Source organism: Paracoccus aestuarii (assembly GCF_028553885.1).
Classification (GTDB): domain Bacteria; phylum Pseudomonadota; class Alphaproteobacteria; order Rhodobacterales; family Rhodobacteraceae; genus Paracoccus; species Paracoccus aestuarii.
In genome coordinates this window covers 1222852-1277385 of sequence record NZ_CP067169.1, presented here as the reverse complement: position 1 = coordinate 1277385, position 54534 = coordinate 1222852, and the positions used below count along the sequence as shown (strand labels likewise).

The following is a 54534-nucleotide window of genomic DNA, read 5'->3' as shown; positions in this document are numbered from 1 at the left end:
CCAGATTGGCGCCGGTATCGCCTACCAAGGCCGAGCCCGCCTTGACCTGCGACGCGGATTCCGAGATCAGCGCCTTGATCTCGCGGGCGGAATCCGACGCGCGCTGCGCCAGGCCCCGCACCTCGGAGGCGACGACGGCGAAGCCGCGCCCCGCCTCGCCCGCCCGCGCCGCCTCGACGCCCGCGTTCAAGGCCAGCAGGTTGGTCTGAAAGGCGATGTCGTCGATCACCGTGATGATGCGCGTGATCTGGTCGGACGAGCTTTCGATGCCGCGCATGGCGGCGACGGCGTTGCGCACGACCTCGGCGCTGGCCTGGGCGATGTCGCGGTTGCGGCGGCTGGCCTCCTCGGCCTGGCGGGCGCGGTCGGCGGTGGAATTCACGCTGCTGCTCATCTGGTTCAGGGCGGCGGCCGATTGCTCCAGCGTGGCGGCCTGGGTCTCGGCCCGGCTGGCCAGGTCCTGGGCGGCCGAGGTGATCTCGGTCGCGCCGCCGCGCACCTGGTCGGCCACGTCCGTGATCCGCATCAGCGTGCCGGTCAGCGTGTCGACGACGCTGTTGAACGCCTCGCGCAGGCTGTCATAGCCGGCCGGGAACGGGTCCGAGGGCGGGCTGGGGATGCGCTGCGTCAGATCGCCCTGGGCCAGGCGCGACAGCCCCGCCCCGATGTCGCGCACGACGCGGGCCTGCTGGCGCGCCTCGGCGTCGCGGGCCTGGGCGGCTTCGGCCTCGGCGCGGCGGGTCTGTTCCTCCATCTCGCGGGCCTGCAGGGCATTGTCGCGAAAGACGGTCAGCGCGCGGGCCAGATCGGCCATCTCGTTGCGACCCTCCTGTCCGCGGATCTCGACGCGCAGATCCCCCTGGGCCAGCCGGTTGGTCTGATCGACGGTCTGCCGCAGGCGGCGGCCCAGATCGCGCGACAGGATGGTGGCGATCGCCGCCCCCGCCAGGATCGCCAGCCCCACGCCGCCCAGGATCGCCAGGATCGTCTGATCCATCGCCCCGACGGCCTGGATATGCAGCGTCTCCATGGCCACCTGGGCATCGCTGCGCATCCGGTCGACCATGGCCAAGACCTCGTGCCCGGTATCGACGACCACCTGGGTGGCGGCGCGCGAATCCAGCTCCATCCCGCGGATCTCGGTCGCCATGGTCCAGTAGGCGTCGACGCCGGCCTGGGCCGTGGTCAGCAGGGCGCGCGTCTCGGCCGGGATGGGACGGCGGGCCAGATCGGCCAGCCATTGCCGCGTCGCCAGCAGCGGGGCCTCGGCCTCGTCGAAATTCGACACGTCGCCCCCCGCCAGGAACCGGTCGACCCGCACCCGCGTCACCAGGAAATCGTTCGACGCCCCAAGCGCCAGATAGGCCGAGTCGGTATCCGCCTGCGCCTGCAGCTGGCGCTGGACCGCCTCGATCCCGCGGCGATGCTCGATCGCATGGGCGTGCAGACCGTCGGACCGCTGACGCAGGTCGCGATAGAGCCCGGCCAGGGTCGCGGTCTCGGCCAGGTGGCGGTCCTTCAGTTCGACGATCGTCATGCCGGTGCCATTGCCCATGTCGGCGGCGTCGCGGGCCAGGATGCGGACGCGGCTCATGGCGGCGACGATATCCTGGTAATCGTCATCCGAGGCCGACGCCAGGAAGTCGCGTATCGCCAGATCGGCGCGCGCAACCCCGCCCGCAAGGTCGGCGGAAAGCAGGGCCATCTCCTCGACCTGATGCATCTGCGCGTTGACGTCGCGCATATGGTCCAGGCGCGTCCAGGTGAAGACCGCGGTGGCGACCAGCGCGGCAAGGATCAGCGCAAAGCCCGCGACGATGCGGGTGGTGATCCGGATATTCTGCAGCATCGAGACTGTCTCCGAAGGGGCGGCCCGCATGGATGCGGCCGCAGGGAAAGGGCGGCGGGGCGGGGTCAGAACAGTTCGACGTCGCCGGCGGGATGGCGTTTGGGCTGTTCGCGCACGGCGATCCGCGCCTCGCCCAGCAGATGGACCTGGACGCGGCCGACGACCGGCCAGAAGCGGATCCGCCGGGCCTGGGTGCCGCAGAGGTCGCTGGCGATCAGCGGGATGCCCTCGTCCTGCAGGAAGCGGCGGGCGGCATCGGCGTTGCGCTGGCCGATATCGGGCAGGCCGGCCATCATCCGCGCGCCGCCGAACAGCTTGGCGCGCAGGCGGCCGCGCGCGGCGCCGCGGCGCATCAGCCCGTTGACCAGCACCTCCATCGCGGCGGCGGCGTGGCGGATGTCGGGACCGCCCGGCCCCGCATCCGGCAGCAGGAAATGGTTCATGCCGCCGATGCCCCGGTCCAGATCCATGATGCAGGCCGACACACAGGACCCAAGGACGGTGGTCAGCACCACATCGGGATGATCGTGGATGGCATGTTCGCCCTGGACGACATGGATGACCTGCATCCCCGGTTCGCGGATCATGACATCCTCCGCAGGCGTTGGGATTCGCGGGTCAGCAGCGTCTTGCCGATCCGTGACAGGGGCAGGATCTCGGAGGCGGCGCCCGTTTCGGCGGCGACCCGGGGCATGCCCCACACGACCGAGCTGTCGCGGTCCTGCGCGATGGTCAGCCCGCCCGCGCGGCGCAGCGCGCCCATCCCCTGGGCCCCGTCCGCCCCCATCCCCGTCAGCAGAGCGGCGCGCACCTCCAGCCTGTCGGCCAGGGCGGCCCCGTCGGAAAACAGCACGTCGACCGACGGCCGGTGCCCCGAGACGGGCGCCCCCGCGATCATCCGGATGCGCGGGCCGCCCCGCATGATCAGGCCCATGTGGCGGTCCGCCTCGCAGGCCAGATAGACGGTGCCGCGCTGCAGCGGATCGCCGTCGCGCGCCGCCACCACCCGCGGGGTCAGCAGCTGGTCCAGACGCCGCACCAGCCCTTCGGCAAAGCCCGGACGGATGTGCTGCACGATCAGCGTGGGGGGGCAGTCGGCGCGGAACTGGGACAGGACAGTCTCCAACGCGGTGATGCCGCCGGTCGAGGCGCCCATCAGGATCACCGATCCCACGGGCCCCGACGCCGGGGCTGCGGGGGCCTCGGCGCGCAGCGGTCCGCGCGCGGGCTGCAACCCGCCGAACAGATGGGCCAGCATCTCGTCGGGGGTGGCGAACTGGCGGTGCCGCCCGGTGCGGTGGCGCAGCGGGCCGAAGATCGACACATCCGCGTCGATCATGGTCAGGATGTCGGCCAGCCCGTCGAATTCGACGGCCTCGGCGAATTCGGCCGAAAAGGCGACCCGCCGGGGCAGGTGCGATTCGATCAGCATATAGGCCTCGCCCGGGGTGGCCGCGCCCAGCACAGTGACGCCGGCGCGGGCCTCGCACCGGCGGATCAGCGCGGCCAGGCGGGCCGTGTTCGGATCAGCGATCAGCAGGACCGGGTTGGACATGAGAACTCCTGTGGGTCATGTCCATCAAATCGCGCACAAAGATTAAAAAACCATTCACCTCCAATCGGTTGGGCGCAAAAATATTTCCGGCGGCGGCAACGGTTCATTAAGCCTTCGCTGCTAGCCAAGGGGGGCCGACGACAACAAGAGGTGGATGAGATGCACGCCCTGCCCCTGCCCGAGACATTCGACCGCAAGGCCGTCTCGGCTTTTGCCCGAACCCTGCTGGACCACCGGGGGGCGGATGCGGTTCTCGACGCCTCGCAGGTCCGGCGCATGGGGACGCTGGCGGTCGAGATGCTGATCTCGGCGCGCAAGCAGTGGCAGGCCGATGGCCGGTCGCTGACGATCCGCGAGGCCTCCGATCCGTTCCTGACCACGCTCGAGGCTGTCGGCGCCTCGGTCGATCTTCTTCAAACCGGGGGACCCGCATGACGACCCGAATCCTGGCGGTCGACGATTCGCCCACCATCCGCGCGCTGGTATCCAAGGCCTTGCGCAATGCCGGCTTCGAGGTGTTCCTGGCCGTCGACGGAGTCGACGGCGTGGGCGCGCTTTCCGAGGCCGATCCCGACCTGATCATCACCGACATCAACATGCCCCGCATGGACGGGTTCGGCCTGATCGAGAACGTCCGCGCGACCGGCGCCTATGCCGATGTGCCGATCCTGGTGCTGACCACCGAAAGCGGCGCCGACCTGAAGGCCCGCGCCCGCAGCGCCGGGGCCACCGGCTGGATCGTGAAACCCTTCGAGGACGAGCGTCTGATCGCCGTCATCGAAAAGGTGCTGGGGCGCTGAGATGTCGGACATGGACGAATTCCGCGAGATGTTCTTCGTCGAATGCGACGAATTGCTGGAGGTGCTGGCCAACGGTCTGCGCCAGATGGAGGCGCCGGGCTTCGACAAGGAAACGGTGCATGCCGTGTTCCGCGCCGTGCATTCCGTCAAGGGCGGCGCCGCCGCCTTCGGCCTGACGACCCTGGTGACCTTCGCCCATCGGTTCGAGACCGTGCTGGACCTGGTCCGGTCGGACCGGTTGGAGGTGACACCCCAGATCATGGCGCTGGCGCATCGCTGCTCGGACTGCCTGACCGATCTGGTGACATCCGCCCGCGCGCAGGTCGATCCCGACGAGTCGCGGGTCGATGCGCTGCTGTCGGAACTGGACGCGCTGATCACCCCCGAGGATGACGAGGGGCCGATCGAATTCGTGCCTCTGACGCTGGATTTCGGCGGGCCGCTGGATTTCGACCTGCCCCCGCCGATGCCCGCCGCGCCCCCCGCCCCGGGGCTGGAGATCGCGATGACCCCGGGCCATCAGCTCTATCGTTCGGGCAACGATCCGCAGGCGCTGATCGCAGCGCTGCACAAGCTGGGCCCTGTAGCGGTCGCGCTGGAGACGGCGGGCGTCGCCGCCCTGGCCGACTGGTCGCCGGAGGAGCCTGGGCTGGCATGGCGCATCACCATCACCGGCGCCTCCTATGACGATGTGGCCGCCGTCTTCGAATTCGTCGAGGATTGCTGCGCGTTGACCATATCCGAGGCCCCGGTCGAGGATCGGCCCGAACCCTGCGACGACCCGCTGCCCGAACCGGCCCCTGCGCCCCCCGTGGCCGTGGCGGTCGAGGCCCCCGGCCCCACCGTGGTCCCGCCCGCCAATGCCCCCGCCAATGCTTCCGCCGAGGCGCCGCAATCCGCGGCCACCATCCGCGTGGCCTTGGACCGGGTGGACCGGCTGATGAACATGATCGGAGAGCTGGTCATCAAGGAGGCCATGCTGTCCCAGGTCATCCAGACCGCAGGCCTGCATGAACAGCCCGACGTGGTGGCGGGGCTGGACGCGATCCGCCAGCTGGCCGGCGACATCCAGGAAAGCGTGATGTCGATCCGCGCGCAGCCGCTGAAGCTGGTCTTTCAGCGCATGCACCGCATCCTGCGCGAGGCCGCCGACGCCACCGGCAAGCCCGTGCGCCTGGTCACGATCGGCGAACAGACCGAGGTTGACAAGACCATGATCGAACGGCTGATCGACCCGCTGACGCATATGATCCGCAACTCGGTCGATCACGGGCTGGAGGACAGCGTGACCCGCCAACGGCTCGGCAAGCCGGTCGAGGGAACGATCACCCTGTCGGCCGCGCATCGCTCGGGCCGGGTCCAGATCGAGGTCTCGGACGATGGCGGCGGCATCAACCGCCCCCGCGTCCGCCAGATCGCCGAGGATCGCGGCCTGATCGCCCCCGGCGCGAACCTGTCCCCGGCCGAGATCGACCAACTGCTGTTCCTGCCGGGCTTTTCCTCCAAGGACGAGGTATCGGCCCTGTCGGGACGCGGCGTGGGCCTCGATGTCGTCCGGCGCGAGATCATGGCGCTTGGCGGGCGGGTGATGATCCAGTCGACCGAAGGGGTGGGCACCACCTTCTCGATCGCGCTGCCGCTGACCCTGGCCGTGCTGGAGGGGATGCTGATCCAGCTGGGCGACCAGACCATGGTCCTGCCCATCACCGCCGTCCAGGAGACCCTGCGCCCCGAGGACCGGATGCTGCACGGCGTGGGCCACGGCACCCGCCTGCTGTCCAATCGGGGCGAGCTGATCCCGATCATCGATCTGGGCGCGACCTTCGGGCTGGAGGCGCCGGGCGCGCTGGACAGCGGCGTGCTGATCGTGGTCGAGACCGACAGCCGCAAGCGCGCCGCCTTCCGCGTCGACGGGATCTTCGACCAGCGCCAGGTCGTCATCAAGAGCCTGGAGCAGAATTACGGCCGCGTGCCCGGCGTCTCGGCCGCCACGATCCTGGGCGACGGCAAGATCGCCCTGATCATTGACCCCGAAGAAATCGTTCTTTCCTTGTCCAACGACCAGGGCCGCCGCTTGGCCGCCATGGCATCGAACGGGTGACACATGCTGCAATCCATCTCGCATAACTCGGCCGGCAAAAGCGATGTCGTCGCCTTCAAGCTGGCCGAACAGGACTTCTGCATCGATATTGGCCTGGTCCGCGAAATCCGCGGCTGGACGCCCACGACGACCCTGCCCCACGCGCCCGACTACGTGAAGGGGGTCATCAACCTGCGCGGCTCGGTCGTGACGGTGGTGGACCTGTCGGCGCGGCTCGGCTTCGGGGCGGCGACGCCCTCGCAGCGCCATGTCGTCATCATCGCGATGCATTCGGGCCGCATCGTGGGCCTTCTGGCGGATCTGGTCTCGGACATCCTGCCCATCAATGACGATCATATCCAGGCCGTGCCCGACATCGCCTCGAATCCCGCGCGGGAATTCATCACCGGCATGATCACGCTGGAGGACGGCCGCATACTGCGCAAGATCGACCTGGCCCAGCTGCTGCCCGCCGCACCGGGAGCCGAGATTTGAGGTCCGCCCTGGCCCCCTCGGTCGGGCCGGAACTGACCGACGCCCAGTTCCGCAAGATCGCGGGGCTGGTGCACCAGGACAGCGGCATCATCCTGTCCGAGGCCAAGCGCAGCCTGCTGATGGCGCGCCTGAACCGCCGGCTGCGGGTCCTGGGCCTGCCCGATTACGGCGCCTATTGCGCGCGGCTGGACGGGTCCGACGGCCCCGATGAACGCCGCCACCTGCTGTCGGCGATCACGACCAACGTGACCGCCTTCTTCCGCGAGGCGCATCACTTCCGCAGCCTGGCCCAGGACGTGCTGCCGCCGATGGTGGCGCAGGCCCGCGCCGGGCGGCGGTTGCGGCTGTGGTCGGCGGCCTCCTCCTCGGGCGAGGAGCCCTATTCCATCGCCATCACCCTGCTGGAGGCCTTTCCCGACGCCGCCCGCCATGACGTGCTGCTGCTGTCGACCGATATCGACCCCGAGATGGTCGACCGCTCGCGCCAGGGGCGGTTCAGCGCGGATGCGGTCTCGCCCGTGCCGCCGGCCCAGCTGAAGCGCTGGTTCCAGCCCCAGGGCGACGGGTTCGAGGCCAAGCCGGACCTGCGCGGGCTGATGCGCTTTGCCGAACTGAACCTGCATGACGCCTGGCCGTTCCAAGGCCGCTTCGACGTCATCTTCTGCCGCAACACCGCCATCTATTTCGACGGCACCGCCCGCCAGCGCCTGTGGCAGCGCTTCGGCGAGGTGATGGTCGAGGGCGGCACGCTCTGCATCGGTCATTCCGAACGCCTGGACGGCCCCGCGGCCGCCCTGTTCGAGCCGACCGGCACCACCCAATACCGGCGCAACGCCCGGCCGGCACCTGCCAGACCATCGTGAAAGGGACAACATGGCACTGAAATCGAACCTTCATGTGATGGTCGTGGACGACATGACCATCAGCCGGTCGCTGATCGAACAGGCCCTGGACTGGGCCGGTCTGGTCAATGTCCAATACGCGTCCGACGGGCAGGAGGCCTTTCGCCGCCTGGCCGCGCAGCCGGTGCATCTGGTCATCTCGGATTACAACATGCCGGGGATGGACGGGCTGTCCCTGCTGGAGGCGCTGCGCCAGAACCCCAGCACGCAGCGCATCGGCTTCATCCTGATCACCGGCACCGCCAACCGCGAGATGATCGAACGCGGCCAGCGCGCGGGGATGAACAACTTCATCGCCAAGCCCTTCACCAAGGAGGCGCTGCTGAAATGCATCGAATCGGTGACGGGCAAGCTGCAATGACGGCGGATCGCGACCGGCCCGAGATCCTGTCGCGCGCCGCGACCGAGGCGCGCCAGATCGCCCATGGCTTGGGACGGATCGATGCCGCCCTGGGCACGCTGCTGCATGCGACCGGGATCGAGGCCGCCACGCCCCTGCAATCCGCCGACCTGCTGCGCCAGGAGGTCGAGGGGCTGGCCAGCTTCCTTTCGGCCCTGGCCGATCAGGCGGCGCAGGGGCGCGCACTGGACGGGGCGGCGGCGGCCGACGGCCTGCCCTTGGCCGCGCAGGCGCGGCGCCTGACCGGCCTGCCCGATGCGCAATGCGCGGGCTTGGACGACCTGTGGGGCGGCGCGGCCTGATCGCGGCGGCGCCTCCGGGGGGTGGATGCGGGGCGAAACCGGTCCCGCCCCCCCTTTTCATCCGTGGCCATATCCCTATGCTTGGGCCCAAGACGCAAGGAAGGTGGCGGCATGGCGCGGGCTGGATTGGATTATGGCGGGATGATGCGCCAGGCGCTGCAGGGCATGATCGCCGATGTGCTGCGCTTGGTGAAACGCGACGGGCTGCCGGGCGACCACCATTTCTTCATCACCTTCGACACACGCGAGGACGGGGTCGAGATGGCCGCCTGGCTGCGCGACCGCTACCCGGAGGAGATGACGATCGTCATCCAGCACTGGTACGACAACCTGACCGTCGCGGATGACCATTTCACCGTGACGCTGAATTTCGGCAATGCGCCCGAACCGCTGCGCATCCCCTTCGACGCGATGCGCACCTTCGTCGATCCTTCGGTCGAATTCGGCCTGCGCTTCGAGACCCAGGACGGCGACGACGAGGATGAGGACGAGGACGCCGAATATCACCTGGACGCCGAGGATGACGGCGACGACACGCCCCCCTCGGGCGGGGGCGAGGTCGTGCGCCTCGACCGCTGGCGCAAATAGGGCCATGGACCCGCAGCCGCTGATCGACGCCTCATGGCCGGTCCGGCTGCATGTGGCGGCGGTCCTGCCCGCGCTGCTGCTGACGCCGGTGATGCTGCTGGGGGCCAAGGGCACGCCCCGGCACCGCATGCTGGGCCGGATCTGGCTGGCCGCGATGGTCGCCACCGCCGTCACCGCGCTCTTCATCCACGAGATCCGGCTGATGGGGCCGTTCTCGCCCATTCATCTTCTGTCGATCCTGACCTTGGCGACGGCCTGGACGATCCTGCGCAGCGCCCGCGCGGGGCGCGTCAGGGCGCATCGCAGCACGGTTCTCAGCCTGGTCTGGCTGGCGCTGGTGGGTGCGGGGGTCTTCACGCTGCTGCCGGGGCGGATCATGCATCAGGTCATGCTGACGCCCCGGCCTTGGGCGGGCGGCGCCATCCTGGCCGTGATCGCGGGGATGCTGGTCCTGCTGGCCTTACACCCCGCATCCTCGCCCTTCCGCCGCCCGCGGTAACCCCAAAGAGGAACATCCCATGTCGGTCATGCGCGGCCTGTCGGCCTTTCCCATCACCCCCGCCACCCCCGATGGCCGCGTCATCGAGGATGACCTGCGCCGCATCCTGACCCGCCTGGTCCGGGCCGAGGTGGACAGCATCGGCCTGCTGGGCAGCACCGGCAGCTATGCCTATCTGCCCCTGGACGAACGCCGCCGCGCCTTGGAGATCGCGCTGGACGTGGCGCGCGGGCGGGTGCCGGTGATCGTGGGCGTGGGCACGCTGACCACCCGCGACAGCGTGGCGCTGGCCCGCCATGCGGCGGGCGCGGGGGCGGCAGGGCTGCTGCTGGCCCCGGTCAGCTACACCCCCCTGACCGAGGATGAGATCACCGCCCATTATGCCGCCGTGGCCGATGCCGGGGGGCTGCCGCTCTGCATCTACAACAACCCCTCGACCACCCATGTGACGATGTCGCACGGCCTGATCGCGCGGCTGGCCGCCCTCCCCCATGTCGCGGCGGTCAAGATGCCCCTGCCCGCGCAGGGCAGCATCGCCGATGAGGTCGCGGCCCTGCGCCCCGCTTTGCCCGAGGGATTCGTGATCGGCTATAGCGGCGATTGGGGCTGCACGCGGGCGCTGCTGGACCGGGCGGATGCCTGGTTCAGCGTGGCGGCGGGGCTGTGGCCGGACATGACGCTGACCCTGTCCTGCGCGGCGCAGGCGGGCGATGCGCCGGGCACCGCAGCGACCGAGGATCGGTTCCAGCCGCTCTGGGACCTGTTCCGCCGCCATGGCAGCCTGCGGGTCGTGCATGCCGCCGCCCGGCTGATGGACCTGACCGAGGCCGACCCCCAACCCCCCGTCCTGCCCCTGCCCGACGCCGAGCTGCCCGCCCTGCGCACAGCTATCCGCGCGATGGGCGGCTGATGTTAGCGACGGCATACCGTCGCATACGAATTGCGCCCGAGGCCCCGACAGGATAGACCACGCGCGAAACCGTGAGGGAGCGACCCGATGACCAAGACCCGCACCGAAACCGACAGCTTCGGCCCGCTGGAGGTTGACGCCTCGAAATACTGGGGCGCGCAGACGCAGCGCTCGATCATGAACTTTCCCATCGGGTGGGAACGCCAGCCGGTGCCGATCATCCGCGCGCTCGGCGCGATCAAGCTGGCCGCCGCCCGGGTGAACCGCGCCAATGGCGACCTGCCCGCCGATCTGGCCGATGCGATGGAACAGGCCGCGACCGAGGTCTTCGAGGGCAAATTCGACGACAACTTCCCGCTGGTCGTCTGGCAGACCGGGTCGGGCACGCAGTCGAACATGAACGCCAATGAGGTGATCAGCAACCGCGCCATCGAGATCATGGGCGGCGAGATGGGGTCCAAGAAACCCGTCCACCCCAACGATCACTGCAACATGGGCCAGTCGTCCAACGACACCTTCCCGACCGCCATGCATGTGGGCATCGGCATGCTGGCGCGCGACACGCTGCTGCCGGGGCTGGAGAAGCTGGCCGCCGCGTTGGAGGCGAAATCCGACGAATTCAAGGACATCATCAAGATCGGCCGCACCCATACTCAGGATGCGACGCCTCTGACGCTTGGCCAGGAATTCGGCGGCTATGCCCATCAGGTCCGCAAGGGGATCGAGCGGGTCAAGGCCTGCCTGCCCGACATCTACGAGCTGGCGCAGGGCGGCACCGCCGTCGGCACAGGGCTGAACACCAAGGTGGGCTGGGACACGGCCATCGCGGCGGAAATCGCCAAGATCACCGACCTGCCCTTTGTCACCGCGCCCAACAAGTTCGAGGCGCTGGCCGCCCATGACGCGATGGTCATGTTCTCGGGCGCGCTGAAGACGGTCGCGGGCAGCCTGTTCAAGATCGCCAATGACATGCGCCTGCTGGGATCGGGCCCGCGCTCGGGTCTGGGCGAGCTGATCCTGCCGGAGAACGAGCCGGGATCGTCCATCATGCCGGGCAAGGTGAACCCCACCCAGGCCGAGGCGCTGACCATGGTCTGCGCCCATGTCATGGGCAACGATGCCGCCGTCGGTTTCGCAGGCTCGCAGGGCCATTTCGAGCTGAACGTCTACAACCCGATGATGTCCTACAACGTGCTGCAGTCGATGCAGCTTCTGGGCGACGCGGCCTCCAGCTTCACCGACAACATGGTGGTGGGGACGCAAGCCAATGTCGAACGCATCGAAAAGCTGATGAAGGAATCGCTGATGCTGGTGACGGCGCTGGCGCCCACCATCGGTTACGACAACGCCACCAAGGTCGCCAAGACCGCGCATAAGAACGGCACCACGCTGCGCGAGGAGGCCATCGCGCTCGGCTTCGTCGATGGCGAGACCTTCGACCGCGTCGTCCGCCCCGAGGACATGATCAGCCCCAAGGGCTGACGCCCCCTTGACCCGACCCTGCCGGGGCGCGCTATGATCAGCGCGCCCCGTTTTCATGCCGGACCCATGACCCGCATCATCAACCTGCGCCAAGCCCGCAAGTCCCGCGCCCGCGACGCCAAGCGCGCGGCGGGCGACGCCAATGCCGCGATCCATGGCGAGGCCCGCCCCCTGCGCGAGGCCCGCAAGGCCGAGGCCGACCGCGCCGCCCGCCAGCTGGAGGCGCATCGCCGGGACGATGACGACGGGGCATGATCGACCTGCCCCCCATGACGCCCCCGATCAAGCGCTCGGTGACGATCGAGGGGCATCCCACATCGGTATCGCTGGAGGACGCCTTCTGGAAGGCGCTGGCGGCCAGCGCGGCGGCGCGGGGGCTGACCCGCGTGGCGCTGATCGGGCGGATCGACCGTGCCCGACCGCCCCATATCGGGCTGGCGACGGCCCTGCGGCTGTTCGTGCTGGCCGATAGGGGGGACGGGGCGTGACGGAATACCGGCTGTTCCAGACCATCCCCACCCGCTGGCGCGACAATGACCAATACGGGCATCTCTACAACGCCACCTATCTGGAACTGTTCGACGAGGCGATGACCATGACCCTGCTGGGCCAGGGCTTCCTGGACCCCGGCGCGCCCCCCTTGGTCGTGGTCGAGAACGGCTGCCGGTATCTGGCGGAACTGTCCTGGCCCGCCATCCTGCGGATCGGGCTGGCGGTGACGCATCTGGGGCGCAGCTCGGCGCGGTTCGACATGGGGATGTTCGACGGCGAGGCCGCCGAGCCTTCGGCGACCGCGCATTTCGTGACGGTGACCATCGACCCCCTGACGCGCCGGCCGGTCCCCATTCCGGACCGCCAGCGCGCCTTTCTGGACAGCCTGCGCTAGCGCAGGTCGGGCAGGACGTGATCGGCGAAGCGCTGGCGCAGGGTCAGCTTGCTGATCTTGCCCGTGGCGGTCATCGGCATCTCGTCGACAAAGACGATGTCGTCGGGCAGCTGCCAGCTGGCCAGATGCGGGCGCAGCACCGCGCAGACATCCTCCAGCCCCGGGCGGGCATCGCCGCGCGGCTTGACGACCAGCAGCGGGCGTTCGTCCCATTTGGGATGGGGCAGCGCGATCACCGCGCATTGCGCCACGTCGGGATGGGTCAGGGCCAGGTTCTCGACATCGATCGAGCTGATCCATTCGCCGCCCGACTTGATCAGGTCCTTGGCCCGGTCGCGCAGAGTCAGGAACCCGTCCGGCCGGATCGAGGCGATGTCGCCGGTGCCGAACCACCCCTCGGCATCGACGGCGCGGGCGGTCGCGTCGGGATTGTCGTGATAGCCCGCGGCGACGGTATTGCCGCGCACGAACAGCTCGCCCATCGCCTGGCCGTCATGGGGCTGGCGTCGGCCCGCGTCGTCGACGATCTTCATCTCGACCCCGAAGACGCGGCGGCCCTGCCCCTGCTTCAGCGCCATGCGTTCGGCGAAGGGGCGGTCGCGTTCCTGGGGCGTCAGCGATCCCTGGCTGCCCAGGGGGGATGTCTCGGTCATGCCCCAGGCATGGTTCACATCGACGCCCATCTTCTCGAAGGCCTCGGTCAGGCTGCGGGGCATCGCGCTGCCGCCGACGACGATGTGGCGCAGGGCATCCGGTTTCGCGCCGCGGGACTGGATCTCGGCCATCAGGCCCTGCCAGATGGTGGGCACGCCCCATGCGCTCTGGACGGCCTCGGCCTGGCACAGGTCCCACAGGCTGGCCCCGTCCAGCGCCGGGCCGGGCATGACCAGGCTGGCACCGACCAAGGGCGCGGTGAAGGGCAGCCCCCAGGCATTGACATGGAACAGCGGGACCACCGGCAGGATGCGCGGCTGCGGCCCCAGATCCGGGCCCAGCACCGCCGCCGTCGCGAGCGCATGCAGCATGTTGGAGCGGTGGGAATAGAGCACCCCCTTGGGATCCCCCGTCGTCCCCGAGGTATAGCACAGCCCTGATGCGGTGGTCTCAGGAAATTCCGGCCAGGCGCGATCGGTGGCCCGCCCCTCCAGCAGATCCTCGTAGCAGAGCGCCTGCAGACCCGTGTCGGGCATATGCGCCCGGTCGGTCAGGATGACATAGCGCATGTCGGGCAGGCGGTCGTGCAGCTTTTCCAGCAGCGGCACGAAGGTCAGGTCGGTGAACAGCAGCCGGTCGCCCGCGTGATGGGCGACGAAGATCATCTGTTCGGCCGACAGGCGCGGGTTGATCGTATGGCAGACCGCGCCCATCGCCGGGACCGCGTGATAGATCTCCAGATGCCGGTGACCGTTCCAAGCGAGGGTCGCCACCCGGTCGCCCGGCGCGATGCCCAGATCCTCCAGCGCCAGGGAAAGCTGGACCGCGCGGGCCCGCGTCTCGGCCCAGCCCTGCCGGTGCAGGTCGCCCTCGACCCGGCGCGAGACGATCTCGGCCCCGGGCCAGGCTTCGGCGGCATAGTCCAGAAGCCCGCTTTGCAGCAGCGGGCGGTGCATCATCAGGCCGTCCATGGTCCCCTCCTCCTTGAGGGGTCCATGATGACGGGATCGGGCGCGGGATCAACCCGCCCCCGCCCCGCCTGCCGCCGCGTCAGGCGGGACGCGCCGTGATATGGGTCGAGGTCAGGTCCAGCAGCATCACCCCGTCCGCGTCGCAGACCTGCGTGCGCACGGTCGAGATTCGCCGCCCCTTGCGCAGCCAGCGGGCTGTTGCGCTCAGGACCCCGTCGCGGCGATTCTTCAGCAGCTGGGCGTTCAGCGTGACGGCGACGGGAAAGCTGTCCATGTCCTCCTGCGGCTGTTCGCCGCCGAGGACCAGGTTCGTGGCGATCACATCCGCGAACCAGACCAGCGCACCTGCATGGATCGTGCCGAAGGGGTTCAGGATGCCCGGCCCGACGGGCATCTCGCCCCGCGCCTCCTGGGCGTTAACGCCGGTCACGTCGAAATCGATCTGTCCTGTCAGGCTGCGATTCGACATTGTCGAAATCCTTTCATCTGTCCATGCGGAACCTCAGCGCGTCAGACGCGCGATCAACGCCGAGGTGTCCCAACGCCCACCGCCCATGGCCTGGACGTCCTTGTAGAACTGATCGACCAAGGCCGTGACCGGAAGGGCCGCGCCCAAGGCATCGCCCGTGCGCAGGCAGATCGACAGATCCTTGCGCATCCAGTCCACGGCAAAGCCGTGGTCGAATTCACCCCGGTCCATGGTCGCGTGACGGTTGACCATCTGCCAACTGCCTGCCGCGCCTTGGCTGATGACCTCGACGACCTCGGACACGTCCAATCCCGCCTTCTGTGCGAATGCCAGCGATTCCGACAATGCCTGAACCAACCCCGCGATGGCGATCTGGTTGCACATCTTGGTCATCTGTCCCGCGCCCACATCGCCCATGCGGCGGCAGATCCGGGCATAGGCGTCGATGACCGGGGCTGCGCGGTCGTAATCGGCCTGGGCGCCGCCGCACATCACCGACAGCTGGCCGTTCTCGGCACCCGCCTGCCCGCCCGAGACCGGCGCGTCCACATAACCCAAGCCCGCCTGGCCCGCGGCCTGCGCCAGCTCGCGCGTGACCTCGGCCGAGACGGTCGTATGATCGACGAAGACCGCCCCCCGCGCCATCCCCGCAAAGGCGCCATCGGGGCCCAGGCAGACCTGGCGCAGGTCGTCGTCATTGCCCACGCAGGCCATCACGAATTCGGCACCTTGGGCCGCCTCGCGCGGGGTGGGGGCCTGGCGGCCGCCATGGCGGGCGGTCCAGGCATCGGCCTTGCCGGGGCTGCGGTTGAAGACGGTGACCGCATGGCCCGCCGCGGCCAGATGCCCGGCCATGGGAAACCCCATCACGCCCAGTCCCAGAAATGCCGTGCCGGCCATGCGCCTTCCTCCTGCGTCGCGGGTCGCGGCGCGTTGAATTGCGCGCGCGGCTGTCCTATGCAGCACACCACCACCCAAGCGCCGCAGGGTCAACCCGCGCCGCGCGCCGCCCGAGGACCCGCCCCCCATGTTGACCCTGTTTCGCTGGCTTCTGCGGCTGACCATCGGCCTGATCGCCCTGATGGTGCTGGCGGCGGTGCTGGCGTGGTATTTCGCGGTGCGGTCTTTGCCCGACTATGCCGCGACCCATTCCGTCCGAGGCATCTCGGCCCCGGTCGAGATCGTGCGCTCGACCGAGAACGTGCCCCATATCTTTGGCCGGACCGATGCGGATGTGTTCTTCGCCCTGGGGCTGGCCCATGCCCAGGACCGCCTGTTCCAGATGGTCACCCTGCGCCGCGCCGCCCAAGGCCGCCTGGCCGAGGCGCATGGCCCCCAGGCCCTGCCCGCCGACGACCTGGCCCGCAGGCTGGGGCTGGCGCGCAACGCCCAGGCCTCGCTGGAGGTCCAGGACCCCCGCACCCGCGCCGCGCTCGAGGCCTATGCCGCCGGCGTCAACCAATGGATCGGCATCGTCAATGACGGCGCCCTGGGCCGCGGCGCGCCGGAATTCTTTCTGTTTCCCGACGTGATCACCTTCTGGCAGCCGGCGGATTCGCTGGCGATCCTGAAGCTGCTGGCCGCCGCCAGCACCAATGCCGCCGCCGACGAGGTGCTGCGCGCCCGGCTGGACCTGGCCTGGCCCGAACGCGGCACCCAGATCCTGGACCGCGCGACCCTGCCGCCGCTGCCGGGCTATGCATCGCTGTTTCCGGGCGCGCGGCTCGGCACGCCGGAACGACGCATCGACCCGGACGCGCGGGCCTCGCGGCCGGGCTTTCTGGCCCCCGGCCAGCATCTGGGCGCCAATGCCTTCGCGGCCGAACCGCAGCGCACCGCGGCGGGCGCATCGCTGATCGCCAATGACCTCCACGCGCCCCTGACGGCGCCGTCGCTCTATTACCTGGCCCGGCTGGAGCTGGAATCGGGCGGCGTGATCGGGGCGACCGTGCCCGGCATGCCGCTGGTCCTGTCGGGGCGCAGCGCGGCCCTGTCCTGGGCCGTCACCCCCTTGGAGATCGACGATGCCGACATCGCCATCGAGGAGGTCCAGCCCGGCAATCCCGACCGCTATCGCGGCCCGCAGGGCTGGACGCCCTTCCAGACCCGGACCGAGGTGATCCGCGTGCTGGACGCCCCCGCCCAGACCATCACCCTGCGCGAGACGGTGAACGGCCCCGTCGTGCCGGGCCTGGATCCCGGGCTGCGCGACGTGACGCCCATCGGCCATGTCGCGGCGCTGCGTTGGACGGGGCTGTCGCGCCAGGACGGAACCATGTCGGCGCTGATGGGGATGATGCAGGCGCAGGACGCGGCCGAGGCCGCGCGCGCGCTGACCGGCGTCGTGGCCCCCGCGCTGGACGTGATCCTGGCGGCCGAAGACAGCGTCACCCGCTTGGCCGCCGGCGCCGCCCCGCAGCGTTCGGCCGACCATCCCACCGGCGGCGCCCTGCCCGCGCCCGGCTGGCTGGCCGAGACGGCCTGGACCCGCGCCGTGCCCTTGGCCGCCATCGGCCAGCGCCCCGCCGAGGGCCTGGCCCTGGCCACCGAGGAGCCCATCGCCGACGGCATACGCCGCGGCCGCCTGACCCGCCTGCTGGATGACCGCGAGGTGCATTCCCGCGACAGCTTCATGGCCGCCCAGCTGGATATCGTCAGCCCTGCGGCGCGCGCGCTGCTGCCCTTGGTGGGGGCGAATTTGTGGTTCACGGGCGACCCCGCCGCCCCCGGCACGCCCGAGCGCCAGCGCCAGGACGCGCTGATGCTGCTGGCGGAGTGGGACGGGGCCATGAACGAGCATCTGCCCGAACCACTGATCTATGCCGCGTGGATGTCGGCCCTGCAGGACCGGCTGATCCGCGACGAGCTGGGGCCCTTGGCCGATGACGTGATCCGCCTGCAGCCGCGCTTCATCGATGCGGTCTTTCGCAACCGCGACGGGGCGGGCGCATGGTGCGACATCGTCCAGAGCGCCGCAGTCGAGGATTGCGCCACCATCGCCCGCCAGGCGCTGGACCGCGCCATCCTGGACCTGGCCGCCCGCCACGGGCCGGACGTGACCAGCTGGCGGTGGGGCGACGTGCATCAGGCCGACCATGCCCATCCGGGCCTGGGCAGCCTGCCCGCGCTGCGCTGGATCGTGAACATCACGCAATCCATCTCGGGCGGGGAATTCACCATCGCGCGGACCGGCCTGCTGGGCCGCGGCACCGATCCGTTCCGCGCCCGCGACGGGGCCGGGTTCCGCAGCGTGATCGACCTGGCCGATCCCGACAGCTCGGTCTTCATCATCGCGACGGGGCAGTCGGGGCACCCCTTCTCGCGCCATTACGACGATCTGGCGGGGCTGTGGCGGCGGGGCGAATATGTGGGCATGTCGTTGGACCCCGAACTGGCCCGCGCCGCCGCGGTGGGCGTCACGGTGCTGCGCCCCATCCCATGAAAAAGGGGGCCGCCGGGGCCCCCTTTCCGCGTCCATCCGGCGGCGATCAGAAATGGATCGCGCGACCGTAGGCGTCCAGCACCGCCTCATGCATCATCTCGGACAGGGTCGGATGCGGGAAGACCGTCTCCATCAGGTCCGCTTCGGTCGTCTCCAGCTGGCGGCCGATGACATAGCCCTGGATCAGCTCGGTCACCTCGGCGCCGACCATGTGGGCGCCCAGCAATTCGCCGGTCTTGGCGTCGAAGATGGTCTTGACCATGCCCTCGGGCTCGCCCAATGCGATCGCCTTGCCGTTGCCGACGAAGGGGAAGCGGCCGACCTTGATCTCCAGCCCCTGTTCCTTGGCCTTTGCCTCGGTCAGGCCCACGGATGCCACCTGCGGGTGGCAATAGGTGCAGCCCGCGATGCTGCCCGGCTTGATCGGATGGGGGTGCTTGCCCGCGATCAGCTCGGCCACCATCACGCCCTCGTGGCTGGCCTTGTGCGCCAGCCAAGGCGCGCCCGCCAGATCGCCGATGGCATAGACGCCATCCACCCCGGTGCGGCAGTATTCGTCAGTGACGACATGGCTGCGGTCGATCTTGATGCCCGCCTCCTCCAGGCCCAGCCCCTCGGTATTGCCGACGATGCCCACGGCCGAGATCACCGTGTCGAACTCCTGCGTCTCGACCTTGCCGCCCACCTCGATATGGGCGGTCACGGTGTCGCCCTTGCGGTCCAGCTTCTTGACCGCGGCCTTTTCCATGATCGTCATGCCCTGCTTGACGAACTGCTTCTTGGCGAAGGCGCTGATCTCGGCATCCTCGACCGGCAACACGCGGTCCATGACCTCGACGACCGTGGTCTTGGCGCCGAGCGTGTTGAAAAAGCTGGCGAACTCTATGCCGATGGCGCCCGATCCGATGACCAGCAGCCGCTTGGGCATATGCGGCGGCACCAGCGCGTGCTTGTAGTTCCAGACCAGCTTGCCGTCCGGCTCCAGCCCCGGCAGCTCGCGCGCCCGCGCGCCGGTGGCCAGGACGATGGATTTCGCGGTGACCTCCTCGGTCCCCTTGTCGGTCTTGACGGTAACCTTGCCCTTTCCGGCCAGCTTGGCCTCGCCCATGATCACCGTCACCTTGTTCTTCTTGAACAGATGCCCGATGCCGCCCGACAGCTGCTTGGCCACCCCGCGCGAGCGTTTGACCACCGCATCCAGGTCATAGCCGATGCCATCGGCCTTCAGCCCGAAATCCTTGGCGCGGTGCATCAGGTGATAGACCTCGGCCGAACGCAGCATTGCCTTGGTCGGGATGCAGCCCCAGTTCAGGCAGATGCCGCCCAGATGCTCGCGTTCGATGCAGGCCACCTTCAGGCCCAGCTGCGCGCCCCGGATCGCGGCCACATAGCCGCCCGGCCCCGCGCCGATCACCACCAAGTCGAAATTCTGGGCCATCGGGTCCCCCGCTGAAGAATGATAGTTCAGCGTTAAACCATTCGCCGGTGACCGGCAACCCGCGCCTCAGGCGGCGGGCTGGCTGGTGTCTGACTGCGCCTCATCCAGCACGACCTCGACCGCGATAGGGGTGGCGCTTGGGGTGATGACGGCAAAGCTGCCCTGTTCGTCCGGGGTCAGGCCGCGGCGCTGCGTGGTGCGCCAGCCCGCATAGACGGTCAGCAGCGCCATCAGCACCCCCATATAGATCCAGTAGCCATCTGGCCCCACGACCCCCATCAGCCAGCCGGTCGCCAAGGGCCCCGCCATGCTGCCCAGGCCATAGATGAACAGCAGCCCCGCGGATGCGGATGCCATGTCGCTCTGATCCAGATAGTCGTTGGTATAGGCCAGCAGCAGCGCATAGACCGGGTTGGCCACGCCGCCCATGATCGCCCCCGCGATGACCAGCCCCAGGGTGCCGGGCTGCGCCGCGATCACCACCAGCCCGCACAGCCCCCCGATGGCCGACAGGCCCAGCACCAGCTTGCGCCGATCATAACGGTCGGAAATCCAGCCGATCGGATATTGCAGCACCAGCCCGCCCGCATAGATCGCCGCCACGAACAGGCTGATCTGCGCCACCGTCAGCCCGATCTGCGCCCCCCAGACCGATGACATGCCCGACAGGACCGCAAAGACCCCCCCCATCAGGAAGATCCCCACGCAGCCCAGGGGCGAGGCCTCGTAGAGCCTGCGGAAGGACATGCGCTTGATCGTCTGGAACTGGGGCGCGGGCTGCGCCGACAGCAGGATCGGCGTGAAGGCCAGCGAGACCAGCACCGAGGGGATCACGAACAACAGGAACCCCGCCGGATCGGCCACGTTCAGCAGCGCCTGCGCGATGACGATGCCCAGCATCTGGACGATCATGTAGGCCGACAGCGCCTGGCCGCGATTTTCGTTGCTGGACCCCGCGTTCAGCCAGCTTTCCGCGGTGATGTAGACCCCGCAGAAACAGTATCCGATCATGAAGCGCAGGAAGGTCCAGAAGGGCCAGTTCGCCTCGACCGGGAACAGGATCAGCGTGGCCGAGATCAGCGATCCCAAGGCCGCGAAGACCCGCACATGGCCCACATTCTTGATCAGCGTGGGCACGGTCAGGCTGCCCAGCAGAAAGCCCCCGAAATAGCCGGTCATGACCACCGACATCTGGAAGGTCGGGATGCCCTCGATCCCGCCGCGGATGCCCAGCAGCGTGCCCTGCATGCCGTTGCCGACCATCAGCAGCAGGATGCCCAGCAGCAGGGGCCATGTCATGCGCAGCACGGAAATCATCGCGGTTCTCGGGTTCGGGTGGCGGAGGGACCACGCCCTAGCGCCCCGACGACCCCCGCGCCAGTCTCAAACCGACCTCAGGGGATTAGAAGCGACGCATCGCCGTAACTGAAGAAACGATAGCGTTCCCGGACCGCATGTCCATAGATTTCCCGGATCTTTTCGCGGCCCATCAGCGCCGAGACCAGCATCATCAGCGTCGATTTCGGCAGGTGGAAATTGGTCATCAGACCGTCGGTCACCCGGAAGTGATGGCCGGGATAGATGAAGATGTCGGTCGTGCCACGAAAGGCCGCGATCCGCCCCGGCCCGGTGGCCGCCGATTCGATCAGGCGCAGGGCGGTGGTGCCCACGGGAATGACGCGCCGGCCCTCGGCCCGGGCGCGGTTGATGGCATCGGCGGCATCCTGGGACACCTCGCCCCATTCGGAATGCATCCGGTGGGTGGTGACGTCATCGACCTTGACCGGCAGGAAGGTCCCCGCCCCCACATGCAGCGTGACATGGGCAAATTCCAAGCCCCGCGCGGCCAAGGCCTCCAGCAGGGGGGCGTCGAAATGCAGGCTGGCCGTGGGGGCCGCGACCGCGCCCTGCCGCGCGGCCCAGACCGTCTGGTAATCGTCGCGGTCCTGATCGTCGGGCGCGCGCAGCGCCGCGATATAGGGCGGCAGCGGCATGGCGCCGACCCGGTTCAGCGCCGCGTCGAAGGCCTCGCCTTGGGCGTCGAAGACCAGGCGCAGCCCGCCCTCGGTGATCTCGGCCACCTCGGCCGACAGATCCTGGCCAAAGCGGATCACCTCGCCCGCGCGCAGCTTGCGCAGGGGCTTGGCCAGCGCCTGCCAACCCTCGGCGGCGGGTTCCAGCAGCGTGACCTCGATCCGGGCGGTGGCATCGCCCTGCGGCGTCGCGCGGGTGCGCGTGCCGGTCAGGCGCGCGGGGATCACCCGCGTGTCGTTCAGGACCAGCAGATCGCCGGGCCGCAGGATCTCGGGCAGGTCGGCCACGATCCGATCCTCGATCCCCCCGCCTTGGGCCAGCAGAAGGCGCGCCGCGCTGCGGGGGCGGGCGGGACGGGTCGCGATCAACCCCTCGGGCAGGTCGAAATCGAAATCGGACAGCTTCATGGCCCGGCTTTTGCGACCGGCGCGCGGCTGCGTCAAGCGGGCGTGATGCCTGATCCTTTTGATCGGTCTTTACAAGCCCGACTGTTTCGGTCAGTTTCCGCATCACAGGAGCCCCGCCATGATCGTCTGCCACTGCACCCAGATCTCGGATCACGACATCCGCGCCGCCATCGACTGGATGCGGACGGCCGATCCGCAGACGATCATCACGCCGGGCAAGATCTATCACGCCCTGGGGAAACGTGCCGATTGCGGCGGCTGCATGCCGCTGTTTCTGGACACGATGCGCGCCTGCGATAAGCTGGGCGTCGCGCCGCCGATCCTGCGGCACCGCACAGACAGCAGAGAGGACATTCCCCATGAAGGGCGACGCCAAGGTCATCGACTATCTCAACGCCGCGCTGCGGTCTGAACTGACCGCGGTCAGCCAGTACTGGGTGCATTACCGCCTGCAGGAGGATTGGGGCTTTGGCCGCATCGCCGCCAAGTCGCGCGAGGAATCCATCGAGGAGATGCACCATGCCGACCGCCTGATCGAACGGATCATCTTTCTGGAGGGCCATCCGAACCTGCAGAAGCTGGACCCGCTGCGCATCGGCCAGACCCTGAAGGAGACGCTGGAAAGCGACCTGGCCGCCGAACATGATGCCCGCACGCTCTATATCGAGGCGCGCGACCATTGCGAGGCGGTCGGCGATTACGTCAGCAAGAACCTGTTCGAGCATCTGATCCAGGACGAGGAAGGCCATATCGACTTCCTGGAGACCCAGCTGGACCTGTTCGAGAAGATCGGCGAACAGAATTACGGCATGCTGAACGCGGATTCCTCGGACAAGGCGGAAAAGAAGGACGCGCTCTAGTCCAGCCAGTCCCGCGCCAGCGCGGGCAGGTCGTCGAAATGGGCCAGCAGCGCCTCGGGGGCCAGGCGGGATATCGCCTCGCCCTCGGGGCCGAAGCTGACGAGGGCGACCGGCACGCCCGCGGCCGCGGCGGTCTTGCGGTCGGTTTCGGTATCGCCCACCAGAAAGGACCGCGTGACCGTGCCCCCCGCCTGTTCGACCGCCGCCTGATAGGGCCGCGGATCGGGCTTGCGCACCGGCAGCGTATCCGCGCCGATCATCGCGCCGAAGCGGTCGCGGATGCCCAGCTCGCGCAGCAGCGCCTCGGCCAAGGCCTCGGGCTTGTTCGTGCAGACGGTCAGGATATGGCCATCCGCCGCCAGCCGGTCCAGCGCATCCTCTACCCCGGGATAAAGCCGCGTATGCACTGCGATCGCGGCGCCATAATGGTCCAGCAGGCGGGCGAAATCCTCGTCCTCGGCGCCCGGCGGCAGCAGGTGGTCGCCCGGCATCCGCCCATATCCCGCCCGCAGCATCGCCCGCCCGCCGTGAAAGGCGATCAGCGCGTCATCCTGCGGATGCAGCAGATCGCCCAGACCCCGCGCGCGAAAGCAGGCATTCGCCGCCGCCAGCAGGTCGCCCGACGTATCCGCCAGCGTGCCGTCCAGATCGAAAACCACCGTGCCCGCCATCATGCCCCCTCCGAAACGATCCGACACCAAAGGTGACCGGCGCGGGTCTTTCCCCCGCGGCCTTCCCCGATTAGAACGCCGCTGAACAAAAGCAAACAGGCGACGAGGGCGGCATGGCGGAAAACGCGACGGCGGTGGTGATTCTGGCGGCGGGACAGGGCAGCCGGATGCAGTCCGACCTGCCCAAGGTGCTGCACCGGCTTGGCGGCGCGCCGCTGGTGGGCCATGCCTTGCGCGCGGCCCGCAGCCTGGAGCCCGAACAGATCGTGGTGGTGACCGGCCACGGATCCGATGCGGTGACCCGCGCCGTGGCCCGGCTGGACCCCGAGGCCGCCACCGTCCTGCAGGCCGAACAGCTGGGCACCGGCCATGCGGTGCGCCAAGCCATGCCCGTGCTGGAGGGCTTCGGCGGCCGCGTCATCGTGCTTTACGGCGACACCCCCTTCATCGCCGAGGACACGCTGGCCGAACTGGCCGCGCATCCCTCGGACCTGGTGGTGCTGGGCTTCGAGGCCGAGGATCCGGGCCGCTATGGCCGGCTGATCGTGAACGACCGCGGGCTGGACCGGATCGTCGAATGGAAGGATGCCGATGCCGCGACCCGCGACATCGCCCTGTGCAATTCCGGGGTCATGGCGATCGATGCCGACCTGCTGCGCGCGCTGATCGGGCGGCTGTCCAACGACAATGCGGCGGGCGAATACTATCTGACCGACCTGCCCGCCCTGGCCCGCGCCGAAGGCCGCCGCTGCGACGTGGTGATCTGCGCCGAGGCCGAGACCCTGGGCATCAACACCCGCGCCGAGCTGGCCGGCGCCGAGGCCGCCTTCCAGGCCCGCGCCCGCGCTGCCCTGATGGCCCAGGGCGTGACCCTGACCGATCCCGGCAGCGTCTTTCTGGCGCTGGACACGGTAATCGGCCGCGATGCGGTGATCGGGCCGAACGTGGTCTTCGGCCCCGGCGTCACCGTCGAATCGGGGGCCGAGATTCTGCCCTTCTGCCATCTGGAGGGCTGCCATGTCAGCGAAGGCGCGACCGTCGGCCCATTCGCCCGGCTGCGCCCCGGCGCGGAACTGGGCGCGGATGTCCATGTCGGCAATTTCGTCGAGATCAAGAACGCCGTCCTGGACGAGGGCGTCAAGGTCGGCCACCTGACCTATCTGGGCGATGCGCAGGTGGGCGAACACACGAATATCGGCGCGGGCACCATCACCTGCAATTATGACGGCGTCTCGAAGCACCGCACGGTGATCGGACCGCGGGCCTTCATCGGCAGCGACACGATGCTGGTGGCCCCGGTCACGGTCGGCGCGGATGCCATGACCGGATCGGGCAGCACCATCACCGAGGACGTGCCCGACGGTGCCTTGGCCATCGGCCGCGCCCGTCAGGCGACGAAACCCGGCCTCGCGACCCGCCTGATGGCGGCGCTGCGCGCCAAGAAGGAGGCCCGCTGATGTGCGGCATCATTGGAATTCTGGGCAATCACGAGGTCTCGCCCCAGCTGGTCGATGCGCTCAAGCGCCTGGAATATCGAGGCTATGACAGCGCGGGCGTGGCGACGGTGGATGCCTCGGGGCGGCTGGACCGCAGGCGCGCGGTGGGCAAGCTGGTGAACCTGTCGGATGCGCTGGTCCATGACCCCCTGCCCGGCCATGCGGGCATCGGCCATACGCGTTGGGCGACCCATGGCGCGGCGACGCAGGTGAACGCCCATCCCCACCGGTCCGGCCCCGTCGCGGTCGTCCATAACGGCATCATCGAGAATTTCCGCGAGCTGCGGGCCGAGCTGGCCGAGCTGGGCGTCGCGCCCGAATCGGATACCGATACCGAGACGGTGGCGCTCTGGACCGCGCATCACCTGGATCAGGGCATGACGCCCTTGGAGGCCGCCCGTGCGACACTGGCCCGGCTGCAGGGCGCCTTCGCGCTGGCCTTCCTGTTCGACGGCGAGGGCGACATGCTGATCGCCGCCCGCAAGGGCAGCCCGCTGGCCATCGGCCATGGCACGGGCGAGATGTTCCTGGGATCCGACGCCGTCGCCTTGGCCCCCTTCACCGACCAGATCACCTATCTGGAGGATGGCGACCACGCCCTGCTGACCCGCACAGGCATGCAGGTCTGGGACGCCGAGGGCCAGCAGACGCACCGCCCCGTCAGCCGCATCGACGTGGGCGCGACGGTCGTGGACAAGGGCGGCTATCGCCATTTCATGGCCAAGGAGATCGCCGAGCAGCCCGCCGTGATCGGCGACGTTCTGACCCATTACGTCAAGGGCGACCGGATCGTGCTGCCCGAGGGGCTGGATTTCGCCGCGCTGGACCGGGTGACCTTGGTCGGCTGCGGCACGGCGCATCTGGCGGGCCATGTCGCGAAATACTGGTTCGAGCAGCTGGCGGGCCTGCCCTGCGACATCGACGTGGCCTCCGAGTTCCGCTATCGCGAGCCGCCCCTGTCGGATCGCAGCCTGTTCGTCGCGATCAGCCAGTCGGGCGAGACGGCGGACACGCTGGCCGCGCTGCATTACGCGCGGGGCCGGGTGGCGCGGACATTGGGGCTGGTGAATGTGGGAACCTCGGCAATCGCGCGGGATGCGGACATGGCCCTGCCCACCCGTGCGGGGATCGAGGTCAGCGTGGCCTCCTCCAAGGCCTTCACCTGTCAGTTGGCGGTCCTTGCCGTGCTGGCGCTGAAGGCCGCGCATGACCGGGGCCGGATCGACGATGCCGCGCTGGCCGCCCATCTGCGCGACCTGCGCGCGGTGCCCGCACTGCTGTCGCAGGCGCTGGCCCTGTCGGATGAATGCCGGGTGCAGGCCGAATGGCTGGCCCAGGCCCGCGACGTCCTCTATCTGGGGCGCGGGGCGCTTTATCCCGTGGCACTGGAGGGCGCGCTGAAGCTCAAGGAGCTCAGCTACATCCATGCCGAGGGCTATGCCTCGGGCGAGCTGAAGCACGGCCCCATCGCGCTGATCGACGGCGACGTGCCGGTGGTGGTGCTGGCGCCGCATGACGCGCTGTTCGACAAGACCATCTCGAACATGCAGGAGGTGATGGCCCGGCATGGCCGCGTGCTGCTGATCTCGGACACGGCGGGGATCGCGGCGGCGGGCGAAGGGGTGACGGCCAGCCTGGCGCTGCCCCAAGGTGGCGGGGTGTTCCAGCCGATCCTCTATGCGGTGCCCATGCAGTATCTGGCCTATCACACCGCGGTGGCCAAGGGCACGGATGTGGACCAGCCCCGGAACCTGGCGAAATCGGTGACGGTAGAATGAGGAAAAGGCCCGCACTGCGGGCCTTTTTCATGTCCGGCGGAAGGTCACGTAATGGGGCGCGCGGCCTTCACGCAGGGCCTTCTGCTCGTACCGGGTGCTGATCCAGTCGTCCCAGGCCTCGGCCGTGTCACCGATCGTCTCGAAGCCTGCGGGGGGCACCTGCTCGCGCGTCTGGCGGATATAGTCGGGAATGTCGCTGGCTACGCGGAAGATGCCGCCCGGCTGCATCACCCGCGCCAAAGGCAGCAGATGCTCGGGCGTGACGAAGCGGCGACGGTGATGGCGCGCCTTGGGCCAGGGATCGGGATACATCAGGAAGGCGCGCTGGATGCTGGCATCGGGCAGCACGTCCATCAGGTCGCGCGCGTCGCCGGGATGGACGCTGACATTGTCGACCCCGGCGGCACGGATCTTGCCCAGCAGCATGGCGACGCCGTTGATGAAGGGCTCGCAGCCGATGATGTTGATGCCGGGATAGGTGGCGGCCATGTGGACCATGTGCTCGCCCCCGCCGAAGCCGACCTCCAACCAGACCGGATTGGCATTGCCGAAGATCGCCTGCGGATCGACCGGGTGGCGGTCGGGATTGTCCTGTAGCGTGATGCCCCGGGGGCGCAGCTCGCCCAGATCCTCGGACAGATAGCCCTTCTGGCTCTGCCGCAGGGTCTTGCCATGACGGCGGCCATAGAAATTCCGCCGCGGCGGATTCGGATCGAAGACGGTGTCGGCTTTGTCGCTCATGCGCGGGCATTGCCGCATGACGGGCGCGGTTTCAAGACCCAAGCGCCGATTTGCGTCCCGCGATGGCCGGGGGGGTTGGCACCCCCCCCCCGGACCCCCTGCCTGAAGGGCGTCGCGCGACGGGCCGCCCCTTGCCCTGCAGAGGGGGGTCCGGGGGGCTGGCCCCCCGGCCGTCGCGGGACGCAACCAGCGGCGTCAGTCGGCCATCAGGCGGCTGATGATGACGGTGACCTCGGGCTTCTTGCCGATCTCCTCCATCGCCACCTGACGGGTGATCTTGCGGATCGCCTCGTCCAGCTTGCCGTCGTCGCGGACCGTGCGGCCATCCGCGCGCTCCAGGAACTCGGACAGCTCGGATTCGATCTGGCCCGACAGCTCGCCGCCCGACCGGGTGCGGGTGGGCAGGCCCATCAGCTCGACCCAGGCATCGGGCAGGACGTTGTCGTCCTCGTCCACGATCACGCTGATCATCGCATGCCCGTTCAGCGCCATGCGGATGCGGTCACGGACCACACCGTCCATCGCACCGATCAGCTGGTTGCCGTCCAGATAGAGCCGCCCGGTCTCGACATGATCCACGACCTTGGGCTTGTCGCCGGTCAGGTCCAGCATCGTGCCGTTCGTCACCACCTCGGCGGTCATCCCCTTGGCGCGGGCCAGCAGCGCATGCTCGCGCAGATGCAGATGCTCGCCATGCATCGGGATCACGACGCGCGGCTTCAGCAGGTCATGCATCGCCTCGATATCGGGGCGGTTCGCATGGCCCGACACGTGATAGAGGCCGTCATCGGCATCCCACACATCGACCCCGGATTCGCTCAGTGCGTTCATGATCCGGCCGACCGACTTCTCGTTGCCCGGAATGGTCTTGGAGCTGAAGAGGAAGCTGTCCCCCTCCTGCAGCGACAGCCCCAGATAGCGGCCGCGCGACAGCTGCGCGCTGGCGGCGCGGCGTTCGCCCTGGCTGCCGGTGACCAGCAGCATGACCTTGTTGCGGGGCAGCTTGGCCGCCTCCTCTGGGCCTATCGTCTCGGGGAAATCCTTCAGGATGCCCGTGTCGAAGCCCACGCTGACCATGCGCCGCATCGCCCGGCCCAACAGGCAGATCTTGCGACCCGAGGCGCGGGCCGCATCGGCCAGTGTCTTCAGCCGCGCGATGTTGCTGGCGAAGGTCGTGGCGACGACCAAGTTCTTCTGCGCCATCACCCATTCCAGGATTGGCGTGGCCAGCACGGCCTCGGACCGGCCGGGATGGGTCGAGAAGATGTTCGTGCTGTCGCAGGCCAGGATCTTGACGCCCTTGCCCTCGGCGGCGATCTCGGACAGGCCGATCGCGTCGAAGGCGTCGCCCACGACCGGGGTCACGTCCATCTTGAAATCGCCCGTATGCACGATCCGGCCCGCGGGGCTGTCGATGATCAGCGCGCTGCTTTCCGGGATCGAATGGCTGATCGGCATGAACTGGACCGAGAACGGCCCGGCCTTGACGATCTCGGGGCGCGGCTCGACGATGGTAACGGCCTCGGCGGGCAGGCCGTGCTCCTCCATCTTCAGGCGCACCAGCGTGCCGGTGAAGCGGCGCGCATAGATCGGCACATCCAGCCGCTTCCACAGATGCGCGATGGCGCCGATATGATCCTCGTGGCCATGGGTGACGAAGATCGCCTCCAGCCGGTGGCGGTTCTTTTCCAGCCAGGTCAGGTCGGGCATGATCAGGTCGATCCCCGGGCTGCCCTCCATGTCGCCGAAGGTCACGCCCAGATCCACCAGGATCAGGCGTTCCTTGCCCGGCGCGCCATGCCCATAGACATAGGCGTTCATTCCAATTTCACCCGCGCCGCCCAGGGGCAGGTAGATCAGGCGCTCAGCCATCTCCGGTCTCCTTGTTATAGTCGTGTATGAGCCGCAGCCCGTGCATCGTCAGATCGTCTTCAATCGCGTCGAACAGGTCGAAGCCCTGATCGAACAATGGCGCAAGCCCGCCAGTGGCTATCACTTTCATCGGGCGGTCGCGCTCGGCGCGGATCTTGTCCACGATACCGTCGACCAACCCCACATATCCCCAGAACACGCCGGACTGGATACATGCAACTGTATTCGTGCCGATCACCGTCGCCGGCATCGTCACATCGACATGAGGCAGCGACGCCGCCCCCATATGCAGCGCCTCCAGCGACAGGTTCACGCCCGGCGCGATGACACCGCCGATATAGGCGCCGTCGCGATCCACCACGTCGAAGGTCGTGGCCGTGCCGAAATCCACCACGATCAGGTCCGGCCCGTGCCGGTCATAGGCGCCCACCGTGTTCACCAGCCGGTCGGGTCCCACCGTGGTCCCTGGATCGACCCGCGGCGGCATCGGCAGCAGGCAATCGGGCTTGCCCACGACCAAGGGCCGCGTGTCGAAATAGCGGTTGCACAGCACCCGCAGGTTGAAGACCACGCGCGGCGCGGTGGCGCTGATGATGCAGGCGTCGATCTGCAATTCGAATTTCTGGACGGCGATCAGCGTGGACAGCCAGACGTAATATTCATCCGCCGTGCGCCGGTGATCGGTACGGATGCGCCAATGGGCCAGGAACCGCGTCCCGTCCCAGATCGAGAAGACCGTGTTCGTGTTGCCGGTATCGATGCAGAGCAGCATGCCTCAGCCCCCGAAATGGATGTCGGCGGCGGGGATCGCCTGCACACCGCGCGGCGTGCGCAGAATCAGCGCGCCGCTGTCATCGATGCCGTCGAAGATCCCCGTGACCTCGGCCGTGCCGGTCCGCGCGGTGATCGTGTCACCAAGCCGCGCCGCGCGGGCCAGCCACGCCTGGCGGATCGGCGCGAAGCCCATGGTCGCGGCCTGGTCGTGCCAACGGGCGAAGGCCGGGGCCAAGGCGTCCAGCATCTCGTCGGGGGTGACGGTCAGGCCGGTCTCCTGCGCCAGGCTGACGGGACGCAGGGCACCGGGTTCGACCTGATTGGGCTGGGGCGCCTCGGCCAGGTTGATGCCGATGCCGATGGCCAAGGTGGTGACACGCTGGCCCGCGCCGCTGCTCTCCAGCAGGATGCCCGACAACTTGCCGCCGTTCAGCAGCACGTCATTGGGCCATTTCAGCGCCACGTTCAGCGCAGGCCCACACAGGTCGCGCAGCGCGTCATGCACCGCCAAGGCCGCCACGAAGGACAGCCGCGCCACATCCGCCGCCAGCCCATCGGGGCGCAGGACCAGCGTGGCCGCGAAATTTCCGGGGGGGTCGGTCCAGGCGCGCCCGCGACGGCCGCGCCCGGCCTCCTGCCGCCGGGCCATGATCCAGGCCGGCCCGGTCAGGGACGGGGCCAGGCGGAAGGCCTCGGCATTGGTGCTGTCCACGCGGTCCAGGACGTGGCGCGCCACGCCCCGGGGCCAGGGCGCGGTCAGGTCAGTCACCCGCAACCGGGGTGACCAGCGACTGCGCGGCGACGGCGGCGGCATCATCCATGCCCAGAAGCGTGATCGAACCCAAGAGCAGCGCAAAGGCCGGCACGATCAGCGCGGCATATTGCACCCCGCCCATGCGGCTGGTCATGCCCTCGGTCTCGGCGCCGAAATACATGTAATAGACGATGCGCAGGTAATAGAAGGCACCGATCACCGAGGCGATCACGCCCGCCACGGCCAGCCAGGCCATGCCGCCATCGACCGCAGCCGTCAGCACGCCGTATTTCGCCCAGAAGCCGACCAGCGGCGGCACGCCCGCCAGGCTGAACATCAACAGCAGGACGGCCATCGCCTTCAGCGGCTCGACGCTGGCAAAGCGGTTCAGGCTGGTCAGGTCGGTGATCGGGCGGCCGTCACGCTCCATCGACAGGATGAAGGCGAAGGTGCCCACGTTCATCACCGCATAGATCGCCATGTAGATCAGCATGGACTGCACGCCCAGCACCGTCCCCGCGGCCAGGCCCACCAGCGCGAAGCCCATATGCGCGATCGAGGAATAGGCCATCAGGCGCTTGACGTTGCGCTGCCCGATCCCGGCGATCGAGCCGAGGAACATCGACATCACCGCCAGCGCCGCGATGATCTGGGTCCAGTCGGCGGTCACGTTGCCGAAGGCGTCGAACATCAGCCGCGCGATCAGCGCCATGGCCGCGATCTTGGGCGCAGTCGCGAGGAAAGCCGTCACCGGCGAGGGCGAGCCTTCATAGACGTCGGGCGTCCACATGTGGAACGGCACGGCCGAGACCTTGAAGGCCAGACCCACCAGCAGGAAGACCAGACCGAACAGCAGCCCCATCGGCAGGTTGTCCGCCTGCACCGCCTGGACGATGCCGCCGAACTGGGTCGTGCCGGCGAAACCATAGACCAGCGACGCGCCATAGAGCAGCAGGCCCGAGCTGAGCGCACCCAGCACGAAATATTTCAAGCCGGCCTCGGAGGATTTCACGCTCTCGCGCCGCATGGCGGCCACGACATAGAGCGACAGGGATTGCAGCTCCAGCCCCATATAGAGGGTCAGCAGGTCGCCCGCCGACACCATCATCATCATCCCGAGCGAGGCCAGCACGATCAGGATCGGGTATTCGAAGCGCATCAACCCGTGGCGGTCCATGTAATCCGCGCTCATGGCCAGGACGGCGGCGCCCGATAGCAGGATCACCACCTTGGCGAAGCGCGCGAAGGCGTCGTCGTTGAACATGCCGAAGAAGGACAGCGCCTGCGGACGGTCGGTCAGGCCCAGATAGGCCCCCGCCACCAGCAGCGCCGCCACGCTGGCCCAGAGGATCGGACGCGCGATCACGTCCTTGCCCAGATAGGCCCCGGCCATCAGCGCCGACAGCGCGAAGATCGCCAGCCAAAGCTCGGGCAGGATGGTGGAGAAAGCGATTCCGGTCATCATGCGGTCCTCAATGGCTGACGGCGGCTTGCGCCAGGTCGTCTTCGACGGCCTCGACAGGCAGCGCGTCGTGGAAGTTCACCAGAAGCGCCTCGACCGAGGGGCCGGTGATGTCGGTGACCAGCCGCGGATAGACGCCCAGGATCAGCGTCATCGCGATCAGCGGCGCGAAGATCCAGCGTTCGCGCGGGGTCATGTCGGTGATGGTCCGCAGGCTTTCCTTGATCAGCGCGCCCATGGTCACCCGGCGATAGAGCCAGAGCGCATAGCCCGCCGACAGGATCACGCCCGTACAGGCCACGAAGGCCACCCAGGTATTGGCACGGAACGCCCCCATCAGGGTCAGGAACTCACCCACGAAGCCCGAGGTGCCGGGCAGGCCGACATTGGCCATGGTGAAGAACATGAAGACCAGCGCATAGACCGGCATCCGGTTCACCAGCCCGCCATAGGCGTCGATCTCGCGCGTGTGCATGCGGTCATAGATGACGCCCACACACAAGAACAGCGCCCCCGAGATGAAGCCGTGCGACAGCATCTGGAAGATCGCCCCGTCCAGCCCCTGCTGGTTGGCGGCGAAGATGCCCATGGTCACGTAACCCATATGGGCGACCGACGAATAGGCGATCAGCTTCTTCATGTCCGACTGCGCCAGCGCCACCAGCGAGGTATAGACGATGGCGATGGCCGACAGCCACAGCACGAAGGGCTGCATCAGGTCGGACGCCACCGGGAACATCGGCAGCGAGAAGCGCAGGAAGCCGTAGCCGCCCATCTTCAGCAGCACGGCCGCCAGCACGACCGAACCGGCGGTCGGTGCCTGCACGTGCGCATCGGGCAACCAGGTATGGACCGGCCACATCGGCATCTTGACCGCGAAGCTGGCAAAGAAGGCCAGGAACAGCAGCGTCTGCATGCCGCCCACGATCGTGAAGCCCATGATCGCCATGCTCTGCGACGGGAAGTCGAAGGCCAGCAGTTCCGCGATGTCGGTCGTGCCCGCCGTGCGCGCCATCGCGATCATCGCCACCAGCATCAGCACCGAGCCGATGAAGGTATAGAGGAAGAACTTGAACGCCGCATAGATGCGGTTCTTGCCGCCCCAGATGCCGATGATCAGGAACATCGGGATCAGGCCCGCCTCGAAGAACAGGTAGAACAGGATCAGGTCAAGGGCCGCGAAGACGCCGACCATCAGCCCCTCCAGCACCAGGAAGGCGATCATGTATTCCTTGACCCGCACCTTCACGTCCCAGCAGGACAGGATGGTCAGCGGCATCAGGAAGGTGGTCAGCATGATGAACAGGATCGAGATCCCGTCCACGCCCATCCGATAGCGCAGGCCCATGATCCAGGCGTGATCCTCGACGAACTGGAAGCCGGTATTCGAGGAATCGAAGCCCGCCAGCAGGAAGAGCGAGATCAGGAAGGTTGCGCTGGTCGCGATCAGCGCCAGCCATTTGGCGTTCTTCTGCGAGGCGGCATCGTCGCCGCGCAGGAACAGGGCCATGATCCCCGCCGCGACGATCGGCAGGAAGGTGATGATCGAAAGAAGGTTCGTCATGTTATTGCGCGCCCCGCATCATCACCCAGATCAGCAAGCCCACGATGCCAAGGACCATCGCGAAGGCATAATGGAACAGATAGCCCGACTGCACCCGACCGGCGAACCGCGTCAGCCGCGGGATGATTCCCAAGGCCAGCCCGTTGATGGCGCCGTCGATAACGGCTCCGTCACCGCCCGTCCACAGCTTGCGGCCGATCCAGCGCGCCGGACGCACGAAGATCGCGTCATAGGCCTGGTCGAAATACCACTTGTTCAGCAGGAACAGATAGAGCCCCCGCTGCTGCGCGGCCAGCTGTGCGGGCCATTCGGGGCGGCGGATATACATCATGTAGGCCAGCCCCAGCCCCAGCAGCATCGCCACGAAGGGCGAGACCTTGACCCAGTTCGGCACGTAATGGGCGTCATGCATCACATGATTGTCCGGGCGCATGTAGATCGCGCCGGGCGTGACGGTGAAGGCCTCGACCTCGGCCGGGTCGGCGGCGGCACCGGCGGCGGCATGGAGCGCGCCGCCCTCGGGCTCGGCGGCCGGGGCCTCGGCCACGCTGCCGTCCAGCGCGGTGCCGGTGCCCGCGGCGGCGGCGCCGTCCTCGGCGTGATGGGTGGCGGCGGCCTCGATCCCGAAGAAGCGGGTGACGCCGTCCTCCTCGAAGAAGCTGTTATACCAGATCATCCCTGCGAAGATCGACCCGAAGGCCAGCACGGCCAGGGGCGCGGTCATCACGCGCGGGCTTTCATGCGCATGGTCATGCGCGTGATGATCGCCCCGCGGCGTGCCGAAGAAGGTCATGAACATCAGCCGCCAGGAATAGAAGCTCGTCATCAGCGCGGCGATCACCAGCATCCAGAAGGCGAAGGTGCTGCCGACATAGGCGCTCTCGATCACGGCATCCTTGGACAGGAAGCCCGCAAAGCCGATATGGGTCAGCGGGATGCCCACCCCGGTGATGGCCAGCGTGCCGATCATCATCATCCAGAAGGTGAAGGGAATCTTTTTGCGCAGCCCGCCGTAATTGCGCATGTCCTGTTCGTGATGCATCGCATGGATCACCGAGCCCGCGCCCAGAAACAGCATCGCCTTGAAGAAGGCATGGGTGAACAGGTGGAACATCGCCACCGAATAGACGCCCACGCCGGCGGCCACGAACATGTAGCCCAGCTGCGAACAGGTGGAATAGGCGATGACGCGCTTGATGTCGTTCTGCACCAGGCCCACGGTCGCGGCGAAGAAGGCCGTCAGCGCGCCGATGACCACGATGAACATCTTGGCCTCGGGCGCGAATTCGTAAAGCGGCGACATCCGCGCCACCAGGAAGACGCCCGCCGTGACCATGGTCGCGGCATGGATCAGCGCGGACACAGGCGTCGGCCCCTCCATCGCGTCGGGCAGCCAGGTATGCAGGAAGAGCTGCGCCGACTTGCCCATCGCGCCGATGAACAGCAGGATCGCCAAGACGTTGGCCGCGTTCCAGTCGCGCCACAGGAAGGTCATCTCGGTCTGGGCCAGCATCGGGACCTGGGCGAAGATCTCGTCGAACTGGATCGATCCGGTCAGCCACCAGATCCCGAAGATGCCCAGCAGAAAGCCGAAATCGCCCACGCGGTTGACGATGAAGGCCTTCATGGCCGCCGCGCCCGCCGACTGTTTCTTGAAGTAGAAGCCGATCAGCAGATAGGAGGCGACGCCCACCCCTTCCCAGCCAAAGAACATCTGCAGCAGGTTGTCCGCCGTCACCAGCATCAGCATCGAGAAGGTGAAGAAGGACAGATAGGCGAAGAACCGCGCCCGATAGGGCTCGTCATCGCCGAAATTCTCGTCATGGGCCATGTAGCCGAACGAATACAGGTGAACCAGCGCCGAGACCGAGGTGATCACGATCAGCATGATCGCGGTCAGCCGGTCCAGCCGGATCGCCCATGCGCTGGTGAAATCGCCCGAGACGATCCAGTCCATGACCGGGATCGACTGGACCGGGCCGTCCAGCGTCAGGAAGATCACCCAGGACAGGGCGGCGGCGGCGAACAGGATCGCGGTGGTCAGCACCTGCGCGCCCCGCTCGCCGATCAGGCGCCAGCCGAAGCCGGCGATCAGCGCCCCCAGAAGGGGCGCGAACAGGATGAATTGCGCCATGACCGCTTACCCCTTCATCACGTTGATGTCTTCGACCGCGATCGTGCCGCGGTTGCGGAAGAACACGACCAGGATCGCCAGGCCGATCGCGGCCTCGGCGGCGGCGACGGTCAGGATGAACAGCGTGAAGATCTGCCCGCCCAGATCGCCCAGCTGGGCCGAAAAGGCGACGAAGTTGATGTTCACCGCCAGCAGCATCAGCTCGATCGACATCAGGATGACGATGACGTTCTTGCGGTTCACGAAGATGCCGAAGATCCCGGTGACGAAAAGGATCGCCCCCACGACCAGGTAATGTGTCAATCCGATCATCTGTTCAGTCCCTCCGGGTCGTGCGCCCGTTGAAATTCGTTGCGGGGGCGGGCCGTCAGAGGCCCTGCCCCGGCTTCACGTCGCGCAGCTGCATGGCCTTGGCCGGGTCGCGATGCATCTGGCGGATCACGTCCTGGCGCTTGACGTTGCTGCGATGGCGCATGGTCAGGGTGATCGCCCCGATCATCGCGACCAGCAGGATCAGGCCCGCGATCTGGAACGGCAGGATATAGCGGTCATAAAGCACCAGGCCGATCGAATTGGTGTTCAGCGCCCCCGTGGCCACCGGCACCTGGCGCAGCGTGGCCGACTGGTCGCTGCTTTCCCACGCGCCGAAGGCGATGGCCAGCTGGGCCAGCAGGATCACCGCGATCAGTCCCGCCAGCGGCAGATAGCGCGCGAATTCGCCCTTCAGCTTGGCGAAATCCACATCCAGCATCATCACCACAAAGAGGAACAGCACCGCGACCGCGCCCACATAGACGATGATCAGCAGCATGGCGACGAATTCCGCCCCCAGCAGCACAAAGAGTCCCGCCCCCGACAGGAAGGCCAGGATCAGCCACAGCACCGAATGGACCGGGTTGCGCGAGATCACCACCATGAAGCCCGCCACGCAGACCGAGATGGCGAACAGATAGAAGGCGAAGGTCATCATGACGGTTGGCTCCCCTCGGTTTCGGTGAATACGCCCTGGGCGATCTCCAGGGCCTTCTGCATGGCGGGAAGACCGGCGAACATGCCCATCTGATAGATGACCTCGGCGATCTCGCGCGGGGTGGCACCGGCCTCGATGGCGTGGCGGATGGTCAGGCGCAGCTGCGGTTCCGCCATCGCGCCCTGGACCGTCATCGCCGCGACGGTCACCAGCAGGCGCGTGCGCGCGTCCAGGCCGTCACGGTTGAAGGTCTTGCCGAACCACATCTCCAGCATGTCGGCGGGCATGGTCGGGAACATTTTCTCGAAGGCGCGCATGTCGAAATGCTCCAGCGCGGGATTGAAGGCCCGCGCCATTTCCTGCCCCTGGGCAAGCATCTGCTGGAACATCTGCCGGAACGGATCGGTCATCTGTAGGGCGCGTCGATGGCAAGGTTGCGGGCGATCTGGGCTTCCCACCGGGCGCCGTTATCCAACAGCTTTTCCTTGTCGTAGAACAGCTCCTCGCGCGTTTCGGTCGCGAATTCGAAATTCGGCCCCTCGACAATGGCATCGACCGGGCAGGCCTCCTGGCAGAAGCCGCAATAGATGCATTTCGTCATGTCGATGTCATAGCGCGTCGTGCGGCGCGAGCCGTCGTCGCGCGGTTCGGCATCGATGGTGATGGCCTGGGCGGGGCAGATCGCCTCGCACAGCTTGCAGGCGATGCAGCGTTCCTCGCCATTGGGATAGCGGCGCAGCGCATGTTCGCCCCGGAAGCGCGGCGACAGCGGGCCCTTTTCATGGGGATAGTTGATCGTGGCCTTGGGCGCGAAGAAATAGCGCAGCCCCAGGCCGAAACCTTTGATGAAATCCACCATCAGGAAGTACTTGGTGGCGCGGACGACGTCGAATGCCATCTCTTACACTCCTGCCCAACGGGCCCAGACGGTGCCCATCACTTCGAATTTCGCAAGGAAGGCGACCAGCACGACCCAGGCCAGCGACAAGGGCAGGAAGACCTTCCAACCGATGCGCATCAGCTGGTCGTAGCGGTAGCGCGGGACGATGGCCTTCACCATGGCGAACATGAAGAACCAGAAGACCATCTTGAGGAACATCCAGATCGCCCCGTCCGGCAGGCCCGGGATAGGCGACAGCCAGCCGCCGAAGAACAGCAGGCTGATCAGCGCGCACATCAGCCACATGGCGATGTATTCGCCGGCCATGAACAGCAGATAGGGGGTCGAGGAATATTCGGTCATGAAGCCCGCGACCAGTTCGGATTCGGCCTCGGGCAGGTCGAAGGGCGGGCGGTTGGTCTCGGCCAGGGCCGAGACGAAGAACAGCACGACCATCGGCAGGTGCGGCAGCCAGAACCAGGACAGCATGCCCGCCCCGCGCTGCGCCTCGACGATCGCGGTCAGGTTCATCGAACCGGCCGAGATGATCACCCCGATGATGATCAGCCCCAGGCTGACCTCATAGGAAATCATCTGCGCGGCCGAGCGCAGCGAGCCCAGGAACGGGAATTTCGAGTTCGACGCCCAGCCCCCCATGATCACGCCGTAAACCTCCAGCGAGGAGACGGCGAAGATGAAGAGGATGCCCACATTGATGTCGGCCATCACCCAGCCCGGCGCGAAGGGGATCGCCACGAAGGCCAGCAGTGCCAGCGTCATCGACAGGAAGGGCGCCAGGAAGAAGACGAACTTGTCGGCGCCGGCGGGGACGACGATCTCCTTGACGACGAATTTCAGCGCATCCGCGAAGGTCTGCAGGATGCCCCAGGGGCCGACCACGTTCGGGCCGCGGCGCATCTGCACCGCCGCCCAGATCTTGCGGTCGCCATAGACCATGTAGACCAGCGACAGCATCACGAAGGCGATGATCGCCAGGCCCTGCGCCAGCAGGATCAGCGCGATGCCCCAGGAAGATGTCCAGAATTCAGCCATTGCCTGTCCCTTTGCCCTACGCCGCGGGAATGCCGCGTGCCCTGCATTCGCGCAGGGTCTCATCCGTTTCCATCACCCGCAGCCCCATCGGCCTGCTATCCGACAACAGGAAGGCCGATCCGATCAGCAGCTTGCCGTTCCGTTCCGCCGACAAGGTGCGGATGTGGCGGCCATAGGGGCTTCCATTGTCCTTGGCCCACCCGGCCAATGCGCAGGTGGCATACGAGAACGCCAGATCGGCGTCCACCCCCCGACGAAGATTGGCGGTCACCTCGACAATATCGGCACGGCTGCCACGGTTCAGCGGCTCGACCTTGGCGGCGATGAAGGTCTCGGGGTCGATCTCCTGGCCCGCGACGGCCTTGGGCAACGCAGGCTGGCTGCGCGCGGCGAATGCCGCCAGCGCCTGTTCCTGCGCCGAGGGCCTGCGCGGGCGGTTCGCCGCGACGATGCCGCCGAAATCCAGGTCCAGATTCGCGTTCAGCGCGGCCAGATCGGCCTCGGTCACGCGGAAGGCGTCGCGCCCGCCGGGGCTGTCCAGATCCATCGTGGTGACGGATCCGTCCTCCTCCAGAATCAGGATCTCGCCCGAGCGGGTCGAGATTCGCGCCTGGCCCAGCCCCTTGGTCCCGGCCACGCGGGCCGTCACCTGGTCGGGCTTGGCGCGCGGCCGGTCACTGGGCGGCTCGGCCGTCTGGCAGGCGGCCACGGTCAGGCCCGCCCCCAGAACGGCGGCCCGGCTAAGCTGGCGCAGCACCCCCGCCATGGCGCCTATTCCGCGGCCAGCGCGGGCGCGTGGCGCGCCGCGGCCATGCGCGACAAATCCCCCATCAGCGGCGAGCAGCGCGCGATCGGGTTGGTCAGGTAGAAATCGCGGATCGGGTTCACGAAATCCGCCCGGCCCAGTTCGGCGCGCGGCAGCGGCTGCCAGTCCGATTCGGCGATCTGGTCGATGCGGGCCAGATGCGGCACGGCCTCGACCAGCTTGCGGCGCAGCTGGGCGATGCTGTCCCACGGCAGGGTCTGGCCCAGTTCGGCCGACAGGGCGCGCAGGATGGCCCAGTTCTCCTTGGCCTCGCCCGGCGCGAAATTGGCGCGCATGGCCAGCTGGGGACGGCCCTCGGTGTTCACGAAGAGGCCCATCTCCTCGGTATAGCAGGCGGCGGGCAGGATGATGTCGGCGCGATGCGCGCCCCGGTCGCCATGGCTGCCCTGATAGATCACCGTCGCGCCCGGCGCGATCTCGACCTCGTCGGCGCCCAGGTTGAAGATGACATCGGCCCCCTCGATCGCGGCGCCGAGCCCGCCTTCGGTGACCGCGCCCACATCCATCGCCCCCACGCGGCCCGCGGCCAGGTGCAGGACCAGCAGGCGCGCGCCGGTCGCCTCGGCCAGGGCCTGCGCCTCGGCCAGGACGGCGGCGCCGTCGGCCTCGCGCAGCGCGCCCTGTCCGACGATGACCAGGCCCGGTTTGTCCTGGGCCTCGGCCTCGTCCAGCAGGCGCGACAGGGCGGCGCGATCCGCCCCGGCATGGTGATAGTCATAGGTCAGGTCCGCGGCGGCCCCCACCAGCGTCACCTGCGCGCCGCGCGCCCAGGCCCGGCGGATGCGGGCATTCAGCACCGGCGCCTCATCGCGCGGGTTGGTCCCGATCAGCACGATCCGCGCCGCATCGTCGATATCCGCGATGGCGGCATTGCCGACATAGCCCGAGCGGTTGCCCGCCGGCAGATGCGCGCCGTCGGTGCGGCATTCGACCGACCCGCCCAGAGCCTCGATCAGGGTCTTCAGGCTGAAGGCCGATTCGACCGAGGCCAGGTCGCCGACCAGCCCCGCGACCTTGCCGCCCCGCATCGCGGCGGCGGCGGCCGACAGGGCCTCGGGCCAGCTGGCGGGACGCAGGCGGCCGTTCTCGCGCAGATAGGGCTGGTCCAGGCGCTGGCGGCGCAGCCCGTCCCAGACAAAGCGCGTCTTGTCGCTGATCCATTCCTCGTTCACGCCGTCATGGTTGCGCGGCAGGATGCGCATGACCTCGCGCCCCTTGGTGTCCACGCGGATCGCGCTGCCAAGCGCGTCCATCACGTCGATGGTCTCGGTCTTGGTCAGCTCCCACGGGCGGGCGGTGAAGGCATAGGGTTTCGACACCAGCGCCCCCACCGGGCAGAGGTCGATGATGTTGCCCTGCAGGTTCGAGGCCAGCGTCTGGTTCAGATAGGAGGTGATCTCGCTGTCCTCGCCGCGGCCGGTTTGGCCCATCTGGGTGATGCCCGCGACCTCGGTCGTGAAGCGCACGCAGCGGGTGCAGCTGATGCAGCGCGTCATGTGGGTTTCCACCAGCGGCCCCAGGTTCAGCTCCTCCGAGGCGCGCTTGGGTTCGCGATAGCGACTGAAATCGACGCCGTAAGCCATCGCCTGGTCCTGCAGATCGCATTCGCCTCCTTGGTCGCAGATCGGGCAGTCCAGCGGATGGTTGATCAGCAGGAACTCCATCACGCCTTCGCGGGCCTTCTTGACCATCGGGCTGTTGGTGCGGATCTCGGACGGCGCGCCCTCCGGGCCGGGGCGCAGGTCCTTGACCTGCATCGCGCAGGAGGCTGCGGGCTTGGGCGGGCCGCCCACCACCTCGACCAGGCACATGCGGCAATTGCCCGCGATGGACAGGCGCTCGTGATAGCAGAACCGCGGGATCTCGATCCCGGCCTGCTCGCAGGCCTGGATCAGGGTCAGGTTGGGATCGACCTCGATATCCTTGCCGTCGATCCTGATTGTCCGCAGTTCTGCCATGACTGACTTCCTTATCTGGCGTTCAGCAGCGATCCGGCGACCGTCTGCCGTGCGATTTCGTCCCGCCCGAGGCGGCAAAAGGTTTCCGGCTGCCCGTTCACGACGCCGTTCTCGACCATGTAGCGGTCGGCCTGGCGATAGATCCGCTGACGCTCCTCGCGGCTGTCGAGGAAGGCGTCGATCTCGGCATCGCTATAGCCCTGCTGCTGGGCGTGGCGCTTCAGCGCGCGGGCCTCGGATAAGGCGCGCACCAGCCGCGCGTCGATGCTGGGGCAGCCCCGGCGCAGCACGTCGGCCACGCGGGCCTGGACCAGCCGGTCGTTGATGTAGTCGTTCTGGTTCAAGGGCTCGCGCGCAAGCGCCGGGCCCGACAGCAGCGCCAGGGCCAGGGCGGCGAAAAGAGGGCGTTTCATGGCATTGTCCTTTCGGTGATCATGTGTCCCCACATAATCACCGGCGCGGGCCTTCGCCCGACACGAGCGCGTCAGCGCCCCGTGATATGCCGCCCTGTTGATCATTCCGCCGCCAGCGCGCCCATGCGGCCGGTCTTCTTGGCCTTCAGCCGGTCCTCGATCTCGCCCCGGAAGTTGCGGATCAGGCCCTGGATCGGCCAGGCGGCCGCATCGCCCAAGGCGCAGATGGTGTGACCCTCGACCTGCTTGGTCACGTCCAGCAGCATGTCGATCTCCTCGACCTCGGCCTCGCCGGTGACCAGGCGGTGCATGACGCGCATCATCCAGCCCGTGCCCTCGCGGCAGGGGGTGCACTGGCCGCAGCTTTCATGCTTGAAGAAGGCCGACAGGCGCCAGATCGCCTTGATGATGTCGGTGGACTGATCCATCACGATCATGCAGCCCGTGCCGAAGGAGGACCGCAGCTCGCGCATGCCGTCGTAATCCATAATGGCATTCTCGCACTGTTCGGCCGTCAGGACTGGACAGGAGGCGCCGCCGGGGATCACCGCCTTGAGGTTCTTCCAGCCGCCGCGCACGCCGCCGCCATGTTTCTCGATCAGCTCGCGCATGGGGATGGACATGGCCTCCTCGACCACGCAGGGCGCGTTCAGGTGGCCCGTCAGGCCGAACAGCTTGACGCCCGCATTGTTCGGACGGCCAAAACCCGCAAACCATTCCGCCCCGCGGCGCAGGATCGTGGGCACCACGGCGATGGATTCGACATTGTTCACCGTGGTCGGGCAGCCATAGAGGCCCGCGCCCGCCGGGAAGGGCGGCTTCATGCGCGGCATGCCCTTCTTGCCCTCCAGGCTTTCCAGCAGCGCCGTTTCCTCGCCGCAGATATAGGCACCGGCGCCGTGATGCAGATAGAGGTCGAAATCCCATCCCGAGCCCGCAGCGTTCGCGCCCAGCAGGCCCGCATCATAGCATTCGTCGATTGCGGCCTGCAGGGCCTCCTTCTCGCGGATGTATTCGCCGCGCAGATAGATGTAGCAGACATGCGCGTTCATCGCGAAGCTGGCGATCAGCGCACCCTCGATCAGGGTATGCGGATCATGGCGCATGATCTCGCGGTCCTTGCAGGTCGCGGGTTCGGATTCGTCGGCATTGATCACCAGATAGCTGGGCCGCCCATCCGATTCCTTGGGCATGAAGGACCATTTCAGGCCGGTCGGAAAGCCCGCGCCCCCGCGCCCGCGCAGGCCCGAGGCCTTGACCTGCTCGATGATCTTGTCGCGGCCCCGGCCGATGATGTCGGACGTGCCGTCCCAGTGGCCGCGCTTCTGCGCGCCGGCCAGGCTGCGGTCGCCCATCCCGTAGAGGTTGGTGAAAATGCGATCCTGGTCTTTCAGCATCCGAACAATCCTTTATTCCTGCCGTCACGCATTCCTGCGCCGCCAGATACGCCAGGTCACGATCAGCGACCAGACAAAAGCGCCCATGGCGGCAAGGTCGGCCAGAAAGGCCCATTCCGCCGCCCAGTCATATTCCCGCCCGATCGCCTGAATGGCGAGCCAGATGACCATGGTCGCCACGATCACGATGGCGACCAGCCGCATCTGGCGGGCATCCTGTGCGGGATCGGCCATCAGCCCTGCCCCCGCCGGGCGGCCAGGTCGCGCGCCTGCCCCACCCAATCGTCATTGCGGATCCGCCCCACCGCGCGCCCGATGCGGGCGGCCATGGCATCGATCTCGGCATCGGTCCAGGCGGCGATCTGGTCATAGCGGGTGATCCCCGCATCCAGCAGCGCCTGTTCGACCTTGACCCCGATGCCCTTGATGGCCCGCAGGTCGTCGGGCCGGGGCGCGGGATCGGGATAGATGCTGCGCCCGGCAGGCGGCAGCGCCCGATCACCCCCCGCATCCGGCGCGACCAGATCGCCCGAGGCCTTGGGCGTCGCGACCGGCTGCGGCGCCGCCTCCGCGACGGGATCGGCCATGGCCGGGCGCGGGTCCCATGCGGATCCGTCCATCGCCGGGCTGCCCTGATCGACCAGCCAGTGCAGCATCCCGCCCAGCAGCAGCCCTGTGATCGCCGCCAGCACGATGGCCGCCAGCCATCCCACCTGGCCGAACAGGCCAAGGCCCAGAAGGACCAGCAGTGCGGCGACTGCTCCGGTCATTCGGGTGGAACCTGTCATGGGCTGGCCTTTCCTCTGCTTGCGTCTCAGTCGGTCTTTCCGGTGTCGTCCTTCTGGGCCTCGGCCTCCTCCTCGCGCACGCCCTCAGGCTCGCGCTTGGAGACCGGGCGGGCGGCGGAGCTGGCCTGCGCCTCCTGCTCGGTCACGCCGGTGTCGTCGACCGGCACGTCATCCGACGGGCGCGGCTCGTGCTCCGGGGCGGTGTCGCGGCCGGTTTGGTCGTCGATCGCGGCCTCGGGCTTGCGGCGCCATTTGGTCAGGATCGGCGCCTCGGTCCCGTCGATGCGCTTGAGCGTCTCGCCCAGATCGGCGGCCAGCTGAACGCTGGCATTGTGGCCCTCCTGGCCCTTCAGATCGGCCAGGCTGGTCAGCGCCGCCGCGGGTTCCGAGGCGAAGCGCCCCGTCTGCGATCCGGGCAGCGGCACCTCCCCCGCGGACATGCGGTCGATCAGGGCCTCCAGGCTCTCGGGCGTCAGATCCTCGTAATAGTCCTTGCCGATCTGGGCCATGGGCGCATTGGCGCAGGCGCCCAGGCACTCGACCTCCTCCCAGCTGAACTTGCCGTCGGCCGACAGGGTATGCGGCGTGGGCGCGATCTTGCGCTTGCAGACGGCGACCAGGTCCTCGGCCCCGCAGATCATGCAGGTCGTGGTGCCGCAGATCTGGATATTGGCCACGGTTCCAACGGGTTGCAGCTGGAACATGAAGTAGAACGTCGCCACCTCCAGCGCCCGGATATAGGCCATCCCCAGCAGGGCGGCGCAATATTCGATGGCGGGGCGGGACAGCCAGCCCTCCTGCTCCTGGGCGCGCCACAGGATCGGGATGATCGCCGATTGCTGGCGACCTTCCGGGTACTTGGTGATCTGCGCCTGCGCCCATTCCAGGTTCGCAGGCGTGAATTCGAAACTGTCCGGCTGGACGGGGTGCAGACGGCGCAGCATCAGCGGTCAACCTCTCCGAAGACGATATCCTGGGTGGCGATCAGGGCCGGGACGTCGGCCAGCAGATGGCCCTTGGACATCCAGTCCATGGATTGAAGGTGCAGGAAGCCCGGCGCGCGCAGCTTGGCGCGATAGGGCTTGTTGGTGCCGTCGCTGACAAGATAGACGCCGAATTCGCCCTTCGGTGCCTCGACAGCGGCATAGACCTCGCCCGCCGGCACCCGGAAGCCCTCGGTATAGAGCTTGAAGTGATGGATCAGGCTTTCCATGTCGCGCTTCATGTCGCCGCGCTTGGGCGGGGTGATCTTGCCCCGCGCCATCACGTCGCCCGCAGGCTCGGCCCGCAGCTTGGTGATCGCCTGACGCATGATGCTGGTCGATTCGCGCATCTCCTGCATCCGGCACAGGAAGCGGTCATAGCAGTCGCCATTCGTGCCGACCGGGATCTTGAAGTCGAATTCGTCATAGCATTCATAGGGCTGGCTGCGGCGCAGGTCCCAGGCCATGCCCGATCCGCGCACCATGACGCCCGAGAAGCCCCAGTCCAGCGCGTCCTGTTCGGTGACGATGCCGATATCGACCAGGCGCTGCTTGAAGATCCGGTTCTCGGTCAGCAGCGTGTCCAGATCGTCCAGCACCTTGGGAAACTGGTCGCACCAGGCCTCGATATCGTCCAGCAGATCCGGCGGCAGGTCCTGATGGACGCCGCCGGGCCGGAAATAGGCCGCATGCAGACGCGCCCCGCAGGCCCGCTCATAAAAGATCATCAGCTGCTCGCGCGCCTCGAACCCCCAGAGCGGCGGCGTCAGCGCGCCCACGTCCAGCGCGCCCGTGGTCAGGCCCAGCAGGTGGTTCAGGATGCGCCCGATCTCGCAATAGAGCACCCGGATCAGGCTGGCGCGGCGCGGCACGACCGTGCCGGTCAGACGCTCGATCGCCAGGCACCAGGCATGTTCCTGGTTCATGGGCGAGACGTAGTCCAGCCGGTCGAAATAGGGCAGGTTCTGCAGATAGGTGCGGCTTTCCATCAGCTTCTCGGTGCCGCGATGCAGCAGGCCGATATGCGGGTCGGCGCGTTCCACCACCTCGCCGTCCAGCTCCAGCACCATGCGCAGCACGCCATGCGCGGCAGGGTGTTGCGGGCCGAAGTTGATGTTGAAGTTGCGGATGCGCTGTTCGCCGGTCAGCAGGTCCTCGCTGCCGTCGTCATAGGCATTGGTGCGGATGTCGCCGTCCATCATTTCGCGGCCCCCTTCTCGTCGCCGGGCAGGGCGTATTGCACGCCCTCCCAAGGCGACAGGAAATCGAATTGGCGGTATTCCTGCGTCAGCCTGACGGGTTCGTAGATGACGCGCTTTTCGCCCTCGTCGTAACGCACCTCGACATAGCCGGTGGTCGGGAAATCCTTGCGCAGCGGATGGCCCGAAAAGCCGTAATCCGTCAGCAGGCGGCGCAGGTCGGGATGGCCGGTGAACATGATCCCGAACATGTCGAAGATCTCGCGTTCGAACCAGTTGGCGGCCGGGAAGATGCCGGTCAGCGTGGGCAGCATCTCGTCCTCGCGGACGCTGACCTTCACGCGGATGCGGTGGTTCTGGTACATGGACAGGAAATGCCAGACCACGTCGAAACGCTGCGCGCGCGACGGGTAATCGACCGCGGTGATGTCCACCAGCGTCGAGAAGCGGCACGAGCTGTCGCTGCGCAGGAAATCCAGCAGGTCAAGGATGCCCGAGGCGGTGGCCGTGACGGTCAGCTCGCCAAAGGCCATCTCGGTGCCGACGACCTCGTTGGGGCGGCGGGTGCGGATATGCTCGCCCAGCTGTTCCAGCGCGTCGGTGTCGATATGGGTCGCCATGGTCACCTCACCAGCGTGCCGGTGCGCCGGATGCGGCGCTGAAGTTGCAGGATGCCATACAGCAGCGCCTCGGCCGTGGGCGGGCAGCCGGGGACATAGATGTCCACGGGCACGATCCGGTCGCAGCCGCGCACCACGGAATAGCTGTAATGGTAATAGCCGCCGCCATTGGCGCAGCTGCCCATGCTGATGACGTAACGCGGCTCCGGCATCTGGTCATAGACCTTGCGCAGCGCAGGCGCCATCTTGTTGGTCAGCGTGCCCGCGACGATCATCAGGTCCGACTGGCGCGGGGATGCGCGCGGCGCGGTGCCGAAGCGTTCCAGGTCGTAGCGCGGCATCGAGGTCTGCATCATCTCGACCGCGCAGCAGGCCAGGCCGAAGGTCATCCAGTGCAGGCTGCCGTTGCGGGCCCAGTTGATGATGTCCTCGGTCGAGGTCAGCAGGAAGCCCTTGTCCTGCAATTCGCGGTTCAGCGCCTGCGTCGCGACCTCGCGGTCGGGTCCGGCGGTGTTCGCCCCTGCCATCACGCCCATTCCAGTGCCCCCTTCTTCCATTCATAGGCAAAGCCCACGGTCAGCACGCCCAGAAAGACCATCATCGACCAGAACGCGGTCATGCTGATCTCCTGCAGGCTGACGGCCCAGGGGAACAGGAACGCGACCTCAAGGTCGAAGATGATGAACAGGATCGCGACCAGGTAGAAGCGCACGTCGAACTTCATCCGCGCGTCGTCGAACGGGTTGAAGCCCGATTCATAGGCGCTGACCTTTTCGGGGTCCGGGTTGCGCACGGCGATGACGAAGGCGGACAGCAGCAAGATCAGTGCGAGCGCCGAGGCCATCCCCGCAAAGACGAGGATGGGCAGATAGGCCTGCAGAAGGTTTTCCACGCGTCAGGGTCCCCTTGTCGGTCGCGGGGAACATGGCTGCCCCGCGACGGGTTGGCTGACTGCGATGTAGACCCGCAGCCCGCCGGGGTCAACGGGCGCGGGGCCGCGAAAGCGCGGCGAATTGTTCCGGTCCGGCCCTTTTTCCCGCCCGCCGGGCGTCAGTCGCGGATCTCGTCGGCATCCACCCCCCAGATGGCGGTCTTGGGCACCCAGCCCCGCTGGCCGCCCCCCGAGACACGGCACCAGCCGGGATTGCATTCGTTCAGGCGCAGGATCGCCCCCGCCTCGGCACGCGCCACGATATCGGCATCGGGATTGGGGCGGGTCCGCAATTCCAGCATGTCGGTCGTCACCAAGGCGGTGCGCACGCCCGACAGCAGGGCGTAATGCACCCAGCCCCCCGCCCCGTCGCGATCCTCGACCCGGCGCCAATGGCCGAATTCGGCGACCACGCGCAACGGCATCCCGGCATGGCGAAAGACCCAGTCTATGCGATGCGACAGGCTGGGGCCACGCCGGGCATTGCCCTCGTTCCCCTTCAGGCTGACATAGCGCGGCAGGGGCAGGTTGGTGACGGCGCCGCGCGCGGGTTCGGCGCGCGATCCCTGCAGCTCGGGGACCTGCGCCTGCGCGCCCCCCGCCATGGGTCCCAGGGCCATCAGCGCCACCACCATCGCCCGCGCCAGGATCGTCCTAGCGCCCGTCTTGCCCGCCCCTGCCGTCATTGCCTGTCTTTCCGTTCCTGTCCCATCGGCGCGCGCGGCCTATGGCCGGTGGTCGCGCGCCCTTTCGGGGTCTTGTGCCTGCCCCTCAACGCGGGCAGTTTGCCAAAAGCCTTTCCCGATGGGAAGGGCACGCCGACATGCGCCAGACCCGCCGCCCAACACAGTGAGGTGACCATGCCCGCCAGCCCCGCCCCATCCCGCCAGAAGCTGCGCGTGGCCGTCACCCGCCGCCTGCCCGAAACGGTCGAGACGCGCATGTACGAACTGTTCGACATCCGCCTGCGCCCCGACGACCGCAAGCTGTCCCAGGACGAGCTGGTCGAACTGATGCAGGATGCCGATGTGCTGGTGCCCACGGTCACCGACCAGATCACCGCCGCCATGCTGGCCCGCGCGGGCGAACGGCTGAAGCTGATCGCCAATTTCGGTGCGGGCGTCGATCATATCGACGTGCTGTCGGCGCGTCAGCGCGGCGTGCTGGTCAGCAACACCCCCGGCGTCGTGACCGAGGATACCGCCGACATGACCCTGGCGCTGATCCTGGCCGTGACCCGCCGCATCCCCGAGGGCCTGGCCCAGATGCAGGCGGGCCGCTGGCAGGGCTGGTCGCCCACCGCGAACCTGGGCGGGCGCGTCGGCGGGCGGCGTTTGGGCATCCTGGGCATGGGCCGGATCGGCCAGGCCGTCGCGCGCCGCGCCGCGGCCTTCGGCATGCAGGTCCATTACCACAACCGCAAGCGCCTGCGCCCCGAGGTCGAGGACGCGCTGCAGGCCACCTGGTGGGAAAGCCTGGACCAGATGCTGGCCCGCATGGACATCGTCAGCGTGAACGCCCCGCACACGCCATCCACCTTCCACCTGCTGAACGCCCGGCGGCTGAAGCTGATGAAGCCCACCGCCGTCATCGTGAACACCTCGCGCGGCGAGGTCATCGACGAAAACGCCCTGACCCGCATGCTGCGCGCGGGCGAGATCGCGGGCGCGGGCCTCGACGTCTTCGAGCATGGGCACGAGATCAACCCCCGCCTGCGCGAGCTGCCCAATGTGGTCCTGTTGCCCCATATGGGCAGCGCCACGGTCGAGGGCCGGGCCGAGATGGGCGAAAAGGTCATCATCAACATCAAGACCTTCGCGGACGGGCACCGGCCCCCGGACCTGGTCGTGCCGGCGATGCTGTGATGATCCGCTGGTCGGTGTCGGCCCTGTTCCTCGTGAACGGGCTGATGGTCGGTGCCTGGGCGCCGCGCATCCCCGCGCTGATGGAACGGCTCGGCATCACCGAGGCGCGGGCCGGGCTGATCGTGCTGGGGCTGGGGCTGGGGTCGCTGTGCCTGATGCCGGTCTTTGGGGCCATGGTGGCGCGGGCCGGGTCGCGGCGCGCGGTCATGCTGGCGGCATGGCTGGCGGCGCCCTCGATGATCTGGATCTCGCTGGCGCCGGATTTCTGGACGGTGGCCGCGACGGTGGCGCTGTTCGGCGGGCTGGCGGGGGGGATGGATGTCGCCATGAACGCCAATGCCGTGGCGGTCGAACGGGCGCGCGGCCGGGCGATCATGTCATCCTGCCACGGGTTCTGGAGCCTCGGCGCCTTTGTCGGCGCCGCCGCGGGCGGCTGGTTGATCCAGAGCTTCGGCGAGCTGTTCCACGGCCTGGCCGTCACCGCGGCCTTTGCGGGCGTGCTGGTCTGGGCGGGGCCGCGCCTTCTGGCCGACGGGCCGCGCCCGGGGGCGCCCAAGGTGCCGCTGCGCCTGCCGCGCAGCCCGCTGCCTTGGCTGATCGGGCTGATGGCCTTGGCCGCGATGATCCCGGAGGGCGCGATCCTGGATTGGGCGGCGGTCTATCTGCAGCGCGAGATGGGCGCATCACTGGCCTTGGCGGGCTGGGGCTTTGCGGCCTGCGCGGGGACGATGGCGGTGATGCGCTTTCTGGGCGACGGGCTGCGGCGGCGCTATGGCGCGGTGCGCACGCTGCGCGCCAGCACGGGCGTCGCCATGGCGGGCCTGGCGCTGGCGGGGCTGGCCGAGGGGCCGGGCCTGGCCATCGCGGGCTTTGCCTTGGCCGGGATCGGCATCGCCAACATGGTGCCCATCGCCTTTTCCGCCGCCGGCAACGTGCCGGGCCTGGCCGCGGGGGTCGGGCTGTCGGTGGTGACGATGATGGGCTATTCCGGGATCCTGCTGGCCCCGGGCAGCATCGGCTTTCTGGCCGAACATGTCAGCCTGGGCAGCATCTATCTGGGCCTGGCCGCGCTGCTGGTCCTGCCCTTGGCCCTGTCCCGGCTGGCCGCCACCGCCGATTTCGAGCCGCGCGGCTGATCACGGGCCGCTTTGGCGACAGGGCGTTCCGTGATAGACTGACCCCGTTCACGGTTCCCTTTTGTCGGAGATCTGCGATGCGACGGATCATGCTGGCGGCCTGTCTGGCCGCCTTGGGCGGCACGGCCATGGGCCAGCCGCTGGACGTGCCCTTCGACACCTATTGCCCGCCCGATGCCGAGGCCGCCTGCTTTGGCATGGCCGAGGTGATGGGCCTGAACCCCGCAGGCGACGGCTTTCTGGCCGTCCGCACCGGGCCGGACGCGAACCACCGCAAGATCGGCGAGGTCCATAACGGCGACCGGGTCGGCATCTATGCGCGGCGCGGCGACTGGTTTGCGATCAGCTTCGGCCCGGATCAGCGGCTTGGCTGGGCGCATGGCAACTGGCTGGGGAACTTCATCCCCTGAGGGCTCAGCGGTAGAGCTCGGCCTCTGCCGGAAAGCTGCGGTCGCGCACGGCGCCGGCATAGGCGGCGATGGCTTGGTCCGCCTGCGGGCCCAGATCGCCGAACTTGCGCACAAAGCGCGGCACCCGGCCCGACAGGCCCAGCATGTCGTCCAGCACCAGGATCTGGCCGTCGCAGCGGGCCGATGCGCCGATGCCGATGGTCGGCACCGCCACGGCATCGGTGATCTGGTCGGCCAAGGCCTCCATCACGCCCTCGACTACGACGCTGAAGGCGCCCGCATCCGCCACCGCACGGGCATCCTCGACAAAGGCAGGCCAGGTGGCCGGGTCGCGGCCCTGCGTCTTGAACCCGCCCATCGTGTTCGTGGCCTGCGGCGTCAGGCCGATATGGGCCATGACCGGGATGCCGCGTTCGACCAGAAAGCGGATCGTCGGGGCCATGCGGGCGCCCCCCTCCAGCTTGACGGCCCCGGCGCCGGTTTCCCCCATGACGCGGGCGGCATTGCGAAAGGCCTGTTCGGGGGATTCCTCGTAACTCCCGAAGGGCATGTCGATCACCACCATCGCGCGGGACGATCCGCGCATGACGGCCTGGCCGTGCAGGATCATCATCTCCAGCGTGACGCCGATGGTCGAGGGCAGGCCATGGACCACCATCCCCAGGCTGTCGCCGACCAGGATCACCTCGGCATGGGCGTCGACCAGGGCGGCCATGGGCGCGGTATAGGCGGTCAGCGCGACGATGGGGGTCGCGCCCTTGGCGGCGGCGATCTGCGGCACGGTGATGCGGCGGACGGGGGCTTGCGCGGACATGGGCGGGCCTTTCAGGGGATACGGGGGTCAGGGATGCGCCACGCGCTGGTCGATCAGCAGCACGTCGCCGAAGCGCACGGCCAGCAGGATCACCACCGCGCGGTCGATGCTCTGCACGCGCGAGAGATCCTCGGCGTCGCGGATGTCGATGGATCGGATGTCGGCGCGCGGCTCGGCGCGCAGCATGTCGCGGATCGCCCGGCGCAGCGCCGATACGCCCGCCCCCTGCCCCGCCATCGCCTGTGCCCGGTCCAGCGCCCGGGCCAGCACCGGTGCCGCGGCCCGGTCGGCGGGCGTCAGGCGCTGGTTGCGCGACGACATGGCCAGCCCGTCGGCCTCGCGCACGGTGGGCACGGGCAGGATGGTCACGGGAATGTCCAGATCCGCGACCATGCGCCGGATCAGCGTCAGCTGCTGATAGTCCTTTTCGCCGAAGGCCGCGGCCTGGGGCTGGACGATGTTGAACAGTTTGGTCACCACCGTCGCCACGCCGCGGAAATGGCCCGGGCGCAGGCGGCCCATCAGGATGCCGCCCAGCTGGCTCAGCTGGACATGGGTCTGCGCGCCCGGCCGCCAGATATCGGCGGCCTGGGGCAGAAACACCGCGTCACAGCCCGCCCGCGACAGCAGGTCCAGGTCCTGCGCCTCCTGCCGGGGATATCTGTCCAGATCCTCGGTCGGGCCGAACTGGGCCGGGTTCACGAAGATCGAGGTGACGACCCGCCCCCCGCCCCGCGCGTCCAGCCAGTCGCGCGCACGGGCCACCAGCGTCAGATGCCCGTCATGCAGCGCCCCCATCGTGGGCACCAGCGCGACGCGCCCGGCGCCCTCGCGCCAGGTCCGCATGGCGTCGATGCTGCGGCAGATATCCATTGCGACCCCCCTTGGCGCGGCCCCCTTCGGTCCGGCGGGCACCCTAGTCGCGGGGGCGGGGCTGGGCAAGGCCATCGGCCGCCGGACCCCACGTCGCGGATCAGGCCCGTTCCGGTGCAACCAGCAGGGCCAGCATGGTGCGATAGGGGGTGACGGTGGCCGGAAAACGGCGCTGCGGCGCGGTCAGGCGCAGCATCGCATAGCCATGCGTCAGCGCCCAGACCGCCATCAGGATCTGCTCGACCCGGTCCGGGCCGGTCACCGCCTCGCAGGCGCTGATATGGATCCGGTGCGTGGCCAGCACCGCCCGCTGCAGGTCGGGATCATCCGGCAGCGGCGCGCTGAACATCAGCCGGAACAGGTCGGGATGGGATTCGGCGAAATCCAGATAGGCCTCCTCGATCCGGGCCAGCCAGTCGAAGGGGTCGGGATGGGCGGCGCGGTCCAGCGCGGCCAGTTCGGCATGGAACATGTGAAAGCCGCGCGTGGCGATGGCGGCGGTCAATCCCGGCAGCCCCGCGAAATGATGCGCGGGCGCGGCATGCGACACCCCCGCCCGAGCCGCGATCCGGCGCAGGGTCAGGCCCGCGGCCCCGTCCTCGTCCAGGATGCGCAGCCCCGCTTCGACCAGTCTGGTGGCCGTGTCGGGGTCGTCTCGGGTCATGTTTCACCTACCTTGACAGTGTCAAGCCAATTGAACCAAACAGTCGGCACCCAGACGAACCCGGACAGGCGAAGCCGTGTCGAGGGGGGCTTCGGACGCTGAGGCGATCTGATCTGGGGGTCGGCGTTGACTGCCAAACCACCTTTGTTCCCGGTACATCTTTTTCTGGCAGTCAACGCAGACCGCTCTGAAAAGGATATCATCCGATCACATTAGCATATCCGGTTCCGCACGGGAAACACGAACAAAGGCCGGACCCTGCGGTCCGGCCTTTTGTTTTTTGGAGCGGGCGATGAGATTCGAACTCACGACCCTAACCTTGGCAAGGTTATGCTCTACCCCTGAGCTACGCCCGCACTCCGTACCGTCCGGCGTTTCCGCCTTCGGTGAGCGGTGATCTACGGGTTGCCGCCGGGGGGTGCAAGAGGAAAAAACACCCCCCGGCGAATTTTTTTTCATCATTCCGCCGCACGGCTGCGGGCGGG

Annotated in this window: 60 protein-coding genes and 1 tRNA gene (2 of these 61 cut by a window edge); 22 read left to right on the top strand and 39 right to left on the bottom strand. The window is 68.0% G+C overall.

Going from position 1 to position 54534, the window contains the following annotated elements; all coding sequences use genetic code 11:
* From JHW48_RS06560 to JHW48_RS06550, 3 genes are all read right to left on the bottom strand, one after another.
* On the bottom strand, window positions 1-1849 hold the 5' portion of the coding sequence (locus tag JHW48_RS06560; RefSeq protein WP_272835822.1) for a methyl-accepting chemotaxis protein. Its footprint begins 344 nt before the window's first position; 1849 of the gene's 2193 nt are visible here — the first part of the coding sequence; it begins with the start codon at window positions 1847-1849; the stop codon falls past the left edge of the window.
* 65 nt (window positions 1850-1914) lie between these two features.
* A complete protein-coding gene (locus tag JHW48_RS06555) occupies window positions 1915-2436 on the bottom strand; it encodes a chemotaxis protein CheD (RefSeq protein ID WP_205961928.1) in 522 nt (173 codons plus the stop codon).
* Entirely contained in the window at window positions 2433-3404 is a 972-nt protein-coding gene (locus tag JHW48_RS06550) for a CheB methylesterase domain-containing protein (RefSeq protein WP_119886644.1), read from the bottom strand. Before JHW48_RS06550 ends, JHW48_RS06555 begins: the two co-directional genes overlap by 4 nt.
* 159 nt (window positions 3405-3563) lie before the next feature.
* Between JHW48_RS06550 and JHW48_RS06545 the strand changes: the two genes are divergently transcribed.
* The 14 genes from JHW48_RS06545 to JHW48_RS06480 all read left to right on the top strand — a co-directional run bounded on the left by JHW48_RS06545 (window position 3564) and on the right by JHW48_RS06480 (window position 12748).
* Entirely contained in the window at window positions 3564-3839 is a 276-nt protein-coding gene (locus JHW48_RS06545) for an STAS domain-containing protein (protein ID WP_272835821.1), read from the top strand.
* Window positions 3836-4204, top strand: a complete 369-nt coding sequence (locus JHW48_RS06540) for a response regulator (protein WP_119887961.1) — start codon at window positions 3836-3838, stop codon at window positions 4202-4204. Before JHW48_RS06545 ends, JHW48_RS06540 begins: the two co-directional genes overlap by 4 nt.
* A 1-nt stretch (window position 4205) precedes the next feature.
* Complete coding sequence (locus tag JHW48_RS06535; RefSeq protein ID WP_272835820.1) at window positions 4206-6305, top strand: chemotaxis protein CheA; 2100 nt, start codon at window positions 4206-4208, stop codon at window positions 6303-6305.
* A 3-nt stretch (window positions 6306-6308) separates the two neighbouring features.
* A complete protein-coding gene (locus JHW48_RS06530) occupies window positions 6309-6779 on the top strand; it encodes a chemotaxis protein CheW (RefSeq protein WP_119885394.1) in 471 nt (156 codons plus the stop codon).
* On the top strand, window positions 6776-7642 hold the full coding sequence (locus JHW48_RS06525; protein WP_240637726.1) for a CheR family methyltransferase: 867 nt from the start codon (window positions 6776-6778) through the stop codon (window positions 7640-7642). The genes JHW48_RS06530 and JHW48_RS06525 overlap by 4 nt, the downstream gene beginning before the upstream one ends.
* Window positions 7643-7652: 10 nt before the next feature.
* Window positions 7653-8042 (top strand): response regulator, encoded by a 390-nt coding sequence (locus tag JHW48_RS06520; protein WP_119885393.1) that lies wholly within the window; start codon window positions 7653-7655, stop codon window positions 8040-8042.
* A complete protein-coding gene (locus tag JHW48_RS06515; RefSeq protein WP_119885392.1) occupies window positions 8039-8383 on the top strand; it encodes a hypothetical protein in 345 nt (114 codons plus the stop codon). Before JHW48_RS06520 ends, JHW48_RS06515 begins: the two co-directional genes overlap by 4 nt.
* A 111-nt stretch (window positions 8384-8494) precedes the next feature.
* Complete coding sequence (locus JHW48_RS06510) at window positions 8495-8971, top strand: SspB family protein (RefSeq protein WP_119885391.1); 477 nt, start codon at window positions 8495-8497, stop codon at window positions 8969-8971.
* A 4-nt stretch (window positions 8972-8975) separates the two neighbouring features.
* On the top strand, window positions 8976-9470 hold the full coding sequence (locus tag JHW48_RS06505; protein WP_119885390.1) for a DUF2306 domain-containing protein: 495 nt from the start codon (window positions 8976-8978) through the stop codon (window positions 9468-9470).
* A gap of 19 nt (window positions 9471-9489) precedes the next feature.
* Complete coding sequence (locus tag JHW48_RS06500; protein ID WP_119885389.1) at window positions 9490-10380, top strand: dihydrodipicolinate synthase family protein; 891 nt, start codon at window positions 9490-9492, stop codon at window positions 10378-10380.
* A gap of 87 nt (window positions 10381-10467) precedes the next feature.
* Window positions 10468-11862 (top strand): class II fumarate hydratase, encoded by a 1395-nt coding sequence (fumC, locus tag JHW48_RS06495; RefSeq protein WP_119885388.1) that lies wholly within the window; start codon window positions 10468-10470, stop codon window positions 11860-11862.
* Window positions 11863-11928: 66 nt separating this feature from the next.
* The gene (locus tag JHW48_RS06490; protein ID WP_119885400.1) at window positions 11929-12117 is read left to right on the top strand and encodes a DUF4169 family protein; all 189 of its coding nucleotides are present in this window, start codon (window positions 11929-11931) and stop codon (window positions 12115-12117) included.
* Window positions 12114-12350, top strand: a complete 237-nt coding sequence (locus JHW48_RS06485) for a ribbon-helix-helix domain-containing protein (RefSeq protein WP_119885387.1) — start codon at window positions 12114-12116, stop codon at window positions 12348-12350. The genes JHW48_RS06490 and JHW48_RS06485 overlap by 4 nt, the downstream gene beginning before the upstream one ends.
* Window positions 12347-12748 (top strand): acyl-CoA thioesterase, encoded by a 402-nt coding sequence (locus JHW48_RS06480; RefSeq protein WP_119885386.1) that lies wholly within the window; start codon window positions 12347-12349, stop codon window positions 12746-12748. The genes JHW48_RS06485 and JHW48_RS06480 overlap by 4 nt, the downstream gene beginning before the upstream one ends.
* Here the strand turns inward: JHW48_RS06480 and JHW48_RS06475 are convergent.
* The 3 genes from JHW48_RS06475 to JHW48_RS06465 form a co-directional block, all read right to left on the bottom strand.
* Complete coding sequence (locus tag JHW48_RS06475; RefSeq protein ID WP_119885385.1) at window positions 12745-14373, bottom strand: long-chain fatty acid--CoA ligase; 1629 nt, start codon at window positions 14371-14373, stop codon at window positions 12745-12747. The genes JHW48_RS06480 and JHW48_RS06475 overlap by 4 nt on opposite strands.
* Window positions 14374-14452: 79 nt before the next feature.
* A complete protein-coding gene (locus tag JHW48_RS06470; protein ID WP_119885384.1) occupies window positions 14453-14842 on the bottom strand; it encodes a PaaI family thioesterase in 390 nt (129 codons plus the stop codon).
* A 33-nt stretch (window positions 14843-14875) separates the two neighbouring features.
* Window positions 14876-15742, bottom strand: coding sequence for an NAD(P)-dependent oxidoreductase (locus JHW48_RS06465; protein WP_119885383.1), 867 nt, complete (start codon window positions 15740-15742; stop codon window positions 14876-14878).
* A gap of 127 nt (window positions 15743-15869) precedes the next feature.
* On the opposite strand from JHW48_RS06465, the gene JHW48_RS06460 reads away from it, so the two are divergent.
* Window positions 15870-18284: a penicillin acylase family protein gene (locus JHW48_RS06460; protein ID WP_119885382.1), complete on the top strand. Its 2415-nt coding sequence runs from the start codon at window positions 15870-15872 to the stop codon at window positions 18282-18284.
* A 46-nt stretch (window positions 18285-18330) separates the two neighbouring features.
* Here the strand turns inward: JHW48_RS06460 and lpdA are convergent, their stop codons facing one another.
* The 3 genes from lpdA to queA form a co-directional block, all read right to left on the bottom strand.
* A complete protein-coding gene (lpdA, locus tag JHW48_RS06455) occupies window positions 18331-19722 on the bottom strand; it encodes a dihydrolipoyl dehydrogenase (protein WP_119885381.1) in 1392 nt (463 codons plus the stop codon).
* A gap of 66 nt (window positions 19723-19788) precedes the next feature.
* A complete protein-coding gene (locus JHW48_RS06450; RefSeq protein ID WP_119885380.1) occupies window positions 19789-21039 on the bottom strand; it encodes an MFS transporter in 1251 nt (416 codons plus the stop codon).
* Window positions 21040-21116: 77 nt separating this feature from the next.
* Complete coding sequence (queA, locus tag JHW48_RS06445; protein ID WP_119885379.1) at window positions 21117-22163, bottom strand: tRNA preQ1(34) S-adenosylmethionine ribosyltransferase-isomerase QueA; 1047 nt, start codon at window positions 22161-22163, stop codon at window positions 21117-21119.
* 118 nt (window positions 22164-22281) lie between these two features.
* Between queA and JHW48_RS06440 the strand changes: the two genes are divergently transcribed.
* Window positions 22282-22575 (top strand): (2Fe-2S)-binding protein, encoded by a 294-nt coding sequence (locus JHW48_RS06440; RefSeq protein ID WP_119885378.1) that lies wholly within the window; start codon window positions 22282-22284, stop codon window positions 22573-22575.
* A complete protein-coding gene (gene bfr, locus JHW48_RS06435) occupies window positions 22523-23023 on the top strand; it encodes a bacterioferritin (RefSeq protein WP_119885377.1) in 501 nt (166 codons plus the stop codon). Before JHW48_RS06440 ends, bfr begins: the two co-directional genes overlap by 53 nt.
* On the opposite strand, the gene JHW48_RS06430 is transcribed toward bfr, so the two are convergent.
* Window positions 23020-23694: an HAD-IA family hydrolase gene (locus tag JHW48_RS06430; RefSeq protein WP_119885399.1), complete on the bottom strand. Its 675-nt coding sequence runs from the start codon at window positions 23692-23694 to the stop codon at window positions 23020-23022. The genes bfr and JHW48_RS06430 overlap by 4 nt on opposite strands.
* 113 nt (window positions 23695-23807) lie before the next feature.
* Between JHW48_RS06430 and glmU the strand changes: the two genes are divergently transcribed.
* A complete protein-coding gene (gene glmU / locus JHW48_RS06425; protein WP_119885376.1) occupies window positions 23808-25151 on the top strand; it encodes a bifunctional UDP-N-acetylglucosamine diphosphorylase/glucosamine-1-phosphate N-acetyltransferase GlmU in 1344 nt (447 codons plus the stop codon).
* Complete coding sequence (gene glmS, locus JHW48_RS06420; protein ID WP_119885375.1) at window positions 25151-26968, top strand: glutamine--fructose-6-phosphate transaminase (isomerizing); 1818 nt, start codon at window positions 25151-25153, stop codon at window positions 26966-26968. The genes glmU and glmS overlap by 1 nt, the downstream gene beginning before the upstream one ends.
* A 27-nt stretch (window positions 26969-26995) precedes the next feature.
* Here glmS and trmB read toward each other — a convergent pair whose 3' ends face one another.
* The 24 genes from trmB to JHW48_RS06300 form a co-directional block, all read right to left on the bottom strand.
* Window positions 26996-27709 carry a tRNA (guanosine(46)-N7)-methyltransferase TrmB gene (trmB, locus tag JHW48_RS06415; RefSeq protein ID WP_119885374.1) on the bottom strand — a complete coding sequence of 238 codons (714 nt, stop codon included), beginning with the start codon at window positions 27707-27709 and terminating at the stop codon, window positions 26996-26998.
* 195 nt (window positions 27710-27904) lie between these two features.
* Entirely contained in the window at window positions 27905-29581 is a 1677-nt protein-coding gene (locus JHW48_RS06410) for a ribonuclease J (RefSeq protein WP_119885373.1), read from the bottom strand.
* Window positions 29574-30353, bottom strand: coding sequence for a type III pantothenate kinase (locus tag JHW48_RS06405; RefSeq protein WP_119885372.1), 780 nt, complete (start codon window positions 30351-30353; stop codon window positions 29574-29576). The genes JHW48_RS06410 and JHW48_RS06405 overlap by 8 nt, the downstream gene beginning before the upstream one ends.
* A gap of 3 nt (window positions 30354-30356) precedes the next feature.
* The gene (locus JHW48_RS06400; protein ID WP_240637735.1) at window positions 30357-31115 is read right to left on the bottom strand and encodes a biotin--[acetyl-CoA-carboxylase] ligase; all 759 of its coding nucleotides are present in this window, start codon (window positions 31113-31115) and stop codon (window positions 30357-30359) included.
* Window position 31116: 1 nt separating this feature from the next.
* Window positions 31117-32571: an NADH-quinone oxidoreductase subunit NuoN gene (gene nuoN / locus JHW48_RS06395; RefSeq protein WP_119885398.1), complete on the bottom strand. Its 1455-nt coding sequence runs from the start codon at window positions 32569-32571 to the stop codon at window positions 31117-31119.
* Between the two features lie 10 nt (window positions 32572-32581).
* Window positions 32582-34135, bottom strand: coding sequence for an NADH-quinone oxidoreductase subunit M (locus tag JHW48_RS06390; protein ID WP_119885370.1), 1554 nt, complete (start codon window positions 34133-34135; stop codon window positions 32582-32584).
* A 1-nt stretch (window position 34136) separates the two neighbouring features.
* On the bottom strand, window positions 34137-36269 hold the full coding sequence (gene nuoL / locus JHW48_RS06385; protein ID WP_119885369.1) for an NADH-quinone oxidoreductase subunit L: 2133 nt from the start codon (window positions 36267-36269) through the stop codon (window positions 34137-34139).
* 6 nt (window positions 36270-36275) lie between these two features.
* The gene (gene nuoK / locus JHW48_RS06380; RefSeq protein ID WP_119885368.1) at window positions 36276-36581 is read right to left on the bottom strand and encodes an NADH-quinone oxidoreductase subunit NuoK; all 306 of its coding nucleotides are present in this window, start codon (window positions 36579-36581) and stop codon (window positions 36276-36278) included.
* A gap of 55 nt (window positions 36582-36636) precedes the next feature.
* Entirely contained in the window at window positions 36637-37239 is a 603-nt protein-coding gene (locus JHW48_RS06375; protein ID WP_119885367.1) for an NADH-quinone oxidoreductase subunit J, read from the bottom strand.
* A complete protein-coding gene (locus JHW48_RS06370) occupies window positions 37236-37649 on the bottom strand; it encodes a carboxymuconolactone decarboxylase family protein (RefSeq protein WP_119885366.1) in 414 nt (137 codons plus the stop codon). The genes JHW48_RS06375 and JHW48_RS06370 overlap by 4 nt, the downstream gene beginning before the upstream one ends.
* On the bottom strand, window positions 37646-38137 hold the full coding sequence (gene nuoI, locus JHW48_RS06365; protein ID WP_119885365.1) for an NADH-quinone oxidoreductase subunit NuoI: 492 nt from the start codon (window positions 38135-38137) through the stop codon (window positions 37646-37648). The genes JHW48_RS06370 and nuoI overlap by 4 nt, the downstream gene beginning before the upstream one ends.
* 3 nt (window positions 38138-38140) lie before the next feature.
* Complete coding sequence (nuoH, locus tag JHW48_RS06360) at window positions 38141-39172, bottom strand: NADH-quinone oxidoreductase subunit NuoH (RefSeq protein WP_119885364.1); 1032 nt, start codon at window positions 39170-39172, stop codon at window positions 38141-38143.
* A 16-nt stretch (window positions 39173-39188) separates the two neighbouring features.
* Window positions 39189-39938 (bottom strand): hypothetical protein, encoded by a 750-nt coding sequence (locus tag JHW48_RS06355; RefSeq protein ID WP_119885363.1) that lies wholly within the window; start codon window positions 39936-39938, stop codon window positions 39189-39191.
* Window positions 39939-39943: 5 nt separating this feature from the next.
* Window positions 39944-41956, bottom strand: coding sequence for an NADH-quinone oxidoreductase subunit NuoG (gene nuoG / locus JHW48_RS06350; protein WP_119885362.1), 2013 nt, complete (start codon window positions 41954-41956; stop codon window positions 39944-39946).
* A gap of 11 nt (window positions 41957-41967) precedes the next feature.
* On the bottom strand, window positions 41968-42369 hold the full coding sequence (locus tag JHW48_RS06345) for a DUF5333 domain-containing protein (RefSeq protein WP_119885361.1): 402 nt from the start codon (window positions 42367-42369) through the stop codon (window positions 41968-41970).
* 101 nt (window positions 42370-42470) lie between these two features.
* Window positions 42471-43766, bottom strand: coding sequence for an NADH-quinone oxidoreductase subunit NuoF (nuoF, locus tag JHW48_RS06340; RefSeq protein WP_119885360.1), 1296 nt, complete (start codon window positions 43764-43766; stop codon window positions 42471-42473).
* Window positions 43767-43790: 24 nt separating this feature from the next.
* Window positions 43791-44000, bottom strand: coding sequence for a DUF5337 domain-containing protein (locus tag JHW48_RS06335; RefSeq protein ID WP_119885359.1), 210 nt, complete (start codon window positions 43998-44000; stop codon window positions 43791-43793).
* Window positions 44000-44536 carry a hypothetical protein gene (locus tag JHW48_RS06330; RefSeq protein WP_119885358.1) on the bottom strand — a complete coding sequence of 179 codons (537 nt, stop codon included), beginning with the start codon at window positions 44534-44536 and terminating at the stop codon, window positions 44000-44002. Before JHW48_RS06330 ends, JHW48_RS06335 begins: the two co-directional genes overlap by 1 nt.
* 44 nt (window positions 44537-44580) lie before the next feature.
* Entirely contained in the window at window positions 44581-45498 is a 918-nt protein-coding gene (nuoE, locus tag JHW48_RS06325) for an NADH-quinone oxidoreductase subunit NuoE (RefSeq protein WP_119885357.1), read from the bottom strand.
* Complete coding sequence (locus JHW48_RS06320; protein WP_119885356.1) at window positions 45498-46739, bottom strand: NADH-quinone oxidoreductase subunit D; 1242 nt, start codon at window positions 46737-46739, stop codon at window positions 45498-45500. Before JHW48_RS06320 ends, nuoE begins: the two co-directional genes overlap by 1 nt.
* Window positions 46736-47356 carry an NADH-quinone oxidoreductase subunit C gene (locus JHW48_RS06315; RefSeq protein WP_119885355.1) on the bottom strand — a complete coding sequence of 207 codons (621 nt, stop codon included), beginning with the start codon at window positions 47354-47356 and terminating at the stop codon, window positions 46736-46738. Before JHW48_RS06315 ends, JHW48_RS06320 begins: the two co-directional genes overlap by 4 nt.
* Window positions 47357-47358: 2 nt before the next feature.
* Window positions 47359-47892 (bottom strand): NuoB/complex I 20 kDa subunit family protein, encoded by a 534-nt coding sequence (locus tag JHW48_RS06310; protein ID WP_205961864.1) that lies wholly within the window; start codon window positions 47890-47892, stop codon window positions 47359-47361.
* Window positions 47883-48248 carry an NADH-quinone oxidoreductase subunit A gene (locus tag JHW48_RS06305; protein ID WP_119885354.1) on the bottom strand — a complete coding sequence of 122 codons (366 nt, stop codon included), beginning with the start codon at window positions 48246-48248 and terminating at the stop codon, window positions 47883-47885. Before JHW48_RS06305 ends, JHW48_RS06310 begins: the two co-directional genes overlap by 10 nt.
* 158 nt (window positions 48249-48406) lie before the next feature.
* Window positions 48407-48973 (bottom strand): SH3 domain-containing protein, encoded by a 567-nt coding sequence (locus JHW48_RS06300; protein WP_119885353.1) that lies wholly within the window; start codon window positions 48971-48973, stop codon window positions 48407-48409.
* A gap of 174 nt (window positions 48974-49147) precedes the next feature.
* On the opposite strand from JHW48_RS06300, the gene JHW48_RS06295 reads away from it, so the two are divergent.
* The 3 genes from JHW48_RS06295 to JHW48_RS06285 all read left to right on the top strand — a co-directional run bounded on the left by JHW48_RS06295 (window position 49148) and on the right by JHW48_RS06285 (window position 51698).
* On the top strand, window positions 49148-50152 hold the full coding sequence (locus tag JHW48_RS06295; RefSeq protein ID WP_119885352.1) for a 2-hydroxyacid dehydrogenase: 1005 nt from the start codon (window positions 49148-49150) through the stop codon (window positions 50150-50152).
* Window positions 50152-51288, top strand: a complete 1137-nt coding sequence (locus tag JHW48_RS06290; RefSeq protein ID WP_119885351.1) for an MFS transporter — start codon at window positions 50152-50154, stop codon at window positions 51286-51288. Before JHW48_RS06295 ends, JHW48_RS06290 begins: the two co-directional genes overlap by 1 nt.
* Before the next feature lie 77 nt (window positions 51289-51365).
* A complete protein-coding gene (locus tag JHW48_RS06285) occupies window positions 51366-51698 on the top strand; it encodes an SH3 domain-containing protein (RefSeq protein ID WP_119885350.1) in 333 nt (110 codons plus the stop codon).
* Window positions 51699-51702: 4 nt separating this feature from the next.
* Here the strand turns inward: JHW48_RS06285 and panB are convergent, their stop codons facing one another.
* The 5 genes from panB to uvrA all read right to left on the bottom strand — a co-directional run.
* Window positions 51703-52512, bottom strand: coding sequence for a 3-methyl-2-oxobutanoate hydroxymethyltransferase (gene panB / locus JHW48_RS06280; RefSeq protein ID WP_119885349.1), 810 nt, complete (start codon window positions 52510-52512; stop codon window positions 51703-51705).
* Between the two features lie 27 nt (window positions 52513-52539).
* Window positions 52540-53385 (bottom strand): pantoate--beta-alanine ligase, encoded by an 846-nt coding sequence (gene panC / locus JHW48_RS06275; protein WP_119885348.1) that lies wholly within the window; start codon window positions 53383-53385, stop codon window positions 52540-52542.
* A 100-nt stretch (window positions 53386-53485) separates the two neighbouring features.
* Complete coding sequence (locus tag JHW48_RS06270) at window positions 53486-54049, bottom strand: TetR/AcrR family transcriptional regulator (RefSeq protein WP_119885347.1); 564 nt, start codon at window positions 54047-54049, stop codon at window positions 53486-53488.
* Between the two features lie 281 nt (window positions 54050-54330).
* A tRNA-Gly gene (locus tag JHW48_RS06265) sits at window positions 54331-54405 on the bottom strand.
* Between the two features lie 102 nt (window positions 54406-54507).
* A protein-coding gene (gene uvrA, locus JHW48_RS06260; protein WP_119885396.1) for an excinuclease ABC subunit UvrA crosses the window boundary here: on the bottom strand, window positions 54508-54534 show its 3' end. It continues 2835 nt past the right edge of the window; 27 of the gene's 2862 nt are visible here — the last part of the coding sequence; the start codon falls outside the window, past its right edge — the gene reads right to left on this strand; the stop codon is at window positions 54508-54510.

Bases quoted from the DNA above. Each gene is read 5' to 3' on its own strand.
- JHW48_RS06555 (WP_205961928.1), bottom strand. From the start codon at position 2,436: ATGATCCGCGAACCGGGGATGCAGGTCATCCATGTCGTCCAGGGCGAA.
- JHW48_RS06550 (WP_119886644.1), bottom strand. From the start codon at position 3,404: ATGTCCAACCCGGTCCTGCTGATCGCTGATCCGAACACGGCCCGCCTG.
- JHW48_RS06545 (WP_272835821.1), top strand. From the start codon at position 3,564: ATGCACGCCCTGCCCCTGCCCGAGACATTCGACCGCAAGGCCGTCTCG.
- JHW48_RS06540 (WP_119887961.1), top strand. From the start codon at position 3,836: ATGACGACCCGAATCCTGGCGGTCGACGATTCGCCCACCATCCGCGCG.
- JHW48_RS06535 (WP_272835820.1), top strand. From the start codon at position 4,206: ATGTCGGACATGGACGAATTCCGCGAGATGTTCTTCGTCGAATGCGAC.
- JHW48_RS06530 (WP_119885394.1), top strand. From the start codon at position 6,309: ATGCTGCAATCCATCTCGCATAACTCGGCCGGCAAAAGCGATGTCGTC.
- JHW48_RS06520 (WP_119885393.1), top strand. From the start codon at position 7,653: ATGGCACTGAAATCGAACCTTCATGTGATGGTCGTGGACGACATGACC.
- JHW48_RS06515 (WP_119885392.1), top strand. From the start codon at position 8,039: ATGACGGCGGATCGCGACCGGCCCGAGATCCTGTCGCGCGCCGCGACC.
- JHW48_RS06510 (WP_119885391.1), top strand. From the start codon at position 8,495: ATGGCGCGGGCTGGATTGGATTATGGCGGGATGATGCGCCAGGCGCTG.
- JHW48_RS06505 (WP_119885390.1), top strand. From the start codon at position 8,976: ATGGACCCGCAGCCGCTGATCGACGCCTCATGGCCGGTCCGGCTGCAT.
- JHW48_RS06500 (WP_119885389.1), top strand. From the start codon at position 9,490: ATGTCGGTCATGCGCGGCCTGTCGGCCTTTCCCATCACCCCCGCCACC.
- fumC (WP_119885388.1), top strand. From the start codon at position 10,468: ATGACCAAGACCCGCACCGAAACCGACAGCTTCGGCCCGCTGGAGGTT.
- JHW48_RS06490 (WP_119885400.1), top strand. From the start codon at position 11,929: ATGACCCGCATCATCAACCTGCGCCAAGCCCGCAAGTCCCGCGCCCGC.
- JHW48_RS06485 (WP_119885387.1), top strand. From the start codon at position 12,114: ATGATCGACCTGCCCCCCATGACGCCCCCGATCAAGCGCTCGGTGACG.
- JHW48_RS06475 (WP_119885385.1), bottom strand. From the start codon at position 14,373: ATGGACGGCCTGATGATGCACCGCCCGCTGCTGCAAAGCGGGCTTCTG.
- JHW48_RS06470 (WP_119885384.1), bottom strand. From the start codon at position 14,842: ATGTCGAATCGCAGCCTGACAGGACAGATCGATTTCGACGTGACCGGC.
- JHW48_RS06465 (WP_119885383.1), bottom strand. From the start codon at position 15,742: ATGGCCGGCACGGCATTTCTGGGACTGGGCGTGATGGGGTTTCCCATG.
- JHW48_RS06460 (WP_119885382.1), top strand. From the start codon at position 15,870: ATGTTGACCCTGTTTCGCTGGCTTCTGCGGCTGACCATCGGCCTGATC.
- lpdA (WP_119885381.1), bottom strand. From the start codon at position 19,722: ATGGCCCAGAATTTCGACTTGGTGGTGATCGGCGCGGGGCCGGGCGGC.
- JHW48_RS06450 (WP_119885380.1), bottom strand. From the start codon at position 21,039: ATGATTTCCGTGCTGCGCATGACATGGCCCCTGCTGCTGGGCATCCTG.
- queA (WP_119885379.1), bottom strand. From the start codon at position 22,163: ATGAAGCTGTCCGATTTCGATTTCGACCTGCCCGAGGGGTTGATCGCG.
- JHW48_RS06440 (WP_119885378.1), top strand. From the start codon at position 22,282: ATGATCGTCTGCCACTGCACCCAGATCTCGGATCACGACATCCGCGCC.
- bfr (WP_119885377.1), top strand. From the start codon at position 22,523: ATGAAGGGCGACGCCAAGGTCATCGACTATCTCAACGCCGCGCTGCGG.
- JHW48_RS06430 (WP_119885399.1), bottom strand. From the start codon at position 23,694: ATGGCGGGCACGGTGGTTTTCGATCTGGACGGCACGCTGGCGGATACG.
- glmU (WP_119885376.1), top strand. From the start codon at position 23,808: ATGGCGGAAAACGCGACGGCGGTGGTGATTCTGGCGGCGGGACAGGGC.
- glmS (WP_119885375.1), top strand. From the start codon at position 25,151: ATGTGCGGCATCATTGGAATTCTGGGCAATCACGAGGTCTCGCCCCAG.
- trmB (WP_119885374.1), bottom strand. From the start codon at position 27,709: ATGAGCGACAAAGCCGACACCGTCTTCGATCCGAATCCGCCGCGGCGG.
- JHW48_RS06410 (WP_119885373.1), bottom strand. From the start codon at position 29,581: ATGGCTGAGCGCCTGATCTACCTGCCCCTGGGCGGCGCGGGTGAAATT.
- JHW48_RS06405 (WP_119885372.1), bottom strand. From the start codon at position 30,353: ATGCTGCTCTGCATCGATACCGGCAACACGAACACGGTCTTCTCGATC.
- nuoN (WP_119885398.1), bottom strand. From the start codon at position 32,571: ATGACCGGAATCGCTTTCTCCACCATCCTGCCCGAGCTTTGGCTGGCG.
- JHW48_RS06390 (WP_119885370.1), bottom strand. From the start codon at position 34,135: ATGACGAACCTTCTTTCGATCATCACCTTCCTGCCGATCGTCGCGGCG.
- nuoL (WP_119885369.1), bottom strand. From the start codon at position 36,269: ATGGCGCAATTCATCCTGTTCGCGCCCCTTCTGGGGGCGCTGATCGCC.
- nuoK (WP_119885368.1), bottom strand. From the start codon at position 36,581: ATGATCGGATTGACACATTACCTGGTCGTGGGGGCGATCCTTTTCGTC.
- JHW48_RS06375 (WP_119885367.1), bottom strand. From the start codon at position 37,239: ATGATGACCTTCGCCTTCTATCTGTTCGCCATCTCGGTCTGCGTGGCG.
- JHW48_RS06370 (WP_119885366.1), bottom strand. From the start codon at position 37,649: ATGACCGATCCGTTCCGGCAGATGTTCCAGCAGATGCTTGCCCAGGGG.
- nuoI (WP_119885365.1), bottom strand. From the start codon at position 38,137: ATGGCATTCGACGTCGTCCGCGCCACCAAGTACTTCCTGATGGTGGAT.
- nuoH (WP_119885364.1), bottom strand. From the start codon at position 39,172: ATGGCTGAATTCTGGACATCTTCCTGGGGCATCGCGCTGATCCTGCTG.
- JHW48_RS06355 (WP_119885363.1), bottom strand. From the start codon at position 39,938: ATGGCGGGGGTGCTGCGCCAGCTTAGCCGGGCCGCCGTTCTGGGGGCG.
- nuoG (WP_119885362.1), bottom strand. From the start codon at position 41,956: ATGGCAGAACTGCGGACAATCAGGATCGACGGCAAGGATATCGAGGTC.
- JHW48_RS06345 (WP_119885361.1), bottom strand. From the start codon at position 42,369: ATGAAACGCCCTCTTTTCGCCGCCCTGGCCCTGGCGCTGCTGTCGGGC.
- nuoF (WP_119885360.1), bottom strand. From the start codon at position 43,766: ATGCTGAAAGACCAGGATCGCATTTTCACCAACCTCTACGGGATGGGC.
- JHW48_RS06335 (WP_119885359.1), bottom strand. From the start codon at position 44,000: ATGGCCGATCCCGCACAGGATGCCCGCCAGATGCGGCTGGTCGCCATC.
- JHW48_RS06330 (WP_119885358.1), bottom strand. From the start codon at position 44,536: ATGACCGGAGCAGTCGCCGCACTGCTGGTCCTTCTGGGCCTTGGCCTG.
- nuoE (WP_119885357.1), bottom strand. From the start codon at position 45,498: ATGCTGCGCCGTCTGCACCCCGTCCAGCCGGACAGTTTCGAATTCACG.
- JHW48_RS06320 (WP_119885356.1), bottom strand. From the start codon at position 46,739: ATGATGGACGGCGACATCCGCACCAATGCCTATGACGACGGCAGCGAG.
- JHW48_RS06315 (WP_119885355.1), bottom strand. From the start codon at position 47,356: ATGGCGACCCATATCGACACCGACGCGCTGGAACAGCTGGGCGAGCAT.
- JHW48_RS06310 (WP_205961864.1), bottom strand. From the start codon at position 47,892: ATGGGCGTGATGGCAGGGGCGAACACCGCCGGACCCGACCGCGAGGTC.
- JHW48_RS06300 (WP_119885353.1), bottom strand. From the start codon at position 48,973: ATGACGGCAGGGGCGGGCAAGACGGGCGCTAGGACGATCCTGGCGCGG.
- JHW48_RS06295 (WP_119885352.1), top strand. From the start codon at position 49,148: ATGCCCGCCAGCCCCGCCCCATCCCGCCAGAAGCTGCGCGTGGCCGTC.
- JHW48_RS06290 (WP_119885351.1), top strand. From the start codon at position 50,152: ATGATCCGCTGGTCGGTGTCGGCCCTGTTCCTCGTGAACGGGCTGATG.
- JHW48_RS06285 (WP_119885350.1), top strand. From the start codon at position 51,366: ATGCGACGGATCATGCTGGCGGCCTGTCTGGCCGCCTTGGGCGGCACG.
- panB (WP_119885349.1), bottom strand. From the start codon at position 52,512: ATGTCCGCGCAAGCCCCCGTCCGCCGCATCACCGTGCCGCAGATCGCC.
- panC (WP_119885348.1), bottom strand. From the start codon at position 53,385: ATGGATATCTGCCGCAGCATCGACGCCATGCGGACCTGGCGCGAGGGC.
- JHW48_RS06270 (WP_119885347.1), bottom strand. From the start codon at position 54,049: ATGACCCGAGACGACCCCGACACGGCCACCAGACTGGTCGAAGCGGGG.